Raw genomic sequence first — 56,665 nt, forward strand, 5'->3', positions numbered from 1 at the left:
CGATCGCCAGCGCGACGAAGTCGGGCGCAGCGGGTCGACGCCATCAGGCACAGCGGCGATCGCCAGCGCGACGAAGTCGGGCGCAGCGGGTCGACGCCATCAGGCACAGCGAGGACTACCGTCGGCACCATGCCCAACCATGAGCTGGTGACCGGCGACGCCGTCGTCCTCGACATCGCGATCGCACAGCTGCCGGCGCGCGCGGTCAGCGCGCTGATCGACATCGCGGTGGTGGGGGTGGCCTACATCGCCACGATGGTGCTGTGGGCGATGACCCTGGGCCACTTCGATGACTCCCTCACCGGCGCGATCGCGATCATCTTCGCGGTGCTGCTGCTGGTCGGCTATCCGGTCGCCATGGAGGCCACCACCCGCGGCCGTTCGCTGGGAAAGATGGCAATGGGGCTGCGAGTGGTCTCTGACGACGGTGGCCCGGAACGATTCCGCCAGGCCCTGGTTCGGGCGCTGGCCGCGGTGGTGGAGATCTGGACGCTGACCGGCAGCCCCGCGGTGATCTGCAGCCTACTGTCGCCACGCGGTAAGCGGCTGGGGGACATCTTCGCCGGCACGGTGGTGATCAGCGAGCGTGGACCCGCCCTCGCGCCGCCGCCGCAGATGCCGCCGGGGTTGGCCTGGTGGGCATCGGCATTGCAACTGTCTGGCCTGCGCGCCGAATCCGCTGAGGTGGCAAGGCAATTCCTGAGCCGCGCGGCGCAGCTCGACCCGCACACCCGCCAGATGATGGCCTACCGGATCTCCGGCGAGGTGCTGGCGCATGTCTCGCCGCCGCCTCCGCCGGATGCCCCACCGGAGCTGGTGCTGGCCGCGGTACTCGCCGAGCGGCACCGACGTGAGCTGGCCCGGCTACAGACCAGAGATCCGTATAACCCCGGCCCGCCCATTGCGTATCGATAGTTCTCGATATATCGTCAACGTATCGGTAGCGACGTGCGTTGCTGTTTTCGAGAACGAGAGGTACCCCATGAACACCCCCTTTACAGAGCACCCCGGACATCCCGGCGGTTTCGGATTCGGCCCGGCACGCCGGCAGGCCCGGCGCGAGTTCCGCCGGCAGTTGCGCGATCACGCGGTCGGCGAACACTGCGCCCCCTTCGGCTTCGGCCCGGGATCCGGTCCCGACTTCCGGCATGGTTTCGGCCCCGGCTTCGGCCCGGGTTTCGGCCCCGACTTCGGCGGTCCCGGTTTCGGATTCGGCCCGGGCGGCCACCGCGGCCATCGGCGGGGCAATCGCAGCAGACGCGGTGACGTGCGGCTAGGCATCCTGGCGCTGCTGAACGAGCGCCCGATGCACGGCTACGAGATCATCCACCAGATCGCCGAGCGCAGCCAGGGGCTGTGGCGGCCCAGCCCCGGATCGGTCTACCCGACCCTGCAGATGCTGGTCGACGAGGGATTGATCACCGGCAGCGAAACCGACGGCAAGAAACGTCTTTTCGATCTGACCGAGGACGGTCGCACGGCCGCCCAGGAGATCGAGGTCCCGCCCTGGGAGGCGATCGCCGACGGCGCCGACCCCGGACAGGTCAGTCTGCGCGCCGCGATCGGCCAGCTGTTCGGCGCGGTGGCACAAGCCGGTCAGGCCGCCACCCCGGAGCAGCAACAGCGCGTCGTCGACATCGTCAACCGCGCCCGCAAGGAGATCTACGGCATTCTCGGCGAAACCGACTAGTGCGATTTCGGCGCGATAACGCCCGCTCAGCGGCGATTATCGCGCCGAAATCGCCGGTAACGGTCAGCAGTTCCGTAGCACCCGTCGCATCGCGGTCTTCTCGTTGGACGACACCCACAGTCCGTAAACGGTTTTGACCTCGACCTGACGGGCGACGAAATCGCATTCGAACGCGGCGTTCGCCGGCAGCCAGCCGGCGGCGTCGCGGAAGGCCTTGTCGAAGTTGGCCTGTGCGCCGGTGGCCAGCAGGTTCCGTGGATCGTTGGCGAAGTCACGACGGCGGGCGTCGTCCCAGGATTGCGCGCCCTTGTACCAGGCGTCGGCCAGCGCCACCACGTGATCAATCTGCACCGTCTCGGAAGTCTCTGGGCCACGGACGAATTCGATGGTCTCACCGGAGTACGGGTCGTGCAGGACGCCGCGCTGCACCAGGCAGGTGCCCCGGCGCAGTTCGACCTGCGTGAGGTCTCGACGCAGGATGTCGTCGCGGGTGTTGCACCCGTTGTGGCCGAACTCGACGTCGACGTCGTCGCTCCAGCGTTCACCGAACCGGTACCGCTTGAAGTCCTGCAGGCGATCCCATCCTTTGACCGGCAGCGCGTCGAGCTTGCGGCGGGCGGCGTCGTAACCCGGGTCCAGCGGCGCGGTCGGAGTCCAGGCTGGAGTTGGGCCTTCGGATCGCTGGGGCCGGTTATTCCACCAGGCCCAGCCGAGGAACGCCGCAACGATCAGCACGATCACCCCGGAGCCCCGCAGCGATCGCATTCAGGGCAGCTCGACCCAGTCCAGGGTGCGCTGCACTGCTTTTCGCCATCCGGCATGACCTGCGGCGCGCTGGTCATCGGACCAGTTCGGCGTCCAGCGCTTGTGTTCCCGCCAGTTGGCGCGAAGGTCCTCGGGGTCCTTCCAGAACCCGACGCCCAGCCCGGCCGCGTATGCCGCACCCAGCGCGGTGGTTTCGGCCACCACCGGCTTGACCACGTCGACACCGAGTACGTCGGCCTGGATCTGCATGCACAGATCATTGGCGGTGATACCGCCATCGACCTTCAAAACCCCCAGGTGCACACCGGAATCGGCTTCCATGGCTTCTGCCACGTCACGACTCTGATAGCAGATCGCCTCCAGCGTGGCCCGGGCCAGATGCGCGTTGGTGTTGAAGCGAGACAGTCCGACGATCGCGCCGCGGGCATCCGAACGCCAGTACGGCGCAAATAAACCCGAGAAAGCCGGGACGAAGTACATCCCGCCGTTGTCGGAGACCTGGCGGGCCAGCGTCTCGACCTGCGTGGCGCCGCTGATGATGCCCAACTGATCACGCAACCACTGCACCGCCGAACCGGTGACCGCGATCGAACCCTCCAGCGCGTAGACCGGCTTGGCGTCACCGAACTGGTAGCACACCGTGGTCAACAGCCCGTTGTCGGAGCGAACGATCTGTTCTCCGGTGTTGAGCAGCAAGAAGTTTCCGGTGCCGTAGGTGTTCTTGGCCTCGCCCGCAGACAGGCAGACCTGGCCCACCATCGCGCTCTGCTGATCACCCAGGATTCCGGCGATGGGCACCTCACCGCGCAGCGGCCCGGTGCTCGCGGTGACCACGTGCCGGCGGCGCATCGAGGACGAGGTGATGCGCGGCAGCATCACCCGCGGGATCGAGAACAGCGCCAAAAGCTCGTCGTCCCAGTCCAGGGTCTCCAGGTTCATCAGCATGGTCCGGCTGGCGTTGGTGACGTCGGTCAGGTGCACGCCGCCGCGCGGGCCGCCGGTGAGGTTCCACAGCACCCAGCTATCGCAGGTGCCGAACAGGGCGTCGCCGCGCTCCGCGTCGGCGCGCACCCCGTCGACGTTGTCGAGGATCCACTGCAGCTTGCCGCCGGAGAAATAGGTGGCCGGCGGCAGGCCCGCCTTGCGCCGGATCACCTCACCGTGCCCGTCGCGCTCGAGGGCGGCGGCGATGGCGTCGGTGCGGGTGTCCTGCCAGACGATCGCGTTGTGGTACGGCTGGCCGGTCTTGCGGTTCCACACCACGGTGGTCTCCCGCTGGTTGGCGATGCCCAGCGCGGCCAGATCGGAGGCCTGCAGTTTCGCGGTGTTGAGCGCCGAGACCAGCACGGCCGCGGTGTGGTTCCACAGCTCGAACGGGTCATGCTCCACCCAGCCGGCCCGCGGGAGAATCTGCTCATGTTCCAGCTGATGACGGCCGACTTCGGTGCCGTCGTGGTCGAAGATGAGGCAACGGGTGCTGGTGGTTCCCTGGTCGATTGACGCGACGAAATCGGCCAAGTCTGACTCCTGTCCGTAACCGATGCGGCCTGCAGCGTTGCTGCAGGTCCATCATGTCCCACCCGATCCGTGCAGGACGCGCAACTGGATAGTTAGACATTCTTGTGAAGCCATCAGACAGCGTTTATGCGGTAGATCGCATATTTGCATGTGTCACCGGTACATCTCGTAATGGTGAACAAACGGTGTCGGCTGGTTGACCGGCCCGACGTGAATCGGAGGAGCTATGGACGTCGTTCTCGGCGTGGCTTTTGAGTCAAGCGCACCCGCCACCATCCACACCGTGCTGGTCGGCGGTACGAACGGCGACGGAATCATCCTCGACGAGCGCACCGTCGACGTGCCGGGCGACTCCGATTCTCTGGGTGCCGATTTCGCGGCCGTCGATGCCGCGATCGCGGCCATCCTGCAGGCCCGCGACGACGCCGGCACCGCTGGGCACCACGTGGTGTCGACCGGGGTGACCGTGACCGACCCGATCGACGCCGATGCGCTGGCGTCGAGACTGGCGGCAAGCGGTCTCGGTGACCTCAGCGATATCGCGTTCATCTCACCGTCGTTGGCGGCGGCGAGCCTGGCCTGCAAGATGGGCCGGGCCACCAGCTGCGACACCATCGGGCTGCTGTCGGTGGACATGGCCGACGTTACGCTGGCCATGGTCGACTGCGGCGACGGCTCCGTCACCCGGATCTTCCGCCAGCCGCTGCACGACGGCGAGGCCACCGCTGCGGTGGACGCCGTCGCCGCGCGGCTGGGCGCCGACCAGACAAGCCCGGGCGACCTCGTTCTGGTCTGCACCGGCGTGGACGCCGCCGCCGCGATCAGGCCGCGGCTGGAGGCGTCGGTCCCGCAGGTGGTGAGCGCTCCGCGCGACCCCCAGGCGGCGCTGGCCCACGGCGCGGCGCTGGCCACCGCCCGGCTGACCGAAGCCGCCCAGTCGTCGACGGCGGCCCTGGCCTACACCCAGGAGGCCGACTCCGGCGCGTTCACTCCCGGGTATTACGACATCCCCGGCGCGGGGGCCGACGACCTGGCCTACAGCGCCGTTCCTGACGAGCAGGACGACGCGGCCACCGAGATCTTGTTCACCATGCCCCAGCCGGCTCGGCGCCCGCTGCTGGTGGCGGGTGCGGTGCTGGCATCGACGGCGTTTGCCGCGGCGTCGGCGCTGATGGTCTCGTTGGCCCTGGACATAACTCCCAACCTGATCTCGCTGCGGCCAGATTTCGGCCGGGCCCTTGCCCTTCCGTTCTCGGCACCGAGCCTGCAGGTTCCGGCCGGGCAGCCTGACGCCCAAGCGCACCCGCTGCTGGGTCAAACCCCGACCGATTCGCTGCCGCCGGTGAACCTCCCGCCGGTTGCCATGCCGCCGGGGCTCAACCTGCCGGCGCCGGCACCACTGGACGTCCCGGCGGCGCCGGACATGCGGGCGTCGCTGCCCGCCGCCGTGCCGGTTGCCGCACCGGTACTCGCCCCGGCACCGGTGGTCGGACCGCAGTTGCCGTCGCTGCTTCCCGCGCTGCGTCCGCACCCGATTCACCAGACCGGCAGCCTGCCGGATCTGTCGTTCTTACTGAGGATTCCGGCAACCAAGCCCGCCCCGCCCGCCACGATGCCCCATTCGCCGGTGGTCAAGCCCCAGCCCCCGGTCGAGGTTCCGACACCGCCGGTGGTCAAGCCCCAGCCCCCCGTCGAGGTTCCGACACCGCCGGTGGTCAAGCCCCAGCCTCCCGTGGTCAAGCCGATACCGCCGGTGGTCAAGCCCCAGCCCCCGATCGTGGTTCCGACACCACCGGCGATCAAGCCTCAACCCCCCGTGGTCAAGCCGATCCCACCGGTGATCAAGCCACTGCCCCCCGTGGTTAAACCGGCTCCGCCGGTGGTCAAGCCCGATCTGCCCGTGGTCAACCCGACTCCGCCGGTGGTCAAGCCCGATCTGCCGGCGTTCAACCCGAGCCCACCGGTGGTGAAGCTCCCTGACCCGCCGGCCGTCAACCCCAGCCCGGGTATTCAGCTGCCGAATCTGCCTATCCAGCTGCCGAATTCCGGTCCGCCGGCCGGGCTTCCCGCACCCCAGGCACCCGTGATGCCCGCACCCAAGGCGCCGGCATTGCCCGCCATGCCTTCACTGCCCGCATTCCAGGCACCCAAGGCGCCGGCCATGCCGGCCGCGCCGGCCATGCCCGCACTGCCTTCGATGCCCGCTCCCAGTGCTCCGTCGATGCCCAAGTTCGGCGGCGGAGGGCTGTTCGGCGGCGGGGGCAACCCGGGCGGAGGGCTCTTCGGCGGGGGCAACCCGGGCGGCGGCCTCTTCGGCGGCGGCAACCCGGGCGGCGGCCTCTTCGGCGGCGGCAGCCACGGCGGCGGCCTCTTCGGCGGCGGTGGCGGCCTGTTTGGTGGCGGCGGCGGTGGCGGCCTGTTCGGCGGTGGCGGAGGCGGCGGCCTGTTCGGCAAGTGATCCGGTCCCACACCAGTGGCGTAGGTTGGCGACCATGGCCTCAGAGTTGATGGATTGGGACAGCATCTACCGCGGGGAGGGAGCCTTCGAGGGGCCGCCCCCGTGGAATCTCGGTGAGCCGCAGCCGGAGTTGGCGGCGCTGATCGCGGCCGGCAAGGTCGGCGGCGAGGTGCTCGACGCCGGTTGTGGCGTAGCCGAACTGTCGCTGACCCTGGCTGCGCAGGGGATCACGGTGGTCGGCTTGGACCTGAGCCCCACGGCCGTCGCCGCAGCCACACAGGCCGCCCAGGATCGCGGACTGAGCACCGCGACCTTCTATCAGGCCGACATCACCTCGTTCGACGACTACCCGCCTGGTTCCGAGGGCCGATTCACCACGATCGTCGACTCGACTCTGTTCCACTCACTGCCGATCGAGGGCCGCGACGGCTACCTGCGGTCGGTGCACAAGGCTGCGGCCCCGGGAGCGACCTACTTCGTGCTGGTGTTCGCCAAGGGAGCGTTCCCAGCAGACGGCGAGGACGGGCCGAAACCGGTTGACGAAGAAGAACTTCGGGCCGCGGTCGGCCGATACTGGACGATCGACGAGGTCCGGCCGGCGTTCATCCACGCGCGGATGCCGGCGATACCGGACGCACCGGAACTGCCGTTCGACCTGGACGAGGAGGGGCGGACCAAACTGCCGGCCTTCTTGCTGACCGCGCACAAGGCGTAGGTATCTGGTCTTAGAACTCACCTCACGGCCAGTGACACCCCGAAGTCGCCGGCCTGGTCGGTCCACCATCGCCGGCGATGCAGTCCGGCGGCGGCCAATTCCTCGACCACCTGCTCGGCCCGGAACTTGCAGGACACCTCGGTCAGCATCTTCTCGCCGTCGGCGAAGTCGACGGTCATGCCCAGTTCGCCGATGACGACGTGCTGATCGCCCCGCGCCCGCAGCCACATCTCCATGCGCTGCTCGCCGGCGTTCCAGCGCGCGACGTGAGTGAATGCGTCCGGGTCGAAGTCGGCATCGAGCTCACGATTCACCACCGCGAGTACGTTGCGGTTGAATGCCGCCGTCACCCCCGCTGCGTCGTCGTAAGCGCGCACCAGTCGCCCGGCGTCCTTGACCAGATCGGTGCCCAGCAACAGGTGATCGCCGTCGCGCATCACAGCGGCCAGCGCCGCCAGGAACGCCGCCCGCGGCGCGGCGGTCAGGTTGCCGATCGTGGAGCCCAGGAAAACAAACAGTCGCCTTCCGCCAGAGGGGATTTCGGCCAGGTGGTGCTCGAAATCACCGCAGACGGCTTGCACCTGCACCCCGGGATAGTCGCGGGAGATCGCCGCCCCCGCCGTCTCCAGCACCCCGGCGTCGACATCGAACGGGATGAACCGACGCAGCGTTCCGGCGTCACGCAGTGCGTTCAGCAGCATCCGGGTCTTGGCCGAGGTACCGCTGCCCAACTCGACCAGGGTGTCCGCACCCGACAGCGACGCCACCTCCCCGGAGTGGGCGCGCAGGATGTCCGCTTCGGTGCGGGTGGGATAGTACTCGGGCAGTCGGGTGATCTGATCGAACAGTTCGCTGCCGACGTCATCGTAGAACCATTTGGGGGGTAACGCCTTCGGTTGTTGACGCAGGCCGTGGAGCACGTCGGCACGCAAGGCGCTCAACGCGGCGTCGGCGGCCAGATGATTGGCTATTGAGACGCTCATCGGACCCGGTCCAGCGCGCTGACGCGGACCTCGCCGCCGTGTACATCCACCAGGTGCCGGTCGGGGATGTCGACCCAGCGCGGGTCATCGTCGTAGGGTTCACTGGCCAGCACCACTCCGTCTGCTCCGTGCAGCATAGACAAGGTGTCCCCCCAGGTCGTTGCCAACAGCCGGGAGCCGTTGGCGGCCAGTACGTTCAGGCGCGCAGCGGGATCCGCGGCACCGATCTCGACAACCGTCTCGCCCAGCGATTCCGCGCCGCGGGCGAAGACAGACGCGGCCAGTATCGCGCTGTCACAGACGGATTCCGCTCCGGCGCAGGTGGGCAAGACCGCGGTGTTCACCACTCCGTTGTGGGACAACAGCCAAGCACCGTCGGTGAAGGGCGCCGTCGCCGATGCCTCGATCGGCATGCCGACGGTAGCCGAGCGCACCGCGGCCACCACGCAGTGACTGCTCAGCACCGGCGCCACCGAGGCGAAAGACGAATCACCCCACAACGGGCCAGCACTGCGCCACCGCCGCGGCGGGTCACCCCCAAAATCGTCGAAAAACCCTGCGCCCCAACCGTCGGCGTTGATCAGCCCGTGCCGCTGACGGCGCGGCGCATAGGACTGCACCAAGAGACCGTTTGGTGGCTCCAATATCAACGCGGCCAAAGACCGCGGCGCGCCCAACCAGGCCAGGTGCCGGCACATCAGACGTCCCAGGCCAATCGGACACCGGCGAATATCTGCCGCCGGTAGGGGTGGTCCCAATTACGGAAGCTGGGCCGCAGTATCTCGCCCGCGACCGCCCACGATCCGCCGCGCAGCACCCGGTAGTCGCCGCCGAAGAACGGCTCCGAATACCGTTGGTAGATCATCGGGGCAAAACCCGGCCACGGCCGCAAGGGCGAACTCGTCCACTCCCAGACGTCGCCGAGCATCTGCTCGACGCGAAAGGCCGACGCCCCGGCCGGGTAGGCCCCCACCGGCGCCGGACGCAGCGCGGCACCACCGAGATTCGCCAACTCGGCAGTAGGCTCGCGACCGCCCCAGGGGTAGCGGCGACGCAGGCCGGTCGCTGGATCCCAGGCACAGGCCTTCTCCCATTCGATCTCGGTGGGTAACCGCGCGCCCGCCCAGCGTGCGTAGGCCTGCGCCTCGAAGTAGCTGATGTGCTGGACCGGCTCGTCGTCGAGCAGGTCTTCGTTGCGGCCGAACCGGATTCGCGACGTGTGGTCAGGATTCCAGAACTGGGGCGCACTGAGCCCGGCCGCCACCGCGTGTTTCCAGCCGCGTTCGGTCCACCACGTGGGCTGCCGATAGCCGCCGTCGTCGATGAACTCCCGCCACTCGCGGTTGGTCACCGGTACCCGGCCGATCCGGAACGCCGGCACGTCGACGCGATGCGCGGGCCGTTCGTTGTCCAGCGCGTAAGGCTCATCGGTCACATCGACGCCGAGCACGAATTCACCTCCCGGCACCAGCGCCGAGGTGCCGGCCAGGCCGGGCCGCCCTGCGGGCAGCGACGTACCCCGGCCGAGCAGCGGCGCACCGGTGCGCAGGTTGAGTGCCTGCAGCATGGTCTCGTCATGCTGGTGTTCGTGGCTGAGCACCAGCGCATGCTCGAAGCCGGCCTCATCTGGCAGCCCTTCCAGCGCATCAAATACCTTGGATCGGACTGTGGCGCAATACTTCCGGGCCTCATCGGGCGCCAACAGCGGCAGGCTGACGCGGCTGGCCCGCGAGTGGGTGAATGCGTCGTAGAGGCCCTCGACGTCCGCCGGCAACAACCCCGGACGCGCCGGGTTCCCGCCCCGCAGCAGCCACAGTTCCTCCTGCTGACCGATGTGCGCCAGGTCCCACACCAGCGGGCTCATCAGCGGGTCGTACTGGCGGTGCAGCTCCGCGTCGTCGAAGTCGACCAGGGCCAGCGTGCGGTCCCGGGCCCGGGTCAACGCGCGCGCCAGCGTCTCGGCGGTGCTCACCAATGCCTCCGCGCCAGCCGGGCCACCGTCTCAGCGACGCCGGTGGCGACCACCTCCTCGGACACCTCGTCGGCCGGGCACCGGCCCCGCTCGACCATCGCGACCAGCCGGGCCATTCCGTCCCGCAACGACGCCGGGGCCCGATCTGCCACCAGACCCAGGCACCGCCGGGCGGCCGTGTGTAGGCGCGGGTCGGCCAGGCCGATCCGGGCGGCCATATCCCAGGCGGTCGCAACGGATTCGACAGCCTCGGCGGCACCATCGGCCGCCGCCGGATCGTCGAGCAGGGTCGCCAGGGTGTACACGATCGCCGGCCACAGCGTGTCGTCCACGCTGTCGAGGTAGCGGATCTCCAGCCAGCCGCGCGGGCGCACCGGCGGGAACAGCGTGGTCAGGTGGTAGTCGAGGTCGTCGACATCGGCGCGACGCCCGCCCAACAGCACCCGCCCGTCAGCCCAGTCCGCGAACGGCACGTAGCGGGTGACGGGAATGGCCTCCGGGGCGTGCACCAGCATGACCGGCGCCTTCAACGTATACCGCGCCCAGTCGGCTGCCGGGTCGGTGCCGTCCAGGCCCAGCACCGGGCCGCAGCGCGCCGAGTCCAGCCTGCTCCACACCCGCTGGCGGGTGGAGCGCCAGCCGGAGAACTCACCGCCCAGCATCGGCGAGTTCGCCGTGATCGCGACCATCGTCGGGCCGAGCGCGTGCGCCAGTCGCACCCGGTCCGCCCAGCCCGATCGTGGACCGGCATCCACGTTGAGCTGAACCGACGCCGTCGCCGTCATCATCGCCGCGCCTGCGGTACCGGTATGGCTGGCGGCGAAGAACCGCTCCATGGCCGCGTAGCGCTCACCGGGGTTGATCCGCTGCGTGGGCCGCAACGGGTCAGCGCCGAGGGCAACCAGGCCCAGGCCCGCGGCGGCGAACGCCGAACGCAGCACCGCCTGGTCGGCGGCCATCGCCTCGATGGCGGCCGCCGCACCGGCCAGCGGCGGACTGGACAACTCCACCGCCCCGCCGGGTTCGACGGTGACCGCGCTGCCGCCGGGCAGCGCCGGCAGCGACTGCAGCACCCGGCTGATCTCGGCCCAGCCGGGACGCCGGTACGGGTCCGCCGGGTCGAAGCAGTGCGCCTCGATCTCCAGGCCCACCCGGCCCAGCGGCGCATCAGTAAGACACCGCTCGGCGAGGTAGTCCGCGGCCTCGGCGGCGGACAGTTCCACGAGGCAGGCCTGATCGGAGCGACCCAGTCGCATCTGCCCGACGCTACCGGAGGCCGCCGACAACCGGGCCGGCGATTACTGGCCCAGGGTGTTCTGCATCGCCCCGGCCAGCACATTCACCGCTGGACCGGCGTTTCCGGACTGGCAGACCTTGGCCTGCAACAGCACATTGGACCGCAACCGGGTCTGGTTGAAGCAGCGCCGGTCGGTGTCGGCTTCCTGCTTGACCCAGGCCGCATCGGCAGCCGCAGCAGGCCCACCGTCGAACGTCCAGACCTGGGTGATGCCGTTGTCCAGGTGCATGGCGGTGGTGCGGCCCGAGCAGCCCACGGTCCGGTCGGTGATCCGGTGGAACGCCCGGCCGGCGGCCGCCTCGGTGGCGAACACCCCCACCGCCTGTTTGACGAAGTGGCTCTGGTCGGTGGCCGAGGTCTGGGCCACCGCGCTGTTGAACGACGCCAGGTCGGGGTCGTTGAAGACTTCGGGCAGGCCGATGTCGGCCCAGTTGTTGCAGACCGGGTCGTCGACGCCGAACGACTGAACGGGCACGCCGGACACGGACTCCCACCCCATCGGGGCGCCGACGATATTGCCGACCGATCCCTTGGCCAACACCGCGTAGGACACCACGCCCGGATCCGACGGGCGCGCGGAAGCGACCACCGGCATCGCCAGCCCCAGGCAGCCCGCCATCAGCATCAGCGCGAACCGCACGCTAGACCTTCGCTACGACGGTGAAGTCCACGTTGCCGCGGGTGGCCCGCGAATACGGGCACACCTCGTGGGCCTCGGCCATCAGGTCGTCGGCAACGGCCTGCGACAGCCCCGGCAGGTGACCGGTGATGGTGCCGGTGAGACCGAACTGCTCGGTGGCCAGGTCCTTACCCAGGGCGGCCTCGACCGTCACGTTCGTGGCGTCGTCGAGCATGACGGCCGAGCGGCGCGCCACCAGTCGCAGCGCGCCGAGGAAGCAGGCGGCGTAGCCCGCGGAGAACAACTCCTCGGGGTTTGTGCCGTCACCCGTGCCACCCAGCTCGCGCGGCGGGCGGGTGTCCAGGTCGATGCGACCGGATGCCGAACGGACGTGGCCGTCCCGGCCGCCACCGGTCGCGGTGGAATCGGCGGCGAAGACGACTTTGATGGTCATGGGTCGATCATGCCAGGCCGGCAAGCTGCCCGTCAGGCAAGATTGGCCCGCACTCCGTCCTCCACGGCACGGCCGAGATCCTTGTCGACGCTGTGCCAGTAGGCGAACACCCGGGACAGCACCGGCTCGGTGACGCCGGCAGAGACGTGGCCGATGATGTTGTCGGCCAGACGTTTCCGCTGATCGGCGTCGAGGACGTCACGAACCAGGGTTCCGGCCTGGCCGAAGTCGTCGTCGGCTTCACGCAGGGTGTAGGCGGCGCGGACCATGTCCCCGTCGGTGTGCCAGCGGACCTCGGCGGCGCGGGCCGGGTCGGCTTTGGGGCCGCCCATCGAGTTCGGCGCGTACACCGGGTCGCTCGCCGGCCGGAACCGCATGGCGCCGTCCTTGGAATAGCTGTGCACGTCGACTTTGGGCGCGTTGACCGGCAGTTGGCTGTAGTTCGTCCCGATCCGGGCCCGGTGTGCGTCGGCGTAGGAGAATCCGCGCGCCAGCAGCATCTTGTCCGGGCTCAACCCGGTCCCGGGCACCATGTTGTTGGGCTGGAACGCGGCCTGCTCGATCTCGCTGTGATAGTCGCTGACGTTGCGGTCCAGCCTCAGCGTGCCGACATCGATCAGCGGGTAGTCGGCGTGCGGCCACACTTTGGTGAGGTCGAACGGGTTGTACCGGTAGGTCTTCGCCTCCTCGAACGGCATGATCTGCATCTTGAGCGTCCAGCTCGGAAATTCGCCGCGCTCGATCGCCTCATACAGGTCCCGCTGGTGGTAGTCGCCGTCGGTGCCGGCCAGCCGGTCGGCCTCGGCCTGGGTGAGGAACTCGACGCCCTGGTCACTGATGAAGTGGTACTTGACCCAGAAGATCTCACCGGCGGCGTTGATCCAGCTGTAGGTATGACTGGAGTAGCCGTTCATATGACGCCAGCTCTTCGGAATGCCCCGATCCCCCATCAACCAGGTGACCTGGTGCGCCGACTCCGGCGTGAGACTCCAGAAGTCCCACTGCATGTTGTTGTCACGCAGGTTGCTGGCCGCGCGGCGCTTCTGGGAGCGGATGAAGTGCTGGAACTTCAGCGGGTCGCGCATGAAGAAGACCGGGGTGTTGTTCCCGACCATGTCGAAGTTGCCCTCGGAGGTGTAGAACTTCGTCGCGAAGCCGCGAGGGTCTCGCCAGGTGTCCGGACTGCCCCGCTCACCCGCGACGGTCGAGAACCGCGTCAGAGTCTCGGTCTTGACGCCCGGCTGGAATACCGCCGCCCTGGTGTAGGCGCTGACATCCGCGGTGACCTCGAAGTGCCCGAATGCGCCGCCGCCCTTGGCATGCGGCTGACGTTCCGGGGTGCGCTCCCGGTTGAACATCGCCATCTGCTCGATCAGGTAGTGGTCCTGCAGCAGGATCGGCCCATCGGGGCCGACCGTCAGCGATTCGCCGTCGCTGGGTGCGGGAATGCCGAAATCGGTGGTGGTGTGGCGTTCAGACATCCGGGCCTCCTAGCGGTGCGGCGGGGACGGGGGCGGTCCGCCCGGGCCACCCGGGCCGTTGCCGGGTCCGGCAGGCCGGAAGCCCGGCCAGCCCGGACCGGAATCGGGCGCCATCGGCGACGGACCGCCATGCATCATGCATGGCCCGTGGGGGTTTCCGCGCCCACCACCGTCGCTGAGATACGCACCGGTGCAGAAGATCACCGCGCCGACGAAAACGGTGCCGGCGACGATCACGACCCACGCCGCGGCCTGGTAGAGCCGGTTCGGTTTGGCCGGTGGTGGTGGAGGAGCAGGAACAGTGGGGGCTGGTGACTCGCTCATATCGTCCCATCATGCCCCACAACGACGCCGGCCGCCGCCCTTCTCCGAGGGCGGCGGCCTGGTGCCGGCGGCCGGAACGGGGTCAGCGGCCGGGGGTGCGCGCCGGGGGCTGGGTGATCGAAGGCGGCACCTCGTCGGGACCGGGACCGTCCGGCCAGCCCGGGCCGTCCGGACCGCCGCGCATCATCGGGCCCGGACCGTGGTGATGACCCGGGTGGAACATCGCGCCGTGATGGGGTCCGTGATGTCCGTGGTGGCAGTGGCCGCGCATTCCGCCGCTGGCCCAGACGCCGGCGACGAACACCGACGACACGATGAAGACGGCGCCGGCGACGATCGCGACCCAGGCGGTGAGCCGGTAGAGCCAGTACGGCTTGGGCTCGCCCATCGGTGCGGTGACTGTGGTTTCAGGTGTTTCGCTCATGGTTGACATCCTGCGGGGCGAAACACCGGGCGTCGCTAGGTGTTGACTATGCGTCAGCTATGAGCGTGCGGCCTGATCAGGGGCTGACGCCGGACGCTCCCACCCCGGTGGCGCCGTTGCCGCCCGGGGCGCCGTCACCGCCGATGCCCAGGTTGCCGCCCTCACCCCCGTTGCCGCCGTTGCCCCCGGCGCCGGTGGGGTTGTCCGCACCGCGACCGCCGTTGCCGCCGTTGCCGCCGGGCCCGTACGGGGGGTTTCCCTGGGCGCCGTCGGCTGCGGTGACGGTGCCGTCGCCGTTGGCACCGGCCTTACCACCGGCGCCCCCGAGGCTGGATTCGCCGCCGTCGCCGCCGTCCCCACCGGCACCCGAAGCACCGCCCGAGCCGGCCGCACCCACCACACCGGCTGCGCCGTCGCCGCCGTTGCCGCCCAGCGCCCCGTCGCCGCCGGTACCGCCCGCACCCCCGGCACCGCCGGCACCCAGCGCTGTGCCGCCGGCGCCGCCTCGACCCCCGTTGCCCCCGGTCCCGGCTGCCCGCGCATCGGTGCCATTGTCGCCCGCCCCGTCAGCGATCCCCGAGACTCCGTTCGCGCCATTGGTTCCCGCCTCGGCATCGGCCCCGTCGCCTCCGTCACCTGCTGCGCCGCCGTTGCCGTAGGTGCCGCCGTTTCCGCCGTTTCCGCCTGCTCCCCCATCGGTTCCGGGCGGGGCAGCCGGGTCGGCGGACGCGTCGTAGCCATGCCCGCCGGTGCCGCCGTTGCCGACCGGACCTACCGGAACGCCACCGGCCTGGCCGCCGGCCCCGGAAGTGCCGGTCCCGGGCGCACCGCCGACGCCCGCCGCGCCACCGGCACCGCCGGCGCCCGCTGCCGTGTCACCGCCGTCTCCGCCCGCGCCTCCGGTCGGGTGGGCGGCGTCGCCGCTGCCACCGTCACCGCCGTCGCCGGGTGTACCGCCGGTGCCGCCGGTACCACCGGCGCCGCCAGTGCCGTTCACGCCGGCGCCGCCCGTCCCGCCGGCGGCCACCCCGCCGCCGGCGCCGCCCGCTCCGCCGGTGCCGCCCCGACCGCCGCTGCCGGCGTTGCCACCGTCCTGGCCTCGCCCGCCGGGGGCGGTGGTGTTCGCGCCGTCTGCGCCGGCCCCGCCGTTGCCGCCGGTTCCGCCGACGCCGCCCGTCCCGCCGGTGCCACCGTTGCCGGCGATCGACCCGCCCAGGCCCCCGGCCCCGCCGGCGCCGCCGGTGGCGCCGATCGAGCCGGTCTGCCCGGCCCCGCCCACACCGGTGGCGGGGCCGCCGTCAGATCCCGGTCCGCCGCTGCCACCGGTTCCGCCGTTGCCGCCGTTGCCGTGGTCGCCGCCGTTGCCGCCTGCGCCGCCGGACCCACCGACGGTGTTCACGGTGGTGGAGTTGTAGCCGGTGCCGCCATCGCCGCCGTTGCCGCCGACAGGTGAGGCGCCGTGCGCGCCGTCCGTGCCGTCGGCTCCGGACCCGGCCCTCCCGCCGGAGCCGGCCGCGCCACCGCCCCCACCGTCACCGGCCGCGCCGGAATCCCCACCGTTCCCGCCGGTTCCGCCGGTCGGAGTCGTCGCATCACCGGCGGCGCCGGTGCCACCGTCGCCGCCTGATCCGGCCTTGCCGCCGGCACCCCCGGCACCCCCGTCACCGTTGGCGCCGGGCGCACCGAACAACCACCCGTCTGCTCCGCCGGCACCGCCCCGGCCACCCTTCGCGCCGGCCCCTCCGTCGCCGCCTGATCCGCCGTTCCCGCCCACGCCGGCGTCGACGCCGATCTGCCCAGCTATTCCGGCGCCTCCGGTGCCGCCGGTACCCCCGTCGCCGCCCAGACCGCCCCTGCCGCCGGTTCCGCCGGACCCGAAGGTGATGCCGCCGTTGCCGCCGGCACCGCCGTTGCCCGCTACGCCGCCGGCGGTGCCGTCCCCGCCGATGCCGCCCGCCGCCAGGGCCGCATCACCGGCGGTGCCGGTCGCGCCGTTTCCGCCACGCCCGCCGTTGCCGCCGTTGCCGGCCCCGCCCATGGCGAGCCAGTCCTGCAGGGGATTGCTGGAGCTGCTGCCGCCGTCACCGCCGTTACCGCCGGCTCCGCCGTTGAAGGTGAGGATGCCGTTGCCTCCGGCACCACCATCGCCGCCGTTGCCCCACATCTCGCCGCCGAAGCCGCCCTTGCCGCCGTCCGCGCCCGGGCCGCCGTCGCCGCCGTTGCCGCCGTTGCCGATCCCACCGGTGCCGCCGCCGTTGCCACCGGCCACGCCGGGGATGTCGGAGTTCCACCCGTTGCCGCCGTCGCCGAAGATCAGGCCACCCATCTCGCCGTCGGGGTTGCTCGCCGACGTGCCGTCGGCGCCGTCGCAGATCAGGCCGCAGCCACTGGTGAGCGCGAGCGCGGTCACCCAGGAAAACCACTCGTTGATCTGGTCGTTGACCTGCGAACCGAACGGGCTGTGGATCCAGTCTTCGAGCACGGCATGCACCGGCAGGTAGATGTAGGTCTGCCAGGCCTCGGCGAACCAGCCACCGAACGCCGACGCCGGGCCGGGCTCCGCTGCGGCGCTGAAATAGTCCGGCATCCAGTCGAACTCGTCGGCGCGGGCCGGCGCGGTGACGACCGGGGACACCGCTTGAGCCATGCCGAACGCCAGGAACGCGCTCACCCCGGGCAGCCCACCCCGGCGCTTGCCGATGCGCTGCCTAACGGCCATCTCCGATGCCCCTCGCGTCTGGTCCGCCCGAGTTGGGGTGTGCCGCCGTCCTGTCCTTGCCGTTCCTCGCCGTTCCCTGCCGTCCAGAACCACTTCCGCAGCGCGGTATGTGCTTCTTGCCTGCCGCTCAGCGTACGTACCGGCGGAGCGGAATCCACCAAAATGCACCGACAGGGTTAAACGCGCAGTTCAGGAGAATGAGACACCAGGCGATACAAGCCCAGCCGGCACCCGCGACCAGCCGGAGGGCCCCGGAGATTCTAGGGAGACCCTGTATCGCAGCCGTGTGTTTCTGTTCAGCTGAGCGACCAGGGCTTGTACGGGTTGACCGCGAACTGGATCACCCGGTAGGGAGCGCGGTCCCGTGGCTGGGTGTTCCACTGACTGACGAACACTCGCAGTTCGTCGAGGGTGGATCCGGGTGAGATGTAGCCGCCGTAGGGCTGGGCCAGCCGGTTGTCATACGGCGACGGCAGGGCCTCCACGGGCTCCGGGGGGTCGGGCCATTCGGCGTGCTGCACCACCGTGGTCACCGGCGCGGTGCCCAGGCCGGTCGGCTCGTAGGCCACCCGCACCTCCATGTTGCCGGTGGTGCCGTTGAAGTAGGACAGCACCGGTTTGCCGTCGACCTGGCGCAGGCTGAGCTCGCCGATCTGGTCGTTCCACAGCGGTGTGGGCTTGTGTCCCCAACCCGCTCCGGCCGCCCAGCCCTGCCAGGCCGACCGGTCGGTGAACTTGGCCGGGGTGACCCGGTAGAGCGTCACCGGGGAGCTGCGGTCGAAGTTGTTGGTGACCAGGTACACCCAGCCGGTGACCGAGTCCGGCGTCGGGATCGGATCGTAGTAGCCGCTGATCTGGGACTGACCGGAGTCCTGGTAGGACGCCGCCCGGACCGACCCCGGAACTGTCTGCCAACCCGGTTGTGCCGCATCGGCTTTCACTAGACGCGATGCCTGGGGCACCAGCATCTTGGCGGTGGTGACCATCAGATAGTTGGTCCGGTTGATCGAGACGATCCCGGCCGGCAGCTGCGTACAGCCGGCCGGTGCCGGGTCGGCCAGCAACGGCTTGTCCACCCCGAGCACCCCGGTGTAGCGCACCCCGTCGGAGTCGTCGACCGAGTCCAAGTCGACCCGCAACGCGATCGGCGAATACCAGCCGCCGTATCCGACGCCCTGGCCGGCGAAGCTGTCCCCGCAGATCTGCAGGACCGCGCTGGGGAATTCCATGAACTCGCACAGATCGGTGGCACCGATACCGTAATCGCCGGTGAGCGTTCCGGTTCCGGCACTGGGCCCGATCCGGACCACCTGACCTTCGGCCAGCGGCCACAGCACCGGACGAGGGATGGGCGCGGGCGGGTCGGCGTGCACCGTCCAGGCCGGGGTCAGCAGCAGCGCCGAGGCAGCCAACAACCGGCGCAGGCTCACCCGCGGATCATCCCGCAGCCAGCAGCTCGGCGATCTGAATCGTGTTGAGCGCGGCGCCCTTACGCAGGTTGTCCCCGGAGACGAACAGCGCGAGGCCGCGCCCGTCCGGGGCCCCGGGGTCGACCCGGATCCGGCCCACCAGGGAGTCGTCGGCGCCGGCGGCGGCCAGCGGGGTGGGCACGTCGACCAGGGTCACTCCCGGTGCGCCACGCAGCAACTCGGTGGCGCGCTCCGGTGAGAGGGGCCGGGCGAATTCGGCGTTGATCGACAGCGAGTGGCCGGTGAACACCGGCACCCGAACACAGGTGCCACTCACCAAAAGCTCTGGTACGCCGAGGATCTTGCGGCTCTCATACCGCAGCTTCTGGTCTTCGTCGGTCTCGCCGGAGCCGTCGTCGACCAGTGAACCGGCCAGCGCCACCACGTTGAAGGCGATCGGCGCGACGTATTTGTTGGGCGCCGGAAAATCGACTGCTGAACCGGAGTGCACCAGTCCTTCGGCGCCGTCGGAGACCGCCCGCACCTGCTCGGCCAGCTCCTGCACACCGGCCAGCCCGCTGCCGGACACCGCCTGGTAGGTCGAGACGATCAGCCTGGTCAGGCCGGCCTCGTCGTGCAGCGGCTTGAGCACCGGCATCGCGGCCATGGTGGTGCAGTTCGGGTTGGCGATGATCCCCTTGGGCAACTTGGTATTCCGCACATCGCGATCGAAGTTGACCTCCGAGACCACCAGTGGCACGTCCGGGTCTTTGCGCCACGCCGAGGAGTTGTCGATCACAGTGGCACCGGCGGCGGCGAACCGCGGTGCCTGCACCTTCGACATGGTCGCGCCCGCGGAGAACAGCGCGATGTCCAGGCCGGCCGGGTCGGCGGTCTCGGCGTCCTCGACCTCGATCTCGGCGCCGCGGAACGGCAATTTGCGCCCGGCCGATCGCGACGAGGCGAAGAACCGTATCTCGTCCGCGGGGAAGTCACGCTCTTCGAGCAGGGTGCGCATCACCTGGCCGACCTGGCCGGTGGCACCGATTACGCCGATGGAAACCATGTCAGCGCCCCGTCCCGCCGTATACGGTGGCTTCCTCGTCGCTGCCGAGGTTGAACGCCTCGTGCAGGGAGCGCACCGCCTTGTCCAGGTCGGTTTCGTGCACCAGCACCGAGATCCGGATCTCCGAGGTGGAGATCAGGTCGATGTTGACGCCGTTGTCGGCCAGCGTCTCGCAGAAGGTGGCCGTGACACCGGGGTGGCTGCGCATCCCGGCACCGATCAGCGACACCTTGCCGACCTTGTCGTCGTAGAGGACCTCGGTGAATCCGATCTCGCCCTTCAGCGACTCGAGCTTGGCCACCGCGGCGGGCCCGCTGTCGTGCGGGCAGGTGAAGGTGATGTCGGTCTTGCCGCCCTCGACCTTGGAGACGTTCTGCAACACCATGTCGATGTTGATGTCGGCGTCGGCGACCGCCCGGAAGATCTTGGCCGCGTAGCCGGGCAGGTCGGGGATGCCGACCACGGTCACCTTGGCTTCACTCTTGTCGTGGGCGACTCCGGTCAGGAGGGCGTCTTCCATGGGGATGTCCTTGATCGATCCGGAAACGATGGTGCCGGGCTTGTCCGAGTACGACGACCGGACGTGAATGGGCAGGTGGTAGCGGCGGGCGTACTCCACGCAGCGCAGCATCAGCACCTTGGCGCCGCACGCGGCCAGCTCGAGCATCTCCTCGAAGGACACGGTGTCCAGCTTGCGGGCATTGGGCACGATGCGCGGGTCGGCACTGTAGATGCCGTCGACGTCGGTGTAGATCTCGCAGACGTCGGCGTTCAGCGCCGCGGCCAGCGCCACCGCGGTGGTGTCGGAGCCGCCACGGCCCAGCGTGGTGACGTCCTTGGTGTCCTGACTGACGCCCTGGAAGCCGGCCACCAGCACCACCTGGTCCTCGCCGAGCGCGGCCTGCAGCCGGCCCGGGGTGACGTCGATGATCTTGGCCTTGCCGTGCACGCCGGTGGTGATCACCCCGGCCTGCGACCCGGTGAACGAGCGGGCCTGACAGCCCAGCTCCTCGACGGCCATCGCCACCAGGGCGTTGGAGATCCGCTCCCCGGCGGTGAGCAGCATGTCCAGCTCGCGGGCCGGCGGGGACGAGCAGACCTGTTGAGCCAGGTCCAGCAGGTCATCGGTGGTGTCGCCCATCGCCGAGCAGACCACGACGACGTCGTCGCCGGCCTTCTTGGACTCGACGATGCGCTCGGCGACGCGGCGGACCCGCTCGGCGTCAGCTACCGAGGATCCGCCGTATTTCTGCACGACGAGCGCCACTTTTCGTCCCTTCCGTGGGTGGGCCCGTCCCAGGATAGGGGAAGCTGCTGGGAGGGCGTAAACTGCACGATGTGCAGCGGGTGCTCCTTCTCGGACGCCGCGGCGGGGCCTGATCCAGACCGGCCTCCCGTCGCGGGTGTTCGCGATGCGCCGGTCTGAAGTCCATCCGAGAACCCCGGAGCAATCACCGTGACCAGTAATTCCCCTGACGCATTCCGCTCGGGCCGCGGCATCACCAAGCCCGCCGGCCCACCCAACCCCGGCCAGCCCGTCTGGAACCCCCAGCGCGGCTCGGCCATGCCCGTCAACCGCTACCGCAGCTTCGCCGAAGAGGTGGAGCCCGTCACCGTCAAAGACCGCACCTGGCCGGACACCGTGATCGACCGCGCCCCGCTGTGGTGCGCGGTGGACCTGCGCGACGGCAACCAGGCGCTGATCGACCCTATGAGCCCGGCCCGCAAGCGCCGGATGTTCGACCTGCTGGTGACCATGGGCTACAAGGAGATCGAGGTCGGGTTCCCCTCGGCCAGCCAGACCGACTTCGACTTCGTCCGCGACATCATCGAGGGCGGCGCGGTGCCCGACGACGTGACCCTGCAGGTGCTGACGCAGTGCCGCGACGAGCTGATCGAGCGCACCTTCGAAGCCTGCGCGGGCGCCAAGAACGTGATCGTGCACTTCTACAACTCCACCTCGATCCTGCAGCGCCGGGTGGTGTTCCGCGCCGACCAGGCCGCGGTGCAGGCCATCGCGGTGGCCGGGGCGCGCAAGTGCCTCGAGGAGCAGGCCAAGTACCCGGGCACCCGGTGGCGCTACGAGTACTCGCCGGAGTCCTACACCGGAACCGAACTCGAGTACGCCAAGGCGGTCTGCGACGCGGTGGCCGATGTGATCGAGCCGACGCCGGACAACCCGATCATCTTCAACCTGCCGGCCACCGTGGAGATGGCCACCCCGAACGTCTACGCCGACTCGATCGAGTGGATGAGCCGCAACCTCGCCCGCCGCGACTCGGTGATCCTGAGCCTGCACCCGCACAACGACCGCGGGACCGCGGTGGCCGCCGCCGAACTGGGCTTTCAGGCCGGCGCGGACCGGATCGAGGGCTGCCTGTTCGGCAACGGCGAACGCACTGGCAACGTCTGCCTGGTGACGCTGGGGCTGAACATGTTCTCCCGCGGCGTGGACCCGCAGATCGACTTCTCCGACATCGACGAGATCCGTCGCACCGTCGAGTACTGCAACCAGCTCAACGTGCCCGAGCGGCACCCCTATGGCGGCGATCTGGTCTACACCGCGTTCTCCGGCAGCCACCAGGACGCCATCAACAAGGGCCTGGACCAGATGAAGATCGACGCGGACGAAGCCGACTCCGATGTCGATGACATGCTCTGGCAGGTCCCCTATCTGCCGATCGACCCGCGCGACGTGGGCCGCACCTACGAGGCGGTGATCCGGGTCAACTCGCAGTCCGGCAAGGGCGGCGTCGCGTATGTGATGAAGACCGATCACGGGCTGGTGCTGCCGCGCCGGCTGCAGATCGAGTTCTCCAAGGTGATCCAGCAGCTCACCGATGGTGAGGGCGGCGAGGTCACCCCGAAACAGATGTGGGATGCGTTCGCCGAGGAGTACCTGAACCCGATCCGGCCGCTGGAGCGCATGCACCAGAAGCTGATCGCCGCCGAGACCGACGACGGCACCGACCGCATCGAGGCCACGGTCTTGGTCGACGGGGTCGAGACCGAGATCAGCGGTTCCGGCAACGGGCCGCTGGCGGCGTTCGTCGACGCGCTGAGCCGTGTCGGGTTCCAGGTGCACGTGCTGGACTACTCCGAGCACGCGATGAGCGCCGGCGAGGAAGCACAGGCCGCGGCGTACGTGGAGGCGCAGATCGGCGACCGGACAGTGTGGGGCGTGGGCACGGCGCCGTCGATCACCACCGCGTCGCTGCGGGCGGTGGTCTCGGCGGTGAACCGAGCGGCCCGCGCGTAGCCCGCGGGCACATGCGCCCGCAACTGGGGGGTTGTACTCAGTTTGATATCAGTGAATACTAATTCGCATCGTCTTGGGTCAGACGTCCGGCGAGACAAATCGGGGGCACTGTGAACATTCGCCAGATCGCACTCCTGCCAGCCATGTTCCTCGGCGCTGCCCTTGGCGGTGCGGCGCTCACTGGCGCGGTCGCCAACGCCGACCCGTCGAATCCACCGTTCACCCCCAATGACCTCTTCAGTTGGCCGATGCCAGTCGGCGCGCAGTACGGCACGGACTACACCACCACGATCACCGACGCGGTCGTTTTCCCGTCGATTCCGTACATCTACAGTGGCTCACAAAGCACGACGAACTGGCAGATCTTCGACTCCGACGGCAACGTCACCGGCGCATTCGACGACACCGGGATTCGTCAACAGTACGGCCAATTCCCACCCTTCCCGTTCGCCTACGTGACCAACTCCAACGTGGTCAGCGACAGTGAAGGCACCGGCCTGCCGGACGGGACGACGTGGGACTCCACGAGTTTCCGTCTGGCCGCGTTCGCCTCCGTCGAACTGTTCGGCACGCAATCGATCAGCGTGCCCGACGGCATGACCGTCGACTGGGTCAATTTCTTCGGCTTCGCCAACGAAGTGGTGACGACAACCGACGGCATCACCGACTACCTGTACCTGTTCGGCCCCGACCCCATCCTGCTCTTCGACATCCCGACCTGAGGGTAGTCAGAACAGCGAGATCTGCTCGCCGGCCGGCCCGGCGTCCAGGAACGCCTCGATGCCGGTGCCGCCCACCACCCCGCCGACGCTCGCCATGAACAGGGTGTCGGTGACGGTCGGCACGCCCAGTTCCCGCGCCTGGTAGCCCTTGCCGTGCTCAGCCTGGTCGTTGTTACAGATCACCAGCGAGGTGTTGGTGTCGACGACGTCGCTGTAGGCCAGCCCGGCGTGCAGGATCCGTTCGACGAGTTCCTCGTGGGTGCGGGTGCATTCGGCCGACAGCGCCACCCGCATGCCCTGCACCAGCGGGCGGCCACGTTGGTAGCGCCCGGGGTTGAGGTAGGCGCACGGCATCCGCGCCGCCAGCGCCTTGAGCGGGCGCAGTTCGTCGTGGGTGATCCGGCCGTTGGGCCAGCGGCGCCGGGTCACCGGCCGCACCGGCAGCCACACGTCGCGTTCGCGGGCCCGCTCCAGTGCGGGCTGAAGCACCCCGGCCAGCACCCGGGCGTCATCGAGTGCGTCATGCGCCCGGGTCTGGGTGACGCCCCAGTGCGCGGCCAGGGTCTGTAGCCGCAGGTTGTCCAGGCCCAGGTCGAGGCGCCGGGCCAGCTCCAGGGTGCACATCACCGAGTCGACGGGAAGCTCCGCGCCGGCCATCTCGGCTTCGGCGGCCAAGAACGTGTAGTCGAACGCGACGTTGTGCGCCACCAGGGTGCGGCCGGCCAGCAGTGCGGTGACCTCGTCCATCACGTCGGCGAACTGCGGTTGGCCGGCCAGCATCTCGGCGGTCAGCCCGTGCACGTGCGTCGGCCCGGGGTCGGTACCCGGGTTCACCAGGTGCGACACCGACTTCTCGATCTGGCCGTCGGCGTCGAGTGCCAGCGCGGCGACGCTGAGCACGCGGGCCTGCCCGGGCCGGAACCCGGACGTCTCGACGTCGACGACGACCCAGCCGTCGCCGGGGTCGCGGGCCGGGCGGCCCCACGTCGTGCTCATGTCACTGAGGATGGCACGCCGGTCTGACCGAGCCGGGCCGCGGTGGCTCGTGTCGGCGGCATTTAAACTCACGCCCGTGATCACCGCCCGTGGACGACTCGCCCTGGCCGCCGGAGCCGGCGCCCGCTGGGCGTCGCGCGTCACCGGCCGCGGTGCGGGCGCCATGATCGGCGGCCTGGTGGCGATGACCCTGGACCGCTCGATCCTGCGTCAGCTGGGAACCGGGCGGCGCAGCGTCGTCGTCACCGGCACCAACGGCAAGTCGACCACCACCCGGATGGTCGCCGCCGCGCTGCGCACCCTGGGGCCGGTGGCCACCAACGCCGAGGGCGCCAACATGGACGCCGGGCTGGTGGCCGCACTGGCCGCCGACCGCGGTGCGGCGCTGGCGGCCCTCGAAGTCGACGAGATGCACGTCCCGCACGTGGCCGACGCGGTGTCACCGAGCGTCTTCGTGCTGCTCAACCTGTCCCGCGACCAGCTGGACCGGGTCGGTGAGATCAACGCCGTCGAACAGGCGCTGCGCGGGGGGCTGGCCCGGCACCCGCGGGCGGTGGTGGTGGCCAACTGCGACGACGTGCTGATGACCTCGGCCGCCTACGACAGCCCCGACGTGGTGTGGGTGGCCGCCGGGGGTTCCTGGCACGGCGACTCGGTGAGCTGCCCGCGTAGCGGCGAGGTGATCGAGCGCGACGGGGCGCACTGGCGCTCCACCGGCGCCGGCTTCGCCCGGCCGCAGCCGCAGTGGTGGTACGACGACGACGCGCTCTACGGCCCGGACGGGCTGGTGCTGCCGATGCGGCTGTCGCTGCCGGGCGCGGTCAACCGTGGCAACGCCGCCCAGGCCGTGGCCGCCGCGGTCGTGCTGGGCGCCGATCCGGCTGCGGCCGTAGCGGCGGTGTCGGCCGTCGACGAGGTGGCCGGCAGGTACAAGTCGGTGCAGGCCGGCGAGCACACCGTGCGGATGCTGCTGGCCAAGAACCCTGCCGGCTGGTCCGAGGCGCTGTCGATGGTGGATCGTGATGCGGCGGTGGTGATCTCGGTCAACGGCCAGGTGCCCGACGGTGAGGATCTGTCCTGGCTGTGGGATGTGCGCTTCGAGCACTTCGAAGGTGTGCCGGTGGTCGCCGCCGGGGAGCGCGGCACCGACCTGGCGGTGCGACTGGGCTACGCCGGCGTGCAGCACACCCTGGTGCACGACACCGTCGCCGCCATCGCGTCCTGCCCGCCCGGACGGGTCGAGGTGGTCGCCAACTACACCGCGTTCTTGGCACTGCAGCGGAGGTTGGCATGACGGTGCGGATCGGGCTGGTGCTGCCCGACGTGATGGGCACCTACGGCGACGGCGGCAACGCGGTGGTGCTGGCCCGGCGGCTGTTGCTGCGCGGTATCGACGCCGAGATCGTCGAGATCACCCTGAGTGATCCGGTGCCCGAATCCCTGGACCTGTACACCCTCGGCGGCGCCGAGGACTACGCGCAACGGCTGGCCACCCGGCATCTGCTCCGGTATCCGGGTTTGCAGCGCGCCGCCGAGCGGGGCGCGCCGGTGCTGGCGATCTGCGCGGCCATCCAGGTGCTGGGGCACTGGTATGAGACCTCGGCCGGGGAGCGCGTCGACGGGGTGGGCCTGCTGGATCTGACCACCTCGCCTCAGGACGAGCGCACCATCGGCGAAGTGGTCGGCAGACCGCTGCTGGCGGGGCTGACAGCGCCGCTGACCGGTTTCGAGAACCATCGCGGCGGCACCGTACTGGGTCCTGCCGCCTCGCCGTTGAGCAAGGTGACCAAGGGCGCCGGCAACCGGGCCGGCGACGGCTTCGACGGCGCGGTGCAGGGCAGCGTCGTCGCCACCTACCTGCACGGGCCGTGCCTGGCCCGCAACCCGGAGCTGGCCGATCTGCTGCTGTCCAAAGCGGTCGGCGAGCTGGCGCCGCTGGAGCTGCCCGAGGTGGAGTTGCTGCGCTCCGAACGACTGGCCGCGCCGCGGCGGGTCTGACGCCCCGCGCTGATGTCCCCCGCCGACGAATCGGCGCGCACATCCTGGCTTCCGGGGACAAGTAAATGCCTGTCCGGCTCCGTAACGTTTTCCACGTCGCATACACCCGTAAACGACGGAAACCGAACAGAACAAGGAATACGAAAAAATGGCTACTCCGAGTGTTTTCAACCTGGTCTCGAAGGTCCTCGACAGCACCAAAGAATTCGTCGACGAGCTGCTCGACAACGCCGAGAACCTGGAGACGGACATCACCGACATCACCAAGGACACCAAGGACTCCTCGATCGAGGCTCTGCGTGCCCGCGGGAAGGCTCTGAACGAGCAGATCGAGAAGCTGGCCAAGGTCGAGGAATCCAAGAAGGCCAAGAAGGCCGCGAAGTAGCGCCCCCGGTGCCTGGCGAGAGCCCCACTGGCAACGTTCACGCTGCCAGTGGGGCTACGCTCGCCCCCAACTGCGACGACAGAGACGGCTTGACATGGTGGAAAGCACGCTTGCGTCCGGATTGGTCGACTGGGAACAGCTGACGGGCCAGTCCAAGTTCATCATCGATATCATCAGCATTCCCATTTTCAGCGCCATCGCCGGATTGATCACCAATTGGACCGGCGTGATCATGCTGTTCTCCCCCACCCATTTCACCGGCTTTCATGTTCCGGGCCTCAAGACCGTTTTCCCGCTACTCCCGCGGAAGGTCCAGATCCTGCCGACATTCGCCCCGAACGGCATCCTCGGATTCCAGGGATTCATTCCCTGCCGCGCGGAGAAGATGGCAAGTCTCATGGTGGACATGTCGATCGCGCGGATCGGCAGCATCGCCGACTTCTACGAACAACTCGAACCCAACAAGATGGCCGACCTGCTGGCCGACAAGATGCGGCCGAGCATCCGGCGGATCGCGACCGACATCATCCAGAACAACCACGGCTGGTTGTGGCACGCGTTGCCCCTGATCGTGCAGGAGAGCGTGCTCGTCACCATCGACCAGCGGCTGCCCCACATCTCGCGGTCGGCGTTCGCCAAGGTCGGCAACCATATCGACGAGTTGCTCGACGTCAAACTGATGACCGTCAACCACCTGCGCCGAAATCCGAAGGTGCTCAGCGACATCTTCCGCGGCATGGGCGCTCCGGAACTGCGCTTCATGGTCCGGATCGGGGCGCTGGGATTCGTGTTCGGAATTCCCTTGGCGCTGTATCTGAGCTGGGTGCACTACTACCATCCACCGGTTTTCAGCGCGATCCCGTCGTGGCTGGTGGTGCTCGGCGGAGCCGCCTGCATCGGGGTCGTGGTGAACATTCTCGCGATCAAGGTGATCTTCGAGCCGGGCGATCCGAAGCGCAGCCTGCGCTACCCGTGGAAGCAGGGACTGTTTCCCAAACGCCAATACGAGGCCGCCGCGCAGGTCGCCACGATGATGTCGGAGAAGGTACTGACAGTCACCAACTTCACCCGTGAGCTGCTGTTCGGGGCCAGCGGCGACAAGACGGCCGGATTCCTCGCCGAAACCATCGCCGAAGAGGTCGACATCATCTTCACCCCGATCGTCGCCGCCGTCGGCAAGGTGACCGGCGCGGTCGACATGGACGCGATCCAGCGCAACGCCAGTGCGGAGATCATGAACTTCGCGCCGGAGGTCTTCTATTCCGCGGAGTTCAACGAGGACAAGGCGAAGAAGATCGCCGACTTCGCCACCGAGAAATTCCGCAAACTACCGCCCGCAGAGTTCAGCGAAATGCTTTACGCCGCAATCGAACAGGATGCATGGCTGCTCTATGCCCACGGCGGACTGCTCGGAATCCTGGTCGGCGCCGCCCACCTGTTGATCTTCGGCGCGTAGGCGTCAGCGCCTCTTGCCCTTGATCCGGTCTTGGCGCCCATCGGTATCCCAGCCGCCCGCGGTGTAGCCGTCACAGTCGATGCAGACGTCGACGAACTGCTCTCCGAAGGCGGTGAGCCGCACACTGCGGTAGATCGTCACCGCCTTGGGCACGCTTTCGATCGCCTCCACCGCAGGGTGCTGCACCTCCAACAACGCGTACCGCCGATAGTCGTCGACCGGCTCGTTGGAGATGGCGACCAGGCCCAGCCGGTCCAGGTTGGCGAAGTAGTGCTGGTCCCGGTCGGGCCACAGGCAGCCGGCCATCCGCGCGATCATGCTGATGCCGCTGGTCACCAGCTCCGAGCCGATCTGAAACCAGGTCTTGGTCCGCACGTCGATCATCGGCTGGGTTCCGGCGACTTTGAGGAACCGCAGGATCCGCGCTTCGTCGGGCACGAGTTCGTCGATGATCCGAGAGAACGACGGGTGCACATCGCGACGCTGGAACTCAGGCTTGTAGGACACCCGGACCAGGGCGGTGCCGCGATTCCGGAGCGCTTCGGCGGCCTCAGCCGGCCCACCGCCGCTGATGACCCGGGCGAGCACGTCGGTGACGTCACGCAGCGGTGGGGTGTTGGCCAGCTCCCCCGCCTGTCGCAGACCATGTCCCACCGTGTCGACGACCGGAGTGATCGCGGTGTTGGCCAAGCCGCCCAGCGCGTCGTTGCCCAGGGGTAATCCCAACCGGGACACCAACTCATTCACCACCGGTATCGGCGCGGCGGGCTGCTCTGCGCGTTTGGACTTACGGGCCTTGCCGGATTTTCCTTTGCCGCGGTTTTCGATGGGCGCTGGTACGGCATCGGCCAGCCGGTTGAGGACATCGAGCAACGGCAGCGGCGCCCCACCTGCTTGATCGCGTCTCTTCTTGCGCTTATCACCCATGAGCTCTCGGTCACACCGTACGCCCGCCCGGCGGCGCGGTGGCCGAAACCCGCCGCGGCCTTTTGGCATGCGGACTACCGTCTGGCTCATGGGGGTGAAGCCGAACGTCGCAGATGAGGCAGCCGTGGCACAGGCCGCGGTGCTCATCTCCCAGCGACTGGACGGCCGGCTGGCCGAGACCAGCGGGGTCATCGAGGATCTGGTCGCCAAGGGCTCACCGGAGCTGACCGGTGACCCGTCGCTGTTGGGGCTGTTGCACGAGACCGTCACCGCCAACGTCGACGCCTACTTCTCGGCGATCCGGCACAACATCCCGGTGGCCGAGGTGGCCGCGCCCGCGGTCGCACTCGAGCACTCCCGGCGCCTGGCCCAGCGTGGGGTTCCGGTGAACTCGCTGGTGCGCGGCTACCGGCTGGGCCACTCGGTGGCACTGCAGTTGGTGCTCGAAGAGATCCGTTCCGCCGGACTGGATCCGGAGCTGAGCCTGGATGTACTGTCCACGATGTCGACGCTGATGTTCGGCTACATCGACGAGATGTCACAACAGGTCGTCGCCGTCTATCAGGCCGAGCGGGAACGCTGGCTGGAGAGCCGGAATGCGGTGCGCGCATTGCGGGTCCGCGAGATCCTGTCCGGCGAGAGCACGGACGTCGACGCGATGACGACCGCGATCCGTTACCCGCTGCGCCGAACCCACGTCGCGATCGTGGTGTGGTACCCGGAGTCCGGCGCGGATCGCCTCACCGACACCGAGGGATTCATCAAGCACCTCACGGAATCGCTTGGGGTGCAAGGGGTGCCGTTGTTCATCCCGGCCGACAGTACCACCGGGTGGGTGTGGATTCCGCTGCCGTCGGCCGAGTCCTCCGATGTGGTGGAACAGATCCGCGGCTACGCGCAGGGCGGTGAACCGTGGGTTGCGATCGGCACCCCGCTGCCCGGAGTCGAGGGCTTCCGCCGGTCGCACCAGCAGGCGCTGGCGGCACACCGCCTGGCGGTGGCCTCCGGTACGTGCCGGGTCAGCGTGGCCGGCGATCCGGGACTGTCCGCCGCGGCCCTTCTCGGCGGCGACCTGCCATCGGCCCGCGCCTGGGTCGGCGAAGTGCTCGGCCCGTTGGCCCGCGCCACCGCAGGCGACGAGCGGCTGCGCGAAACCCTGCGGGTGTTCCTGCGCACCGGCTCCAGCTTCAAGGCGGCCGGCGAGCAACTGCACTTCCACGTCAACACCATGAAGTACCGCATCCAGCGGGCGATCGAACGCCGCGGCCGCCCGATCGCCGAGGACCGCCTCGACGTCGAAATCGCCCTGCTGCTGTGTCAGTGGTACGGCGAAGCGGTGTTGACTCCGTTGTCTCCCGGAGACGAATAGCAACGCGAATTCCGGCTGCCCGGGACGAGTGATTTCCCCGCCGGAAAACCTAACGTCGAGGTCATCAGAGATAGGACCAGGCGAAAGGCAGAAAGAGATGAGCACCGAAGTGGCCGGCGGGCCGGCGATCTGGCAGGACAAGAAGCGTCACCTGTGGCTGTTGGGCCTGGTCGTGCCCACCATGCTGTTCCTGGTCCTGCCCCTGGTGTGGGCGCTGAACAAGGCCGAACTGCACACCGCGGCGCAGCTGCCGCTCTACATCGGGCCGATCCTGCTCTACGTGATCCTGCCGGCACTGGACCTCTGGATCGGGTCCGACGGGCAGAACCCGCCCGATGAGGTGATGGAAGCCCTGGAGAACGACCGGTACTACCGCTACGCCACCTATGCCTACATCCCGTTCCAGTACGCCAGCGCCATCTTCGGCGCCTACCTGTTCACCGCCTCGGACCTGGGCTGGCTCGGCTTCGACGGCTCGCTGGGCTGGTTGGGCAAGATCGGTGTCGCGATGACCACGGCCACCGTGGCCGGGGTCGGCATCAACACCGCCCACGAGCTGGGCCACAAGCGGGAGTCGCTGGAGCGGTGGCTGGCCAAGATCACCCTGGCCCAGGTCTGCTACGGCCACTTCTACGTCGAGCACAACCGCGGCCACCACGTGCGGGTGGCCACCCCGGAGGACCCGGCGTCGTCGCGGTTCGGCGAGACGTTCTGGGAGTTCCTGCCGCGCAGCACCGCCGGCGGCATCCGCTCGGCGTGGGAGCTGGAGGCGCAGCGCATCCGCCGCACCGGCAAGAGCCCGTGGGACCCGCGGACCTGGTGGGGCAACGACGCGATCAACGCGCTGGCCATGTCGATCGTGTTCTGGGGCGCGATGATCGCGGTGTTCGGTGTGGCACTGGTGCCCTACGTGCTGGTCAACGCGTTCTACGGCTCGTCGCTGCTGGAGTCGGTGAACTACCTGGAGCACTACGGGCTGGTACGCCAGAAGCAGGCCAGCGGCCGGTACGAGCGCTGCACCCCGCAGCACAGCTGGAACTCCGACCACATCGTGACCAACCTGTTCCTGTACCACCTGCAGCGGCACAGCGACCACCACGCCAACCCCACCCGGCGCTACCAGACGCTGCGCAGCTTCGACGACTCGCCGAACCTGCCGGCCGGCTACGGCGCCCTGATCGGGGTGACCTACTTCCCGCCGGTGTGGCGCAAGCTGATGGACCACCGGGTGCTGGAGCACTACGGCGGCGACATCACCCGAGCCAACATCTCGCCGCGCCGCCGGGCGAAGATCCTGGCCCGCTATGGCGCGACCGGCACGACCGAGCAGGTGGCCGCCTGATGGCCAGCTACGGATGCCCCGGCTGCGGGTACGTCTACGACGAGGCCGTCGGGGCACCCCGGGAGGGTTACCCCGCCGGCACCGCCTGGGGCCAGATCCCCGACGAGTGGTGCTGCCCGGACTGTGCGGTACGCGAGAAGTTTGATTTCGAACCGATGGGAGCGAACTGATGAACGACTACAAACTGTTCCGGTGCCTGCAGTGCGGCTTCGAATACGACGAGGCGCTGGGCTGGCCGGAAGACGGCATCAGCCCCGGCACCCGCTGGGCCGACATCCCCGAGGATTGGAGCTGCCCGGACTGCGGCGCGGCGAAGGCCGACTTCGAGATGGCGGAGGTGGCCCGGTCATGACGGGGACGGTGATCGTCGGTGGCGGGCTGGCTGCAGTCCGCACCGCCGAGCAACTCCGGCGCAACGGCTACGCCGCCGCGATCACCATCATCGGCGCGGAGGACCGCCCGCCGTATGACCGGCCGCCGCTGTCCAAACAGATGCTGCGCGGCGAGGTCGACGATGTTGCCTTGAAGCCGGTCGGATTCTACGAAGACAACCAGATCGGGTTGCGGCTCGGTGTGGGCGCCCGCTCCGTCGACGTTTCAGCCCACACCGTGACGCTGGCCGACGGGGAGGTGCTCGGATACGACCAGCTGGTGATCGCCACCGGTGTTGTGCCCAAAAAGATTCCGTCGTTCGGCGAGCTGGACGGAATTCACGTGCTGCGGTCGTTCGACGACTGCGTGGCGCTGCGGTCCCGGGCCGCCGGTGCGCGCCGGGCCGTGGTGGTCGGCGCGGGTTTCATCGGCTGCGAGGTCACTGCCGCCCTGCGAGCTGCCGGGGTGTCGGTGGTGCTGGTCGAGCCGCAGGCCACGCCGCTGGCCTCGGTGCTCGGCGAGCAGGTCGGGGCGTTGGTCACCCGGCTGCACCAGGCCGAGGGTGTCGACGTGCGCACCGGCGTGGGCGTGGCCTCGGTCGCCGGGTCCGGCCGCGTCGAGTCGGTGACGCTGTCCGACGACTCGGTAATCCCCACCGATCTGGTGGTGGTCGGGATCGGTTCGCGCCCGGCCTGCGATTGGCTGGCCGACAGCGACATCGAGGTGGACAACGGCATCGTCTGCTCCGCGGTGGGCCGCACCAGCGCACCGGATGTGTGGGCGATCGGTGACGTGGCGTGCTGGGACGGTGTGCGCGTGGAGCACTGGAGCAATGTCGCCGAGCAGGCGAAGTTGTTGGCGACCGCGATGCTGGACCTGGAGGCCGTGCCCACCGCGGGCGTGGCGTACTTCTGGAGCGACCAGTACGACGTCAAGATCCAGTGCCTGGGCCACCCGATGCCGGGCGACACCGTGCACCTGGTGCGCGATGACGGCCGGTGCTTCGCTGGGTACTACGAGCGCGACGGCGTCGTGGTGGCCGCGGTGGGGGCGGGCGTCCCGGAGTTGGTCCGGACGGCGCGCGGCAAGATCGCCGCGGGGGCGCCGATCGCCGAGGTGCTGCAGCCGGTTTAGCGGCGCCAGCCGCGGGATCGCAGCGCCTCGGTGACGCGGGTGATGACGTCTGTGGTGTCGTCCTCGTTGATCACCCGAATGTTGATCCAGCCCAGGCGTTCCAGCCTGCGCTGACGCTTGTGGTCGCGGACGTAGTGGCGGCGATCCTTCTGGTGGTGTTCCCCGTCGTATTCCGCGGCCACTTTGTAGTCCTCCCACCCCATATCGAGCCAGGCGAACGGCCAATAGCCGCGCTCGATCACCGGGATCTGGGTGGTCGGGGCAGGCAGGCCGGCATCGATGAGCCTTAGCCGCAGCCAGCTCTCCTTCGGTGAGGCCGCGCCGAAGTCGACGAGCGGAAGGGCCACGCGCAGCCGTCGTAGGTGCCGCGCACCTTTGTGGTGCTTGGCGATCAGCAGCACGTCCTCGGTGCTGAACGGGGTGGCCCGGCCCAGCGCGTCCATCCGGGCCACCGCCCTGTCGCGGGGCAGGTGGCGCCCCAGGTCGTAGGCGGTGCGGGCGGGTGTGGTGACCGGGATGCCGGCGACTTTGGTGATCTCGTCGGCGGCCAGGGTCTCGTCGCGGACGATCAGGCTTCGCGGTGGGCGGGTGTTTTTCCAGATCAGCTCGATGGGGATATCGATGTCAACCCACTCGGCCCCGTGCAGCGCGGATGCGGCGACCCCGGCGATCACCCCGTGGCGCCCGGACCGCAGCCAGGCCCCCTCGATCCGGTCGCGGAGGGTGAGTTTATGCCCGACGGGCACGTAGACGTCGCGGAAGATCGCCCGGTGCCACCGCCGCAACTCGTACTCGGTGAGGCGCCCTTGCGCCAGCGCCTCGCTGCCGATGAAGACCACTCCCATGGCCAGATATTGCCAACGGGGACCGACATGGTCCGCGAGCCTGTAGTTAGCGAGAGAAAATGCGAGTGGGGAGCACGGTAACTACAGGCTCGGGGGGTGGGGTGGCGGGCGCGGCGCGCGGGGAAAGGGATGGGTCAGGCCATGGCGCGGCGGCCGGTGAACGCCCGGCCCAGGGTCAGCTCGTCGGCGAACTCCAGGTCACCGCCCATCGGCAGCCCGGACGCCAACCGGGTCACGCTCAACCCGGGGATGTCGCGCAGCATCCGCACCAGATAGGTGGCGGTCGCCTCGCCTTCGGTGTTGGGATCGGTGGCGATGATGACCTCGGACACATCGACGCCGTCGATGCGCTCCCCCACCCGGTTCAGCAGCTCGCGCACCCGCAGCTGCTCGGGGCCGATCCCGCTCAGGGGATCGAGCGCACCGCCGAGGATGTGGTAGCGGCCGCGGAACTCCCTGGTGCGCTCGATCGCGGCGACGTCCTTGGGTTCCTCGACGACGCAGATCTGGGCCAGGTCCCGGCGCGGGTCCGCGCAGATCCGGCAGCGCTGCGCGTCGGCGACGTTGCCGCACACCTCGCAGAACTGCACTCCGTCGCGGACCTTGGTCAGCACCGCGGTGAGCCGGTCGATGTCGGAGGGCTCCACCGAGAGCAGGTGAAAGGCGATCCGCTGCGCGCTCTTGGGACCGATGCCCGGCAGCTTGCCCAGCTCGTCGATCAGGTCCTGGACCGGACCCTCAAACACCTAGGCTCCCGGCATGCCGAGCGCGCTGCCCATCCCGCCGGCCAGCGGGGAGAGCCGCTGCTGGGCCAGCGTCTGCGCCTTCTTCGACGCATCGGCGAGCGCACCGACGATCAGGTCCTGCAACGTGTCGATGTCCGACGGGTCGACGATCTTGGGGTCGATGTGCACGGCGAGCACCTCGCCGCTGCCGTTCGCGGTGACCTTGACCAGGCCGTTGCCGGCTTCGCCCTGGACCTCGGTGACGGCCAGCTCCTGCTGCGCCTGCAGCAGCTGCTGCTGCATCTTCTGGGCCTGGGCCAGCAGCGCCGACATGTCGGGCGGGCCTCCTGGTTGCATGACATTCCCCTTGGGTCGGTGGTCTCGAGTTGGTTGCGGCTTGGTCCCAGCTGGGGGCCCGGTGCGTGTGAGATTCCCAGCGTAGTCGGCGCGCGCCTACCTTGGCGGCGTGCGCGTACCTGTTTCCTGGCGTGTCGGCATCGCGATCACCACCGGCGTGGTGGTGGCAGCCGCGCTGCCCGGCACCCCGCTGGTCCCGACGGCCGCGGCGGCTCCGGCCGGCAGGATCGTGTTCCTCGACCCCGGGCACAGCGGCATCAGCGACCCCTCGGCCATCGGCCGCCAGGTCACCAACGGCCGGGGCGGCACGAAGAACTGCCAGACCAGCGGCACCGCCACCAACACCGGCTATCCCGAGCACAGCTTCGCCTGGGACACCACGCTGCGCATCCGCCAGGCCCTCAACTCCCTGGGTGTGCGCACCGCGATGTCCCGCGGCGACGACAACGGGCCGGGGCCGTGCGTGGACGCCCGCGCCGCCATGGCCAACACCCTGCATCCCGACGCCATCGTGTCCATCCACGCCGACGGCGGGCCGCCCGCCGGGCGCGGGTTCCACGTCAACTACTCGGCACCCGCACTCAACCCGGCGCAGGAGGGCCCGGCGGTGCGATTCGCCCAGATCATGCGCAGCCAACTGCAGGCCTCCGGTATCCCGCCGGCCAACTACATCGGCGCCGACGGACTGAAGGGACGCGCGGATCTGGCCGGGCTGAACCTGGCCGAATACCCGTCGATCCTGGTCGAGCTGGGCAACATGAAGAACCCGACCGACGCCGCCCTGATGGAGAGCCCGGCGGGACGGCAGCGCTACGCCGACGCCGTCGCCCGAGGTATCGCCGCGTACCTGGGCTGATCCCGGCGCCGGCTCGGCAGCGAGGTGCACGGCCACGGATCCGCCGCTAGCGTGGAAGGTGATGTCCGTTCGGCCGGCCGAAACTCCGACATCCCACTCGCAGGGGGTGCAGCGACTGCTGTCCAGCTACCGGTCGATCCCCGCCACCGCGTCGGTCCGGCTGGCCAAGCCCACCTCGAACCTGTTTCGTGCCCGCGCCAAACGTCAGGTGCCCGGTCTGGACACCTCCGGGCTGACCGGGGTTCTCGCCGTCGACCCACAGACCCGCACCGCCGAGGTCGCCGGCATGTGCACCTACGAGGATCTGGTCGCCGCCACCCTGCCGTTCGGCCTGGCGCCGCTGGTGGTTCCGCAGCTCAAGACGATCACCGTCGGCGGGGCGGTGTCCGGTCTGGGGATCGAGTCGACGTCGTTCCGCAACGGCCTGCCGCATGAATCCGTACTCGAGATGGACGTTCTGACCGGCGCCGGGGAGTTGCTGACCGTCTCACGTCACCAGCATGGGGATATGTTTCGCGCCTTCCCGAATTCCTATGGCACGCTGGGCTATTCGACGCGATTGCGGATCGAGCTGGAACCGGTCAAGCCGTTCGTCGCGTTGCGGCACATCCGGTTCGACGACCTTGATGACCTGGTGGCGACCATGGATCGGATCATCGACACCGGTGGGCTCGACGGGGTTGCGGTGGACTACCTCGACGGGGTGGTGTTCTCCCCCGCCGAGAGCTACCTGTGCCTGGGATTCCAGACCGACATCCCCGGTGCCGTCAGCGACTACACCGGCCGCGACATCTACTACCGCTCGATCCAGCACGCCCGCGGCATCAAGGACGACCGGCTGACCATCCACGACTACCTGTGGCGGTGGGACACCGACTGGTTCTGGTGCTCGCGTGCGTTCGGGACGCAGCGCCCACTGGTGCGGCGCATCTGGCCTCGGCGCTACCGGCGCAGCAGCTTCTACTGGAAGCTGATCGGCTATGACCGACGGTTCTCCATCGCCGACCGGGTCGAGAAGCTGCATCACCGGCCACCCCGCGAACGGGTGGTGCAGGACATCGAGGTGCCGCTGGAGCACTGCCGGGAGTTCCTGGACTGGTTCTTCGCCCACGTGCCGATCGAGCCGGTGTGGCTGTGCCCGTTGCGACTACGCACCGAGGAGGACTGGCCGCTGTACCCGATCCGGCCCAACCACACCTACGTCAATGTCGGGTTCTGGTCCTCGGTCCCGGCCGGCGCCACCGAGGGAATCACCAACCGCCTGATCGAGGCGAAGGTCGGCGAACTCGACGGGCACAAGTCGCTGTATTCCGACTCCTACTACACCACAGCGGAATTCGATGCGCTCTATGGCGGGGATGCCTATCGAGCGGCCAAACAGGCCTACGACCCCGATGCTCGACTGCTGGGCCTCTACGACAAGGCGGTGCGACGACGATGACGACCTACAAAGAGCAGGTCCACACCGGCCGGCTGAGCCTGGCCGAGGTGCTGGAGGTTCTGGCCACCGACGGTCACCTGCCACTGCGCTTCACCGCCTACGACGGCAGCATCGCCGGCCCGGAGGACGCGCCGCTGGGCCTGGAGTTGCTGAACCCGCGCGGCACAACGTATCTGGCCACCGCGCCGGGCGATCTGGGCATGGCCCGCGCGTATGTCGCCGGGGACCTTCAGGCGCACGGCGTGCATCCCGGTGATCCGTACCGGCTGCTCAAGGCCCTCGCCGACGAACTGCACTTCAAACGGCCGTCGCCACGGATGCTGACGCAGATCATCCGTTCGATCGGGATCGAGCACCTGGTACCGATCGCGCCGCCGCCGCAAGAGGCCCTCCCCCGGTGGCGACGCATCGTCGAAGGCTTGCGGCACAGCAGGTCCCGGGACGCGGAATCGATCCACCATCACTACGACGTGTCCAACACCTTCTACGAGTGGGTACTCGGCCCGTCGATGACCTACACCTGTGCGGTCTACCCGCACCCGGAGGCGTCCCTGGAGGAAGCCCAGGAGAACAAGTATCGGCTGGTCTTCGACAAGCTGCGGCTGCGCCCCGGCGACACGCTGCTCGATGTGGGTTGCGGCTGGGGCGGCATGGTGCGCCACGCGGCGCGGCACGGGGTGCGCACCATCGGTGCGACGCTGTCGGCTGAGCAGGCCGGCTGGGCGCAGCGCGCGATCGCCGATGACGGCCTGACCGACCTGGCCGAGGTACGTCACTGCGACTACCGCGACGTGCGGGAAACGGGCTTCGACGCGGTCTCCTCGATCGGGATGACCGAGCACATCGGCGTCGCCAACTACCACGACTACTTCGGCTTCCTCAAGTCCAGACTGCGCACCGGCGGGCTGCTGCTCAACCACTGCATCACCCGGGCGGACAACAAGTCCAGCGCGACGGCAGGCGACTTCATCGACCGCTATGTGTTCCCGGACGGCGAGCTGACCGGGTCGGGTCGGGTCGTCAGCGAGATCCAGGACGCCGGGCTGGAGGTGCTGCACACCGAGAACCTCCGCAACCATTACGAGCTGACCCTGCGCGACTGGTGCGCCAACCTGGTGGAGCACTGGGATTCCGCCGTCGCCGAGGTCGGTCTGGCCACCGCCAAGGTGTGGGGACTGTACATGGCCGGTTCGCGGCTGGGTTTCGAGCACAACGTGATTCAGCTGCACCATGTGCTGGCACGTAACGGCGGCGACACCGGCCTGCCGCTACGGCCCTGGTGGCGCCCCTGACGGCGCCTTACGGCCGGGTGAATTCTGGGCGTCCAGGTTGACATCGCCCCACGTGATATTTAGGTTAGGCTCTGCTTTGCTCAGGGGGGGCAAAGCGGCATATCAATGCAATCGGGGACGGGGGGATTTTGTCATGTCTGAAATTCGTCGGGGCGCACGACAACGCGGCGCCCGCACGATGCTCGGGGTAACTGCCGCGGCCGGCGCGTTCATGGCGTTCGGCGTGACGCCGGCCGCGCACGCCGACGGCGAGCTGGACGCGATTTTCGATCTGCTCGGCACGGGCATCTTCAACGGTGGCGAATCGGATCTGGCGAGCCTAGGCACGGGCTTCGCCCCCACTGCCTTCGCACTGCCCGCCGAAGGCGGCGTGTTCGGCGGTCCGATCGACTACGCCCAGCTGTTCGACCAGTTCTTCTACTCGCCGATGCACGACATGCAGCAGGCTTGGATCACCAGCCCGATGGGCATCATGTTCGACACCGCCCTGAATCAGATGGCCGGCCAGACCCTGATCGGCAACGGCGCCGACGGCATCGACGGTGGCACCCTGGAGCAGGCGGCGGGCGGCAACGGCGGACTGTGGTTCGGTGACGGCGGCGACGGCGGCACCTCCGCCGAAGGGGTCGGCGGTGTCGGCGGCAACGCCGGAAGCTTCGGCAACGGCGGTGACGGCGGCGCGGGCGCCAGCGGCCTGCCGCTGCTGGGCGGCGCGGGCGGCGACGGCGGGTCCGGCGGAACCTTCCTGGGCAACGGCGGGACGGGCGGCGCCGGCGGCAACGGCGCCGCGGGCCTGACGAACGTACTGCTCGGCGCCGGAAACGACGGCGGAGCCGGCGGCAACGGCGGCGACGCGCGTGGTCTGTTCTTCGGCAACGGTGGCGTTGGCGGCGTCGGCGGCGACGGTGGGGCCGGGCTGTCCGGGACGCCCGGTGCGCTGGGCCTGATCGGCTCGGCCGGCGGTGCCGGCGGCGACGCCGGCCTGGGTGGAAACGGCGGCGACGCCGCCCGCTTCGGCGACGGCGGGATCGGCGGGGCCGGTGGCAACGGCGGTGAAGGTGGAATCGGCGGTCCAGGTGTGCTGCCGGCCGACGGGTTCGCCGGCGGTGCCGGTGGCGCGGCCGGTGACGGTGGTATCGGTGGGGCCGGCGGCTCGCTCTACGGCAACGGCGGAACCGGGGGCGTCGGCGGTAACGGCGGCGTGGGTGGCACCGGCGGTTTCGGGTTCCTGGGCTTGCTCAACCAGCCGGGTCTGATCAACGGTGACGGCGGCAACGGCGGCGCCGGCGGCCTCGGCGGTGCGGCCGGTGTCGGCGGTGCTGGTGGCACCGCGTCGGCCGGTCTGGGCGGCGACGGCGGGGCCGGCGGCCTCGGCGGTGGCGGCGGCAAGGGCGGCGCCGGCGGGCAAGGCGCCATCGGAGTCCTCGGGATCGGTACCACCGGAGCCGGAGGCGACGGCGGTAACGGCGGCGCGGCCGGGGACGGCGGCGAGGGCGGTAACGGCGGCGCCGGAGGGGCCGGCTCGTCCGGCGACGGCACCGGCGGAGCCGGCGGCCGCGGCGGCACCGGCGGCGAGAGCGGCAGTGGCGGCAACGGCGGGCTCGGTGTGGTCAGCGTTGACGGCCAAGCCGGTGGCGACGGAGGCGACAGTCCGGTCGGCGGCGACGGCGGCGACGGTGGTGACGGCGGCACAGGCGGCGGCGCGGCCGGTGCGGGCGGTGCGGCCGGCGACGGCGGCACGGCGGGCAGCGGCGGTCTGGGCGTGCTCGGGCCCGGCGGTCTGCTCGGGACCGGCGATAACGGGACCGCAGCCGGTAACGGCACGGCCGGGGCCAACGGCACCGCGGGCTGATACCGAATCGCAACGGCCGCCGGCTGACCCTGGGTCAGCCGGCGGCCGTTTCGTTTGAATCCGGCCGGCGCGCGAAGACCGGTGCCCGCTCGGGGCGCACCCCGACCCCCACCAGGAAGGCGGGGATCCCCGAGAGCCACGGCAGCCGCCTGAGCACGACGCCGAAGGCGGCCGGTGGGTTCAGGTTTCCGCCGCGCAGGACCCCGTCGAGTCCCAGGTGCAGCACCCGCTGGACGGTCTGGGTGACAACGGTGGGCACGATCCGGCGCCGGTGCACCGCGGCCAGATCACGGCCGGTGACGTGGCCTCGTCGCAACGGTTCGGCCAGAATCCTCGCCGCGGCCACCGCGTCCTGCACCGCGAGGTTGATGCCGACACCGCCCGCCGGTGACATGGCATGCGCCGCGTCGCCGATGCACAACAGGCCGTCGACGTTCCAGCGCCGCAGTCGATTCACCTTCACGTCAAGATGTTTGACGTCGTCCATCGAGCCCAGTGCCGACACATCAGCCTCCGGGATGAGTTCGAGGACGTCGTTGCGGAAGGCTTCGATGCCGCGCGCCCGCAACGCCGCCGCATCGCTCTTGGCTCCCAGATAGGCGACTTGAAAGTAGCCCTCGCGCGGAATCATGATCGCGGCCCTGCCCGGGCCGAGGCGCGGCAGCAGCGTGGGTTGCCCTGCGCCGTCTCTGGGCAGCCGGAACCACCACACGTCGAAGTTCACGCCGAACTCGCGTGCGCTCAGGCCGGCCTCCTGCCGTGCGATCGACCACCGGCCGTCGCAGGCCACCGTCAGCCCGGCACGCAGTTCGCCGGGGCCGTCCGGGCTTTGGTAGCGCACGCCGACGACCCGGCCGTTCTCGTGCAGCAGTCCGGTGACTTCGGTCTGCATCCGCAGCGTGAAAGTCGGCTCGGCCTGCGCGGCCTCGGCGAGCAGATTCAACAGATCCCATTGCGGCACCATCGCGATATAGGGATGGGGCTGTCGCCGTAGCCGCCCGAAGTCGACCACGGTGACGCCCTGTCCGGCCACATCGAGGGTGACCTGGTGGATCTCGCTGTGCGACAACGTCGTAAACCGATCCCAGAGCCCGAGTTCGTCGATCAGCCGCAGCGTGGTGGGATGCACGGTGTCGCCGCGGAAGTCACGCAGGAAGTCGGGGTGCTTCTCCAACAGCGTCACCTCGACGCCCGCTCGGGCCAGCAGCAGACCCAGCACCATTCCCGCGGGGCCACCGCCGACGATCGCACAGGTGGTCGTTTCAGCCATATCGCCCATCGGATCGCAAGGTTACGCGTGTTTGAGATGCCGTCCGGGTGGTTATCCGCATCTGGGCTGAGGAGGGCACACCATGACTGCGAAGACACTGACGAAGGACACGTCGATCACCACGAACGGCAAGCTGGGGTTGGCCGAGATTCTGGTGCTGCTCTCCGGTGGCGGGCAACCGCCGGTCAAGGTCACCGCCTACGACGGCAGCAGTGTCGGCCCTGACGACGCCGACCTGGCTGTGAATCTACTGAATCCGCGCGCCACCACCTACCTGGCCACCTCGCTGGGTCAACTCGGGATCGCCCGGTCCTACATCGCCGGCGATCTGGAACTGCGCGGCGTGCACCCGGGAAACCCCTACGAGATGCTCAAGGCCCTGGCGGATCTGGAATTCAAGCAGCCGTCGCCACAGACGCTGGTCAACATCGTCCGCTCGATCGGTTTGCGCAATCTGCGGCCGATCGCGCCGCCGGCCGAGGAGGCACCGGCCAAATGGCGCCGCCGCCTCTCGGCCGGATTGCGCCACTCGAAAGCCCGTGACGCTGACGCCATCCACCACCACTACGACGTGTCCAACACCTTCTACGAATGGGTGCTGGGCCCGTCGATGACCTACACCTGCGCGGTCTACCCGAGCGCGAACGCGACGCTGGAGGAAGCCCAGGAGAACAAGTACCGGCTGATCTTCGAAAAGCTGCGGCTGCAGCCGGGCGATCGGCTGCTCGACGTGGGCTGCGGCTGGGGCGGCATGGTGCGTTACGCCGCCCGCCGTGGGGTTCACGCGGTCGGTGCCACCCTGGCGGCAGAGCAGGTGGCCTGGGCGCGGCAGGCGATCGCCGACGAGGGCCTGTCCGAATTCGCCGAAGTTCGGCACTGCGACTACCGCGATGTGCGCGAGACCGGGTTCGACGCCGTCTCGTCGATCGGGATGACCGAGCACATCGGGGTGAAGAACTACCCGGCGTACTTCGGCTTTCTCAAGTCGAAACTGCGCAGTGGCGGCCTGCTGCTCAACCACTGCATCACGACGGCGGACAACTCGGTATACAAGGGCGATGCCTTCAGCGACCGGTACGTCTTCCCGGACGGGGAGCTCACCGGTGTGGGGAGCATCGTCACGCAGATCCAGCGGACCGGTTTCGAGGTGCTGCACGAGGAGGACTTCCGGCTGCACTACGCCAAGACGCTGCGCGCCTGGTGTCAGAACCTGGTCGACCACTGGGACGAGGCCGTCGCCGAGGTCGGGCTGGGCCGGGCCAAGGTGTGGGGCATGTACATGGCGGCGGCGGTACTCGGCTTCGAGCGCAACCTATGCCAGCTGCACCATGTGCTGGCCGGCAACGTCGACGAGCGGGGTGACGACGGCGACTTGCCGATGCGGCCCTGGTGGACTCCCTAACCCGTCAGTCGCCGCCGATCCGTCGGGCACCCAGCTCGTTCTGCAACAACTCCAGCGCCACTTCTTCGGGGTCGCGGCGCGGCGCGGCATCGGCGGCGTCCACAGCGGCCTCAGCCAGCATGGCTTCCTCGTCGGCCCGCTGAGCCGAGACCGGGTCGACGGCGGGCGCGGTGGGCGACGCGGCTTCCGGTGCGGGGCCGCCGGGTTCGCAACGCACCCGCCAGTTCACCCCGAGCGCATCCTTGAGCGCCTCGGTGATGACGTCGGCGTTGCGCTGTTCGGAGAGTCGCTTGGCCAGCGGCGCCGACTCGTGGGTCAGCACCAGGGTGTTGCCGTCCACCGTGCGCACGGTCGCCCCGGCCAGCATCACCTCGGTGGTACGGCTGCGCTGGCGCACCTTGTCGCGCACCGTGGGCCACATCGCGCGTACCGCGGCGGCGTCGGGCTCGCCCTGGGCTGCGGCCGCAGCGGGCGGAGGCGGGGGCGGGGGCGCGGGTTCGGGTTCGGGTTCGGGCTCCGGCGCCGGTTCGGCAGCCGGCGGCGGCGACGGCTCTTGTGCCACCGCGGGCTCGGGCTTGGGCTCGGGCGCCTGGGAACGACGGGTGAACTGCTTGCCCGAAGCCACAGACGCAGCCGGTGCGCCCGCCGCCGGGGCACCACCCGGGATCGACATGTCCAGCCGGCCCTCGATGCGCTCCACCCGTTGCAGCAGCGCGGCTTCGGTGTCGGCGGCCGACGGCAGCAGCAGTCGGGCGCACACCACCTCCAGCAGCAGCCGCGGGGCCGTCGCGCCACGCATCTCGCCGAGGCCGGCGTGCACCACCTCGGCGTAGCGGGCCAGGGTGGCCGAGCCGATCCGGGCGGCCTGGTCATACATCCGCTCCAGCATGTCCTCCGGAGCGTCGACCACGCCTTTGGCCACCGCGTCCGGAACTGCTTGCAGCACAATGAGATCGCGGAACCGCTCCAGCAGGTCGATGGCGAACCGTCGCGGATCATGCCCGGCGTCGACCACCGCCTCCACCGCGCCGAACACCGACGCCGCGTCCCCGGCGGCCAGCGCGTCGACCGCCTCGTCGATCAGTGCGACGTCGGTGGCCCCCAGCAGGCCCAGCGCCCGCTGGTAGTGCACATGGTTGACTCCGTCGGCGTCCTGCTCGGAGCCGGCCAGTAACTGGTCGAGCACCGACAGGGTGTCGCGCGGCGAACCGCCGCCGGCGCGGATCACCAGCGGGTACACCGCGTCGTCGACGGCGACGTGCTCCTGCTCGCAGATCCGCCCGATCAGCTCCCGCATGGTCCGCGGCGCCAGCAACCGGAACGGATAGTGGTGGGTGCGGGACCGGATGGTGGTCAGCACCTTCTCCGGCTCGGTGGTGGCGAACACGAAGATCAGGTGGTCCGGCGGCTCCTCGACGATCTTGAGCAGCGCATTGAAGCCCGCGGTGGTCACCATGTGCGCTTCGTCGATGATGAAGATCCGGTACCGCGACTGCGCCGGTGCGTAGAACGCCCGGTCCCGCAGATCGCGGGTGTCGTCGACGCCACCGTGGCTGGCGGCGTCGAGTTCGACGACGTCGATGCTGCCCGGCCCGTTGGGCGCCAGCGCCACGCACGAATCGCAGGTCCCGCACGGGGTGGGAGTGGGCCCCTGCTCGCAGTTCAGCGAGCGGGCCAGGATACGGGCCGAGGACGTCTTGCCGCAGCCCCGCGGACCGGAGAACAGGTAGGCGTGGTTGATCCGGCCCGCCGACAACGCGGTGCACAGCGGTTCGGTGACGTGCTCCTGCCCCACCACTTCGGCGAAGGTTGCCGGCCGGTACTTGCGGTAGAGCGCCACGCAAGGGAGGTTACTTGCTCGGGCCGACGACGGTGCACGCCCGGCGGCGCTACACCTTCGGCCGCAGATACCCCAGTGTGTTGTAGGCGGGGTCGAAGTCCCGCCAGTTCACCGTCACGAACAGTCGGCCGCTGGAGTTCTGGTCGGCCGTCTCGTAGCGGAACGCGGTGGCGGTGCGCTCGATAGCCGTGACGACCGCGGCGTGCCCGTGTTCGCTGACGAACCCGCCCGGGCCGTAGACGACGACGTCGCCGACGAGCGGTTCGTTGGCTCCGCCGGCGAATGGGATCTGGTCGAAGTACTGCGCCAGGCCGTTGGTGGCGAAATGGTGGTAGAGGTCGAAGGCATTGCCGCTTGGGTCGTGGTTCTGCCAGGGGTAGCCCAGCCCGGAGATGTAGTGCGCGATCAGCGGGTAGCACTGGCCGTCGCCGTAGACCACCGGGTTGCCCAGCGCTGCGTCGGCGGCCTCCTGGCGGAATCCGTCGACCTGGTCGGCAATCCTGGCCGCAAGCGGCGTCGGGTCAATCGGTGGGGCCGCGGACGCCGGGACGTTGCCGCCCGGCCACGTCAGCAGCACCGCGACCAGCGCGGCAACCCAACCGGCGACCTTGAGCATCATGGCGTGCGTCAGGCCAGCATCGATTCGGCGGCTGCCAGCAGCGCGCAGGTGGCCAGACCGTCGACGGCGTCGCGCAGGTCGTCGGTCGAGGGGAACGACGGCGCGATCCGGATGTTGGTGTCCTCGGGGTCCTTGCGGTACGGGAACGACGCGCCCGCCTCGGTGACCGCGATCCCGGCGTCCTTGGCCAGTGCGACGGTGCGGCGCGCGGTACCCGGGAGTACGTCCAGGCTGATGAAGTAGCCGCCCTTGGGGTCCGTCCACGACGCGATCTTGGTGTCGCCGAACTTCTCGGCCAGGATCTGGGCGGCCAGCTCGAACTTGGGCGCCAGGATCCGCTGGTGGCGGCGCATGTGCAGCCGCACCCCGTCGGCGTCGCCGAAGAAGCGCAGGTGCCGGAGCTGGTTGACCTTGTCCGGGCCGATCGAGCGTTTTCCGGCGTACTGCAGGTACCAGGCGATATTGCCCAGCGAGCCGCCGAAGAAGCTGACGCCCGCACCGGCGAAGGTGATCTTCGAGGTGGAGGCGAACACGTACGGCCGGTTCGGGTTTCCAGCGGCGGCGGCCAGCCCGAGCACGTCGATCTGGTGCGGGAACTCCTCGGTCAGGGTGTGCACCGCATAGGCGTTGTCCCAGAACAGCCGGAAGTCGGGGGCGGCGGTCTTCATCTGCACCAGCCGGCGCACCGTCTCCCAGGAGTAGGTGATGCCGGTCGGGTTGCCGAACACCGGCACCGTCCACATGCCCTTGATCGCGGGGTCGGCGGCGACGAGTTCCTCGATCAGGTCGACGTCCGGGCCGTCCTCGCGCATGGGGATCGGGATCATCTCGATGCCCATGGTCTCGGTGATCGCGAAGTGCCGGTCGTAGCCGGGGACCGGGCACAGGAACTTCACGACCGGTTCCTGCCCCCAGGGCCGCGGCGAGTCCACACCGCCGTGCAGCATCGAGAACACGATGACGTCGTGCATGAACTCCAGGCTGGCGTTGTTGCCGGCGATCAGGTTGGGCACCGCGATGCCGAGCAGCTCGCCGAAGATGGCGCGCAGCTCCGGCAGGCCGTGCAGGCCGCCGTAGTTGCGGGTGTCGGTGCCGTCGTCGTCGCGGTAGTCGGCGGCTCCCGGCAGGCCCAGCAGGCCGTTGGCCAGGTCGAGCTGCTCGGGCGCGGGTTTGCCGCGGGTGAGGTCCAGGGACAGCTTCTTGCCCTGGAGCTCGGCGTAGTCACCCTGGTAGCGCTCGTGTTGAGCGACCAGGTCGGCACGGCTGAGGTTCTGCAACGACACGGGTGCGCCTTTCACCATCGAAGGCTCATACATAAGGGGACCCCGCGCACCCGCCAGAGCCCATTGACCCTTGCTGCCTTCCGGCCCTGGGGGAGTTCACAGGATAGACGCCGCGCGGGGTCCGGGTTGCAGTCTAGCGGGCCGCTGGGATGAGTGGCGCGCGGCCGCAGTCGGGGTCTCGGCTACCATTGCCGACGGAGGATTCGCCTAGTGGCCTATGGCGCTCGCCTGGAACGCGGGTTGGGTTAATAGCCCTCAGGGGTTCAAATCCCCTATCCTCCGCACCCGATTCGGGTGCGACCGATCCGCCGTCGCGCGGCGCCGGTCGCACCCGAATCATCAACTGACCAGCAAGGGAGGTGGCGTGAGTCGTACCGTCGCCACGGTTTGGCACGCGTCGCTCTCGACTCTCGCCGCCATTTTGTATTTCTTGTTCGTGCTGCCGCGTTGGTGGGAACTGACCGGTTATGCCCCGCACGTGGTGGGCACGGTCTTCCGGATCATCCTCGGGGTGCTGATCGGCATGCTCGCGCTGCCGGTGGCGGCCGCGCTCAAGCAGGCCCGCAAGCCGGAGTACGGCACCCCGCAGCTGGCGCTGACGCTGCTGACGGGCTCGATCGTGGCTCACGTGGTGGCGGGCTCACTGATCGTCCTGACCGCGCTCACCGAGATCTGGCTGTCGCTGGACACCGCCGGCATCTGGCAGTTCGGCAGTTACGGCGCCGCTGCGGCGATCGCGCTGCTGGGCGTTGGCGCGTACTACCTGTCGTTCGTCGCCGAGATGCCGCCGCCGCCGCCGAAACCGATCAAGCTCAAGGTCGACAAGCAGCCCAAGAAGATGCCCTGGAGGGGTAAGCGGAAGGCGAAGGCGTCTGACGAGGTTGACGCGGTTGACGAGGTCGATGAGACCGACGTCGATGAGACCGACGAAGCCGACATCGAAGAGACCGAAGACGCTGACCCTGACGACACCGACGGCGCTGAAGCCGACGAGACTGTCCAGGCGCAGACCGTCGAGGACGAGCAGACCGTCGAGGACGAGAAGCCGCGTCCGTCAGGCAAGCGGCAGGCCAAGTCCGCCGAATAGCGGCTGGCCGATCAGGGCTTGGGCGCCCAGTCCCACACCGACATGTCGTCGGCTGGGTACTGGGCACAGGCCTCGGTCGACTTGGCGACGACGCCCTTGTTGTTGAAGAAGATCTTGGCGTGGTTGGGCCACGACACCGTCAGCGGGTCGGCGAAGTTGGTCGCCAGCTCCTCGGAGTAGGCCCGGCGCTGCGCGGCGTCCAGCGAGAAGAACCAGTGCATCTTGTCGATGGCGGCCTGCTGGACCTGCACCGGCTTGTTGTGCATGTCGATCATGTAGCGCTCGTAGTAGACCGGCGACAGGTCGCGGCTGGCCGCCAGCATCTGCTCGGCGGTGCAGTTGGTCGCGATCACCCGGCGCGGGATCGGGAAGTCATCGGTGGCGTCGGCGGAGGCGACGGCGGGGAAGACGGCGGCGGCCATACCGGCGGCTATTCCTGCCCTCAAGGCAACCGCAGCCCCTCGGCGAATCGTGCGGTGCTTACGCATGAATCCCACTTTAGCCATTGCACCGGACCCTTTCACTCGATGTCCCCGGGTCGGTCTGCTGACATCTAACCCAGCCACTGAGCAGCAATGCTACATAACTTTAGCCGAGCTACCCAATTGGTCTGAGCTGCTGCGAGCATGGAATCGCTCACAGTCGGGCGGCGGTGTGGCAGACCCAGCGCCTCAGCTGCCCCGGTGGGCGAACTCCTGAGTCGCCGGTTCCAATGCGGCGGCCCGCGCCGCGGCGGCCGCCTCACGATGCCGCTCGGCTTTGCCGCCGACGTGTGGCAGCACGTTGATCGGCCACCAGAACCAGCGGCCCAACAACGCGGCGATCGAGGGCGTCATGAACGCCCGCACGATCAGCGTGTCGAACAGCAGCCCCAGGCCGATGGTGGTGCCGATCTGCCCGATGATGCGCAGGTCGCTGACGGCCATCGAGGTCATGGTCAGGGCGAACACCAGACCGGCAGCGGTCACCACCTTGCCGGTGCCGCCCATCGCCCGGATGATGCCGGTGTTGAGCCCGGCGTGGATCTCCTCTTTGAGTCGGGCGACCAGCATCAGGTTGTAGTCCGACCCCACCGCCAGTAGCACGATCACCGACATCACCACCACCAGCCAGTGCAGCTGCATCCCGATCAGGTACTGCCACAACAACACCGACAGCCCGAAGGAGGCACCCAGCGACAGCGCGACGGTGCCGACGATCACCGCCGCGGCCACCAGCGCCCTGGTGATCAGCAGCATGATGACGAAAATCAGGCACAGCGAAGAGATTCCGGCGATCAGCAGGTCGAACTGGGAGCCGTCGTGCATGTCCTTGAACAGCGCGGCGGTACCGCCGAGGTAGATGGTGGCGTCCTCGAGCGGAGTTCCCTTGAGCGCCTCCTCCGCCGCGACCCGGATCTTGTCGATATGGGAGATCCCTTCCGCCGTAGCGGGATTGCCCCGGTGCGAGATCATCATCCGGACCGCCTTGCCGTCCGGTGAGATGAACATGTTCATCGCCCGCTTGAAGTCCGGGTTTTCGAACACCTCCGGCGGCAGGTAGAACGAGTCGTCGTTCTTGGACTCGTCGAACGCCTTACCCATGGCCGTGGCGTTGCCGGCCATATCGTCCATCTGCGAGAACAGTCCGGACATGGTGCTGTGCATGGTCAGCATCATGGTCCGCATGGTCTCCATGGTGTCGATCATCGGCGGGAAGGTGGTCAGCATCTGCGGCATGAGTGCGTCCATGTCGCCCATGTGCGCGATCATCTTGTCCATGCTCTGACTCATCGGGTCGATGCTGTCGACCATGTCGAACGCCGAGCGCAGCGAGAAACAGATCGGGATGTCGTAGCAGTGCGGTTCCCAGTAGAAGTAGCTGCGGATCGGCCGCCAGAAGTCCTCGAAGTCGGCCATGTGGTCGCGGATGTCGTAGATCTGGCCCTGCAGGACGTCCATGTCGGCCACCATCTCGTGGGTGGTGCCGGCCAATTGGCCCATGTAGCCGAGCATTTGGCGCATGGTGGCGATCGTCTGTTCCATCGCCTCGGCCTGGGTGAGCATGTCGTCCATGCGCTTCTTCTGGAACTGCAGGCTCTGCATCTGGCCGGCGTTCTGCATGCTGATCTGGAACGGAATCGACGTGTGCTCCAACGGTGTTCCCTGCGGGCGGGTGATCGCCTGCACGCGGGAGATCCCGACGACCTTGAACACCGCCTTGGCCAGCTTGTCGATGACCAGGAAGTCCGACGGATTACGCAGGTCGTGATCGGACTCGATCATCAGCACTTCCGGCATCATCCGCGACTGCGAGAAATGTCGGTCCGCCGCGGCGAAACCCTCGTTGGCCGGAATGTCGGTGGGAATGTACTTGCGGTCATCGTAGGCGGGCGCATAGCCCGGCAGCGCCAGCAGTCCGACGGCCGCAACGATCAGTGAGGCAACCAGAATCGGCCCCGGCCAGCGGACGATCGCGGTCCCCAGCTGGCGCCAGCCGCGGGTGCTCATCTTGCGCTTGGGCTCCAGCAGGCCGAACCTGCTGCCCACGGTGATGATCGCCGGGCCCAGGGTCAGCGCCGCGGCGACCGAGACGAGCATTCCTACCGCACAAGGGATGCCCAGGGTGATGAAGTAGGGCATCCGGGTGAAGTGCAGGCAGAACAGCGCGCCCGCGATGGTCAGCCCGGAGCCCAGGATGACGTGCGCGACGCCGTTAAAGGCCGTGTAGTAGGCGGTTTCTCGGTCTTCTCCCTTGGAACGCGCCTCGTGATAGCGGCCGATCAGGAAGATCGCGTAGTCGGTGCCGGCGGCGATCGACAGTGAGACCAGCAGGTTGACGGCGAACGTCGTCATCCCGACCAGGTGGTGGTAGCCCAGGAACGCCACCACGCCGCGTGCGGCGTTCAGTTCCAGGTAGACCATGGTCAGCAGCAGAACCACCGTGGTGATCGACCGGTAGACGGCCAGCAGCATGGTGAGGATGACCACAATGGTGACGGCCATCATCTTCAGCATGGACTTGTCGCCGGCGTGGTTCATGTCCTTGGCCAGCGCGGCGGTGCCGGTGACGTAGACGGTCAGCCCGGGCGGTTTCTGAATCGAGTCCACCGCTTGGCGAACGGATTCGATGGATTCGTTGGCCGCAGCCTGGCCGATGTTGCCGACCAGGTTCAGCTGCACGTAAGTCGCTCTGCCGTCGGCACTTTGAGCGCCGACCGCGGTCAGCGGGTCGCCCCAGAAGTCCTGGACGTGCTGCACGTGAGCGGTGTCGGCCTTGAACTTGGCGACCAGCTCGGCGTAGTACTCGTGCTCGGCGTCACCGAGTTCGTGATCGGCTTCCAGCACGATCATCGCGGTGCTGTCGGAGTCAGACTCCTTGAATACCTTGCCCATCCGGGTCATGGCCACCATTGCGGGTGCGTCGGTGGGACTGGCCGAGACGGCGTTCTCCTGGCCGATCTGCTCCAGCGTCGGCAGCAGCGTGGTCAATGCCACGATCAGCGCGAGCCACCCCAGAATGATCGGCACCGACAGCCGGCGAATGGTCCGCGCGATGAACGTCCGCTCAGGAGGCCCGCCGGCGACTTTGTGTTTGGACGGACTCATGCCGCCTTCAGCAGGCAGAACGTGTAAGCGTTCACCTCGTTGGAGATGCGTTCGGACTTGACCTCGCCGTCCACGATGATCCGGCAGCCGATGCTGTTGCTGTCACCTTGGGCCATGATGCTGCCCACCACCGCCGGCAGGGTGGTGACGATCTCCAGCTGCCAGGGCAGGGTGGCGTTCTCCACGCGCTGCGGTTCGGAGTTGACGTCGAAGTAGCTGATGTCGGCGACGGTTCCGGGCGGGCCGAAGATCTCATACGTCATCCGCTTGGGGTTGAACGGCTTGGTCTCGTCGACCTGGCCGTCGGAGTAGGAGGGGCGCTTCTCGGCACCGAACAGGCCGTGGATGCGTGTCACCGTGAAGCCGGCGACGCCGACCACTGCCAGTATCACGACGGGTATCCACACCCGGCTCAGCACCTTGAAAATCGGAGTCCCCTTCACCTCGCACCTTTGGGTACCCTAACCCAAGTTCCACGTGCGTAAACGCACGCTACAGCACTCCCGACCGCGGTAGCAACGCACAATATGTGCGTTATCCTCCACCTGTGCGTCCGGCAACCTTCCAGCGCGCCCGCAGCGACGAGAAGAAGCGCCAGCGGGCCGAAGCCCTGATGGAAGCGGCTCGCTCGGTGGCCCTGGAGGCCGGTGTGGCATCGGTCACGTTGACCAAAGTCGCCGGTCGGGCCGGGGTGCACTACTCGGCGGTGCGGCGCTATTTCAGCTCGCACAAGGAGGTGCTGCTGCGGCTGGCCGCGGAGAGCTGGCAGCGCTGGTCGGACACGGTCTGCGCGGCGCTGAGCGAGCCCGGGCCGATGTCACCGGAGCGGGTGGCCACCACGCTGACCTCCGGACTGGCCGCCGATCCGCTGTTCTGCGACATGCTGGCCAACCTGCACCTGCACCTGGAGCACGAGGTGGACGCCGGCCGGGTGATCGAGGTGCGTCGCGACAGCACCGCGGCGGGACTGGCCATCGCCGACGCCATCGAGCGGGCCCTGCCCGGGCTGGGCAAGCAGGGGGCGCTGGACCTGCTGCTGGCCTCCTATTCGCTGGCCGCGCCACTGTGGCAGATCTCGCATCCCTCGCCCGACCTCACCGACGCCTATGCCATGGAGTCACAGGTGCCGCCGGACTGGAATCTGGATTTCACCACCGCGTTGACGCGCCTGCTGACCGCCACCTGCGTCGGGCTGCTGGCGCGATCAGTCTGACTTCTCCCGGCTGGGCTGCACCCGCTTGGGCTCGCCGGGCATCTTCGGATAATTCGGCGGGTAGGGCATGTCCCCCAGGCCGCGGGCCTCGTCGGCGGCTGCCAGCTCGAGCAGCGACTGCAGCGACTGCTCGCGGTCCCCGATGGTGCGCCAGGGATCACCGCGACGGGCGATCAGGTCGGGAACGGTGCTGATGGTGAAGTCGTCGGGGCCCACCGAGCCGGCCAGCTCCTCCCAGGTCAGCGGTGTCGAGACGGTCGCGATCGGGGTGGCCCGCACCGAATACGCCGACGCCATGGTGCGGTCGCGGGCGTTCTGGTTGAAGTCGACGAAGATCCGCCGTCCCCGCTGCTCCTTCCACCACGCCGAGGTGACCGCGTCCGGTGCGCGCCGTTCGATCTCACGCGCCAGCGCGATCCCGGCCCGGCGCACTTCGATGAAGTCCCAGTCGGTGGCGATCCGCAGGTAGATGTGCAGGCCGCGGCCACCGGAGGTCTTGACGTAGCCGAGCAGGCCGAGCTCGTCGAGCAGCGGGCGCACCACATCGAGGGCGACCGCGCGGGCCTCGGCGAAGCCGGTGCCGGGCTGCGGGTCCAGGTCGATGCGCAGCTCGTCGGGGTGGTCGGTGTCGCCGCAGCGCACCGGCCAGGGGTGGAAGGTGACGGTGCTCATCTGCACGGCCCACAGCACGTCGGCGGGCCGGACCACCTTGAGGACATCGGCGCTGCGCCCGGACGGGAACGTCACCCGGCAGGACTGCAGGTCTTCGGGATGCCCGCGCGGCAGCCGCTTGGAGTAGACCTCGGTCCCCTCGATGCCGTCGGGGAAGCGCTGCAGGTGGGTGGGCCGGTCGCGCAGGGCATGTAGCAGCGGCCCGTCGGCCGGTTCGGTGACGGCCAGGTAGTAGTCGGCCAGTGCCCGTTTGGTGCCGGCCGTGCCCAGCCGGGGGAAGTAGACCTTGTCGCCGCTGGTGAATCGGACGGCCGTGCCGTGGACGTCGAGTTCTTCGGGACCGGCCACCCTCAGGCCTCCAGCACATCGGCGAGGTCGTAGTTCAGCGGGACGTCGAGCTGGTCGAAGGTGCAGCTGGTCGGATCACGGTCGGGACGCCAGCGCAGCAGCTTCACGGTGTGCCGGAACCGGCTGCCCTCCATCTGGTCATAGGCGACCTCGACGACGCGCTCGGGCCGGATCGGCACCCACTGCTTGTCGGCGGCTGAGTTCCACCGGCTGGCCTCACCCTCGCGGACATCACCCAGGCGCAGCGGTTCCAGCTCGGCCAGCAGGGTGAGCCGGTCGGCATCGGTGAACGCCGAGGACCCGCCCACCATCGCCAACTCACCGTCGGGGGTGTACAGGCCCAGCAGTAGCGAGCCGATACCGTTGCCGCTCTTGTGAATCCGGTAGCCCATCACCACGCAGTCGGCGTCACGTTGGTGTTTGACCTTGACCATGTCGCGTTTGCCGGGCAGATACGGCCCGTCCGTGCGCTTGGCGACGACGCCGTCGAGCCCGGCCCCCTCGAACGTGGTCAGCCAGCGGGTGGCCTGCTCGGGATCGGCGGTGGCGCGGGTGACATGGCAACTGCCGCCGCCGATGACCAGCTCGGCTAGCGCCTGCCGGCGCACCCGGAACGGCTCGCCGAGCAGTGCCTTGGACCCGGTGGCCAGCGCGTCGAATCCGATGAACCGCGCCGGCGTCTGCTCGGCCAACAGTGCGACCCGGCTTGCCGCGGGATGAATCCGCTGGCTCAGCGACTCCCAGTCCAGCCGGGTCCGCCCGCCGACCTGGCGCGGCACCACCACCTCACCGTCGAGCACGCAGCGCGGGGCGGTCTCGGCGCGCAGCGCGGCCAGCAGCTCGGGGAAGTAGCGGCCCAGCGGTTTTCCGGTGCGCGACTGCAGCAGCACGTCGTCGCCGTCGCGGAACACGATGGCGCGAAAGCCGTCCCACTTGGGTTCATAGGACCAGGAACCGCTGGGAACCGTGGCCGCCGCCTTGGCGAGCATCGGATCCACCGGCGGCGCCACGGGCAGATCCATGGTGTCCATGATGGACGCTGCGGCTCAGTGGCGCAGGAACTCCAGCACGTGGCGGGCCAACTCCTCGCCGGCGTCCTCCTGAAGGAAGTGGCCGGCATCGTGGATCACCGGGTGGGCGCGGCCGCGGGCGCCGCGCATCTCACGCTGGAAGATCGGCGCCATGGCCCCGGTGAACGGATCATTGTCGCTGAACGCCACCAGCATCGGGATCTCCGAGGCGCACAGTGCGGCCCACGCCGCCCGGTTGGCCGCCGCGGAGACGTCGTCGGGGGTGGTGGGGATCAGCGACGGCATGGTCCGCGGTCCGACGCAGTAGCTGTCGTCGGGGAACGGCGCGTCGTAGCCCGCGCGCACCGCATCGCTCATCGGCCGGCGGCACGCGGCCTGCACGCCCCAGCCGATTTCGAGCGTCGGCGCAGTCTCGATCGTCTCGCGGAAACGCCACCAGACCTTCGGCATCGGGACATCACCGGTGGGCAGCCCGGTGTTGGCCACCACCACCCGGGCGAAGCGGTCGGGGTTCTCGGTCAGCATCCGCAGCCCGATCAGGCCACCCCAGTCCTGGCAGACCAGCGTCACGCCTTGCAGGTCGAGGACGTCGAACGCCAGTGCCCGCATCCACTCCACGTGCCGGGCGTAGGTGTGGTCGTCCGCGCGGGTCGGCTTGTCCGAGCGGCCGAACCCGACCAGGTCCGGGCAGATCACCCGGTAGCCGGCCTCGGCCAGGATCGGCATCATCTTGCGGTACAGATACGACCACGAGGGCTCGCCGTGCAGCATCAGGATGGGCTCGCCGTCGTCCGGGCCGTCCTGCACCCAGGCCACCCGCAGCGTCCCGCCGTCGTCGTCACTCAGATCGCAATACTGCGGCGGGTAGTCGAAGTCCGGAAGGCCGGTGAACCTGTCGTCGGGGGTGCGCAGTATCTGCATGAGGTGACGATACCCAGCCCGATAGGCTGGTTTCCGCGCTTCGCACCAGTTGAGAGGAACCACCGATGTGCTACCCCGTGACCTGTCGGATCTGCGGCAAGACCACCTGGGACGGCTGCGGTGAGCACGTCGCCGACGTGAAGGCCTCGGTGCCGCCGGAGCAGTGGTGC

53 protein-coding genes, 1 tRNA gene and 1 other RNA gene (1 of these 55 cut by a window edge) are annotated in these 56,665 nt (G+C 69.0%); 24 read left to right on the forward strand and 31 right to left on the reverse strand.

Annotation, left to right across the window (positions count from 1 at the left end; all coding sequences use genetic code 11):
- Positions 1-129 precede the first annotated feature (129 nt).
- Together K6T84_RS16925 and K6T84_RS16930 are read left to right on the forward strand one after the other, a co-directional pair.
- On the forward strand, positions 130-915 hold the full coding sequence (locus K6T84_RS16925) for an RDD family protein (RefSeq protein ID WP_224863293.1): 786 nt from the start codon (positions 130-132) through the stop codon (positions 913-915).
- Positions 916-982: 67 nt separating this feature from the next.
- Complete coding sequence (locus tag K6T84_RS16930; protein WP_225400862.1) at positions 983-1,690, forward strand: PadR family transcriptional regulator; 708 nt, start codon at positions 983-985, stop codon at positions 1,688-1,690.
- A 63-nt stretch (positions 1,691-1,753) separates the two neighbouring features.
- On the opposite strand, the gene K6T84_RS16935 is transcribed toward K6T84_RS16930, so the two are convergent.
- Positions 1,754-2,455 (reverse strand): HNH endonuclease family protein, encoded by a 702-nt coding sequence (locus K6T84_RS16935; protein WP_225400863.1) that lies wholly within the window; start codon positions 2,453-2,455, stop codon positions 1,754-1,756.
- A complete protein-coding gene (gene glpK, locus K6T84_RS16940) occupies positions 2,456-3,973 on the reverse strand; it encodes a glycerol kinase GlpK (RefSeq protein WP_225397626.1) in 1,518 nt (505 codons plus the stop codon).
- Between the two features lie 226 nt (positions 3,974-4,199).
- Between glpK and K6T84_RS16945 the strand changes: the two genes are divergently transcribed.
- Both K6T84_RS16945 and K6T84_RS16950 read left to right on the forward strand, forming a co-directional pair.
- Positions 4,200-6,431 (forward strand): DUF7159 family protein, encoded by a 2,232-nt coding sequence (locus tag K6T84_RS16945; protein WP_526025541.1) that lies wholly within the window; start codon positions 4,200-4,202, stop codon positions 6,429-6,431.
- 34 nt (positions 6,432-6,465) lie between these two features.
- On the forward strand, positions 6,466-7,146 hold the full coding sequence (locus K6T84_RS16950; protein ID WP_225400865.1) for a class I SAM-dependent methyltransferase: 681 nt from the start codon (positions 6,466-6,468) through the stop codon (positions 7,144-7,146).
- A gap of 17 nt (positions 7,147-7,163) precedes the next feature.
- Here the strand turns inward: K6T84_RS16950 and egtD are convergent, their stop codons facing one another.
- The 13 genes from egtD to K6T84_RS17015 all read right to left on the reverse strand — a co-directional run bounded on the left by egtD (position 7,164) and on the right by K6T84_RS17015 (position 21,161).
- Positions 7,164-8,129 carry an L-histidine N(alpha)-methyltransferase gene (gene egtD / locus K6T84_RS16955; protein WP_225400866.1) on the reverse strand — a complete coding sequence of 322 codons (966 nt, stop codon included), beginning with the start codon at positions 8,127-8,129 and terminating at the stop codon, positions 7,164-7,166.
- On the reverse strand, positions 8,126-8,827 hold the full coding sequence (egtC, locus tag K6T84_RS16960) for an ergothioneine biosynthesis protein EgtC (RefSeq protein WP_224863305.1): 702 nt from the start codon (positions 8,825-8,827) through the stop codon (positions 8,126-8,128). The genes egtD and egtC overlap by 4 nt, the downstream gene beginning before the upstream one ends.
- Positions 8,827-10,101, reverse strand: a complete 1,275-nt coding sequence (gene egtB / locus K6T84_RS16965) for an ergothioneine biosynthesis protein EgtB (protein ID WP_225400867.1) — start codon at positions 10,099-10,101, stop codon at positions 8,827-8,829. The genes egtC and egtB overlap by 1 nt, the downstream gene beginning before the upstream one ends.
- Entirely contained in the window at positions 10,098-11,357 is a 1,260-nt protein-coding gene (gene egtA / locus K6T84_RS16970; protein ID WP_225400868.1) for an ergothioneine biosynthesis glutamate--cysteine ligase EgtA, read from the reverse strand. The genes egtB and egtA overlap by 4 nt, the downstream gene beginning before the upstream one ends.
- A gap of 42 nt (positions 11,358-11,399) precedes the next feature.
- On the reverse strand, positions 11,400-12,023 hold the full coding sequence (locus tag K6T84_RS16975; protein WP_224866032.1) for a sensor domain-containing protein: 624 nt from the start codon (positions 12,021-12,023) through the stop codon (positions 11,400-11,402).
- 16 nt (positions 12,024-12,039) lie between these two features.
- The gene (locus K6T84_RS16980) at positions 12,040-12,471 is read right to left on the reverse strand and encodes an organic hydroperoxide resistance protein (protein ID WP_224863310.1); all 432 of its coding nucleotides are present in this window, start codon (positions 12,469-12,471) and stop codon (positions 12,040-12,042) included.
- A 32-nt stretch (positions 12,472-12,503) separates the two neighbouring features.
- A complete protein-coding gene (locus K6T84_RS16985) occupies positions 12,504-13,952 on the reverse strand; it encodes a catalase (RefSeq protein WP_224863312.1) in 1,449 nt (482 codons plus the stop codon).
- A 9-nt stretch (positions 13,953-13,961) separates the two neighbouring features.
- Positions 13,962-14,276, reverse strand: a complete 315-nt coding sequence (locus K6T84_RS16990) for a hypothetical protein (RefSeq protein ID WP_224863314.1) — start codon at positions 14,274-14,276, stop codon at positions 13,962-13,964.
- A gap of 82 nt (positions 14,277-14,358) precedes the next feature.
- Positions 14,359-14,700: a hypothetical protein gene (locus tag K6T84_RS16995; protein ID WP_224863316.1), complete on the reverse strand. Its 342-nt coding sequence runs from the start codon at positions 14,698-14,700 to the stop codon at positions 14,359-14,361.
- Positions 14,701-14,776: 76 nt separating this feature from the next.
- A complete protein-coding gene (locus K6T84_RS17000) occupies positions 14,777-17,419 on the reverse strand; it encodes a PGRS repeat-containing protein (RefSeq protein ID WP_304621289.1) in 2,643 nt (880 codons plus the stop codon).
- Between the two features lie 296 nt (positions 17,420-17,715).
- Complete coding sequence (locus K6T84_RS17005; protein ID WP_408066130.1) at positions 17,716-18,849, reverse strand: DUF4185 domain-containing protein; 1,134 nt, start codon at positions 18,847-18,849, stop codon at positions 17,716-17,718.
- A 7-nt stretch (positions 18,850-18,856) separates the two neighbouring features.
- Positions 18,857-19,894 (reverse strand): aspartate-semialdehyde dehydrogenase, encoded by a 1,038-nt coding sequence (locus K6T84_RS17010; RefSeq protein WP_224863325.1) that lies wholly within the window; start codon positions 19,892-19,894, stop codon positions 18,857-18,859.
- Between the two features lies 1 nt (position 19,895).
- Complete coding sequence (locus K6T84_RS17015) at positions 19,896-21,161, reverse strand: aspartate kinase (RefSeq protein WP_224863327.1); 1,266 nt, start codon at positions 21,159-21,161, stop codon at positions 19,896-19,898.
- A 189-nt stretch (positions 21,162-21,350) separates the two neighbouring features.
- Here K6T84_RS17015 and leuA point away from each other — a divergent pair, with 189 nt between their 5' ends.
- On the forward strand, positions 21,351-23,153 hold the full coding sequence (gene leuA / locus K6T84_RS17020; RefSeq protein ID WP_225400869.1) for a 2-isopropylmalate synthase: 1,803 nt from the start codon (positions 21,351-21,353) through the stop codon (positions 23,151-23,153).
- Between the two features lie 110 nt (positions 23,154-23,263).
- A complete protein-coding gene (locus tag K6T84_RS17025; RefSeq protein ID WP_225400870.1) occupies positions 23,264-23,875 on the forward strand; it encodes a hypothetical protein in 612 nt (203 codons plus the stop codon).
- Positions 23,876-23,881: 6 nt separating this feature from the next.
- Here K6T84_RS17025 and K6T84_RS17030 read toward each other — a convergent pair whose 3' ends face one another.
- Complete coding sequence (locus K6T84_RS17030; protein ID WP_225400871.1) at positions 23,882-24,871, reverse strand: DEDDh family exonuclease; 990 nt, start codon at positions 24,869-24,871, stop codon at positions 23,882-23,884.
- A 76-nt stretch (positions 24,872-24,947) separates the two neighbouring features.
- Here K6T84_RS17030 and K6T84_RS17035 point away from each other — a divergent pair, with 76 nt between their 5' ends.
- The 4 genes from K6T84_RS17035 to K6T84_RS17050 all read left to right on the forward strand — a co-directional run bounded on the left by K6T84_RS17035 (position 24,948) and on the right by K6T84_RS17050 (position 28,710).
- Complete coding sequence (locus tag K6T84_RS17035; RefSeq protein ID WP_224863335.1) at positions 24,948-26,165, forward strand: Mur ligase family protein; 1,218 nt, start codon at positions 24,948-24,950, stop codon at positions 26,163-26,165.
- Complete coding sequence (locus K6T84_RS17040) at positions 26,162-26,869, forward strand: type 1 glutamine amidotransferase (protein ID WP_225400872.1); 708 nt, start codon at positions 26,162-26,164, stop codon at positions 26,867-26,869. Before K6T84_RS17035 ends, K6T84_RS17040 begins: the two co-directional genes overlap by 4 nt.
- 148 nt (positions 26,870-27,017) lie before the next feature.
- Positions 27,018-27,254 (forward strand): hypothetical protein, encoded by a 237-nt coding sequence (locus K6T84_RS17045; protein ID WP_225400873.1) that lies wholly within the window; start codon positions 27,018-27,020, stop codon positions 27,252-27,254.
- Between the two features lie 94 nt (positions 27,255-27,348).
- Complete coding sequence (locus K6T84_RS17050) at positions 27,349-28,710, forward strand: hypothetical protein (protein WP_225400874.1); 1,362 nt, start codon at positions 27,349-27,351, stop codon at positions 28,708-28,710.
- Positions 28,711-28,713: 3 nt separating this feature from the next.
- Here K6T84_RS17050 and K6T84_RS17055 read toward each other — a convergent pair whose 3' ends face one another.
- Entirely contained in the window at positions 28,714-29,637 is a 924-nt protein-coding gene (locus K6T84_RS17055) for an Abi-alpha family protein (protein ID WP_225400875.1), read from the reverse strand.
- A gap of 88 nt (positions 29,638-29,725) precedes the next feature.
- Here K6T84_RS17055 and K6T84_RS17060 point away from each other — a divergent pair, with 88 nt between their 5' ends.
- The 5 genes from K6T84_RS17060 (at position 29,726) to K6T84_RS17080 (ending at position 33,854) form a co-directional block, all read left to right on the forward strand.
- Positions 29,726-31,006: a PucR family transcriptional regulator gene (locus tag K6T84_RS17060; RefSeq protein WP_225400876.1), complete on the forward strand. Its 1,281-nt coding sequence runs from the start codon at positions 29,726-29,728 to the stop codon at positions 31,004-31,006.
- A gap of 97 nt (positions 31,007-31,103) precedes the next feature.
- Complete coding sequence (locus K6T84_RS17065; RefSeq protein ID WP_225400877.1) at positions 31,104-32,348, forward strand: alkane 1-monooxygenase; 1,245 nt, start codon at positions 31,104-31,106, stop codon at positions 32,346-32,348.
- On the forward strand, positions 32,348-32,518 hold the full coding sequence (locus K6T84_RS17070; protein WP_224863343.1) for a rubredoxin: 171 nt from the start codon (positions 32,348-32,350) through the stop codon (positions 32,516-32,518). The genes K6T84_RS17065 and K6T84_RS17070 overlap by 1 nt, the downstream gene beginning before the upstream one ends.
- A complete protein-coding gene (locus tag K6T84_RS17075; RefSeq protein WP_224863345.1) occupies positions 32,518-32,700 on the forward strand; it encodes a rubredoxin in 183 nt (60 codons plus the stop codon). Before K6T84_RS17070 ends, K6T84_RS17075 begins: the two co-directional genes overlap by 1 nt.
- Positions 32,697-33,854, forward strand: a complete 1,158-nt coding sequence (locus tag K6T84_RS17080; protein ID WP_225400878.1) for an FAD-dependent oxidoreductase — start codon at positions 32,697-32,699, stop codon at positions 33,852-33,854. Before K6T84_RS17075 ends, K6T84_RS17080 begins: the two co-directional genes overlap by 4 nt.
- On the opposite strand, the gene K6T84_RS17085 is transcribed toward K6T84_RS17080, so the two are convergent.
- The 3 genes from K6T84_RS17085 to K6T84_RS17095 all read right to left on the reverse strand — a co-directional run bounded on the left by K6T84_RS17085 (position 33,851) and on the right by K6T84_RS17095 (position 35,781).
- Entirely contained in the window at positions 33,851-34,699 is an 849-nt protein-coding gene (locus K6T84_RS17085) for a type IV toxin-antitoxin system AbiEi family antitoxin (RefSeq protein WP_225400879.1), read from the reverse strand. The genes K6T84_RS17080 and K6T84_RS17085 overlap by 4 nt on opposite strands.
- A gap of 134 nt (positions 34,700-34,833) precedes the next feature.
- A complete protein-coding gene (recR, locus tag K6T84_RS17090; RefSeq protein WP_225400880.1) occupies positions 34,834-35,445 on the reverse strand; it encodes a recombination mediator RecR in 612 nt (203 codons plus the stop codon).
- Entirely contained in the window at positions 35,446-35,781 is a 336-nt protein-coding gene (locus K6T84_RS17095) for a YbaB/EbfC family nucleoid-associated protein (RefSeq protein WP_225400881.1), read from the reverse strand. It abuts the gene before it with no gap.
- 109 nt (positions 35,782-35,890) lie between these two features.
- Here K6T84_RS17095 and K6T84_RS17100 point away from each other — a divergent pair, with 109 nt between their 5' ends.
- The 4 genes from K6T84_RS17100 (at position 35,891) to K6T84_RS17115 (ending at position 41,222) form a co-directional block, all read left to right on the forward strand.
- Positions 35,891-36,637, forward strand: coding sequence for an Rv3717 family N-acetylmuramoyl-L-alanine amidase (locus tag K6T84_RS17100; protein WP_225400882.1), 747 nt, complete (start codon positions 35,891-35,893; stop codon positions 36,635-36,637).
- A 61-nt stretch (positions 36,638-36,698) separates the two neighbouring features.
- Positions 36,699-38,078, forward strand: coding sequence for an FAD-binding oxidoreductase (locus K6T84_RS17105; protein WP_225400883.1), 1,380 nt, complete (start codon positions 36,699-36,701; stop codon positions 38,076-38,078).
- Positions 38,075-39,370 (forward strand): class I SAM-dependent methyltransferase, encoded by a 1,296-nt coding sequence (locus K6T84_RS17110; RefSeq protein ID WP_224863364.1) that lies wholly within the window; start codon positions 38,075-38,077, stop codon positions 39,368-39,370. Before K6T84_RS17105 ends, K6T84_RS17110 begins: the two co-directional genes overlap by 4 nt.
- Positions 39,371-39,503: 133 nt before the next feature.
- On the forward strand, positions 39,504-41,222 hold the full coding sequence (locus tag K6T84_RS17115; RefSeq protein ID WP_304621290.1) for a hypothetical protein: 1,719 nt from the start codon (positions 39,504-39,506) through the stop codon (positions 41,220-41,222).
- A gap of 34 nt (positions 41,223-41,256) precedes the next feature.
- Here the strand turns inward: K6T84_RS17115 and K6T84_RS17120 are convergent, their stop codons facing one another.
- On the reverse strand, positions 41,257-42,492 hold the full coding sequence (locus tag K6T84_RS17120; protein ID WP_224863366.1) for an FAD-dependent oxidoreductase: 1,236 nt from the start codon (positions 42,490-42,492) through the stop codon (positions 41,257-41,259).
- An 82-nt stretch (positions 42,493-42,574) separates the two neighbouring features.
- Here K6T84_RS17120 and K6T84_RS17125 point away from each other — a divergent pair, with 82 nt between their 5' ends.
- Positions 42,575-43,894: a class I SAM-dependent methyltransferase gene (locus K6T84_RS17125; protein ID WP_224863368.1), complete on the forward strand. Its 1,320-nt coding sequence runs from the start codon at positions 42,575-42,577 to the stop codon at positions 43,892-43,894.
- A 4-nt stretch (positions 43,895-43,898) separates the two neighbouring features.
- On the opposite strand, the gene K6T84_RS17130 is transcribed toward K6T84_RS17125, so the two are convergent.
- The 4 genes from K6T84_RS17130 to ffs all read right to left on the reverse strand — a co-directional run bounded on the left by K6T84_RS17130 (position 43,899) and on the right by ffs (position 47,762).
- On the reverse strand, positions 43,899-45,734 hold the full coding sequence (locus tag K6T84_RS17130; protein WP_225400884.1) for a DNA polymerase III subunits gamma/tau: 1,836 nt from the start codon (positions 45,732-45,734) through the stop codon (positions 43,899-43,901).
- Between the two features lie 49 nt (positions 45,735-45,783).
- On the reverse strand, positions 45,784-46,353 hold the full coding sequence (locus tag K6T84_RS17135) for a CHAP domain-containing protein (protein WP_225400885.1): 570 nt from the start codon (positions 46,351-46,353) through the stop codon (positions 45,784-45,786).
- 8 nt (positions 46,354-46,361) lie between these two features.
- Positions 46,362-47,654 (reverse strand): aspartate aminotransferase type Ic, encoded by a 1,293-nt coding sequence (locus tag K6T84_RS17140; RefSeq protein WP_408066131.1) that lies wholly within the window; start codon positions 47,652-47,654, stop codon positions 46,362-46,364.
- Positions 47,655-47,667: 13 nt separating this feature from the next.
- Positions 47,668-47,762, reverse strand: an RNA gene (gene ffs, locus K6T84_RS17145) — signal recognition particle sRNA small type.
- A gap of 70 nt (positions 47,763-47,832) precedes the next feature.
- Between ffs and K6T84_RS17150 the strand changes: the two genes are divergently transcribed.
- Positions 47,833-47,918, forward strand: a tRNA-Ser gene (locus tag K6T84_RS17150).
- An 82-nt stretch (positions 47,919-48,000) separates the two neighbouring features.
- Positions 48,001-48,723 carry a lipid uptake coordinator LucA gene (gene lucA, locus K6T84_RS17155; protein ID WP_225400886.1) on the forward strand — a complete coding sequence of 241 codons (723 nt, stop codon included), beginning with the start codon at positions 48,001-48,003 and terminating at the stop codon, positions 48,721-48,723.
- An 11-nt stretch (positions 48,724-48,734) separates the two neighbouring features.
- Here the strand turns inward: lucA and K6T84_RS17160 are convergent, their stop codons facing one another.
- The 3 genes from K6T84_RS17160 to K6T84_RS17170 form a co-directional block, all read right to left on the reverse strand.
- Positions 48,735-49,211, reverse strand: a complete 477-nt coding sequence (locus tag K6T84_RS17160) for a DUF5078 domain-containing protein (protein ID WP_224863378.1) — start codon at positions 49,209-49,211, stop codon at positions 48,735-48,737.
- Positions 49,212-49,394: 183 nt separating this feature from the next.
- Positions 49,395-52,310 carry an MMPL/RND family transporter gene (locus tag K6T84_RS17165; RefSeq protein ID WP_304621291.1) on the reverse strand — a complete coding sequence of 972 codons (2,916 nt, stop codon included), beginning with the start codon at positions 52,308-52,310 and terminating at the stop codon, positions 49,395-49,397.
- The gene (locus tag K6T84_RS17170) at positions 52,307-52,729 is read right to left on the reverse strand and encodes an MmpS family transport accessory protein (protein ID WP_224866036.1); all 423 of its coding nucleotides are present in this window, start codon (positions 52,727-52,729) and stop codon (positions 52,307-52,309) included. Before K6T84_RS17170 ends, K6T84_RS17165 begins: the two co-directional genes overlap by 4 nt.
- A 110-nt stretch (positions 52,730-52,839) precedes the next feature.
- Here K6T84_RS17170 and K6T84_RS17175 point away from each other — a divergent pair, with 110 nt between their 5' ends.
- Entirely contained in the window at positions 52,840-53,523 is a 684-nt protein-coding gene (locus tag K6T84_RS17175) for a TetR/AcrR family transcriptional regulator (protein ID WP_408066132.1), read from the forward strand.
- Here K6T84_RS17175 and K6T84_RS17180 read toward each other — a convergent pair.
- The 3 genes from K6T84_RS17180 to K6T84_RS17190 are packed head-to-tail and all read right to left on the reverse strand — an operon-like array spanning position 53,515 to position 56,495.
- On the reverse strand, positions 53,515-54,543 hold the full coding sequence (locus K6T84_RS17180) for a DNA polymerase domain-containing protein (RefSeq protein ID WP_224863382.1): 1,029 nt from the start codon (positions 54,541-54,543) through the stop codon (positions 53,515-53,517). The two genes, K6T84_RS17175 and K6T84_RS17180, sit on opposite strands and share 9 nt — an antisense overlap.
- Positions 54,544-54,545: 2 nt before the next feature.
- Complete coding sequence (locus tag K6T84_RS17185; RefSeq protein ID WP_224863384.1) at positions 54,546-55,574, reverse strand: ATP-dependent DNA ligase; 1,029 nt, start codon at positions 55,572-55,574, stop codon at positions 54,546-54,548.
- Between the two features lie 15 nt (positions 55,575-55,589).
- Positions 55,590-56,495: a haloalkane dehalogenase gene (locus K6T84_RS17190; protein ID WP_224863386.1), complete on the reverse strand. Its 906-nt coding sequence runs from the start codon at positions 56,493-56,495 to the stop codon at positions 55,590-55,592.
- A gap of 65 nt (positions 56,496-56,560) precedes the next feature.
- Here K6T84_RS17190 and K6T84_RS17195 point away from each other — a divergent pair, with 65 nt between their 5' ends.
- Positions 56,561-56,665: the 5' portion of a DUF8730 family Cys-rich protein gene (locus K6T84_RS17195; protein WP_224863388.1), read on the forward strand. Its footprint extends 36 nt past the window's final position; only the first 105 of its 141 coding nucleotides appear in the window; the start codon lies at positions 56,561-56,563; the stop codon falls past the right edge of the window.

This window comes from Mycobacterium zoologicum (genome assembly GCF_020181635.2).
Taxonomy (GTDB): Bacteria; Actinomycetota; Actinomycetes; order Mycobacteriales; family Mycobacteriaceae; genus Mycobacterium; species Mycobacterium zoologicum.

Coding starts and splice junctions, on each gene's coding strand:
- K6T84_RS16925 (WP_224863293.1), top strand. CDS start 130: ATGCCCAACCATGAGCTGGTGACCGGCGACGCCGTCGTCCTCGACATC.
- K6T84_RS16930 (WP_225400862.1), top strand. CDS start 983: ATGAACACCCCCTTTACAGAGCACCCCGGACATCCCGGCGGTTTCGGA.
- K6T84_RS16935 (WP_225400863.1), bottom strand. CDS start 2,455: ATGCGATCGCTGCGGGGCTCCGGGGTGATCGTGCTGATCGTTGCGGCG.
- K6T84_RS16945 (WP_526025541.1), top strand. CDS start 4,200: ATGGACGTCGTTCTCGGCGTGGCTTTTGAGTCAAGCGCACCCGCCACC.
- K6T84_RS16950 (WP_225400865.1), top strand. CDS start 6,466: ATGGCCTCAGAGTTGATGGATTGGGACAGCATCTACCGCGGGGAGGGA.
- egtD (WP_225400866.1), bottom strand. CDS start 8,129: ATGAGCGTCTCAATAGCCAATCATCTGGCCGCCGACGCCGCGTTGAGC.
- egtC (WP_224863305.1), bottom strand. CDS start 8,827: ATGTGCCGGCACCTGGCCTGGTTGGGCGCGCCGCGGTCTTTGGCCGCG.
- egtA (WP_225400868.1), bottom strand. CDS start 11,357: ATGCGACTGGGTCGCTCCGATCAGGCCTGCCTCGTGGAACTGTCCGCC.
- K6T84_RS16975 (WP_224866032.1), bottom strand. CDS start 12,023: ATGCTGATGGCGGGCTGCCTGGGGCTGGCGATGCCGGTGGTCGCTTCC.
- K6T84_RS16980 (WP_224863310.1), bottom strand. CDS start 12,471: ATGACCATCAAAGTCGTCTTCGCCGCCGATTCCACCGCGACCGGTGGC.
- K6T84_RS16985 (WP_224863312.1), bottom strand. CDS start 13,952: ATGTCTGAACGCCACACCACCACCGATTTCGGCATTCCCGCACCCAGC.
- K6T84_RS16990 (WP_224863314.1), bottom strand. CDS start 14,276: ATGAGCGAGTCACCAGCCCCCACTGTTCCTGCTCCTCCACCACCACCG.
- K6T84_RS16995 (WP_224863316.1), bottom strand. CDS start 14,700: ATGAGCGAAACACCTGAAACCACAGTCACCGCACCGATGGGCGAGCCC.
- K6T84_RS17000 (WP_304621289.1), bottom strand. CDS start 17,419: ATGGCCGTTAGGCAGCGCATCGGCAAGCGCCGGGGTGGGCTGCCCGGG.
- K6T84_RS17010 (WP_224863325.1), bottom strand. CDS start 19,894: ATGGTTTCCATCGGCGTAATCGGTGCCACCGGCCAGGTCGGCCAGGTG.
- K6T84_RS17030 (WP_225400871.1), bottom strand. CDS start 24,871: ATGAGCACGACGTGGGGCCGCCCGGCCCGCGACCCCGGCGACGGCTGG.
- K6T84_RS17040 (WP_225400872.1), top strand. CDS start 26,162: ATGACGGTGCGGATCGGGCTGGTGCTGCCCGACGTGATGGGCACCTAC.
- K6T84_RS17045 (WP_225400873.1), top strand. CDS start 27,018: ATGGCTACTCCGAGTGTTTTCAACCTGGTCTCGAAGGTCCTCGACAGC.
- K6T84_RS17050 (WP_225400874.1), top strand. CDS start 27,349: ATGGTGGAAAGCACGCTTGCGTCCGGATTGGTCGACTGGGAACAGCTG.
- K6T84_RS17055 (WP_225400875.1), bottom strand. CDS start 29,637: ATGGGTGATAAGCGCAAGAAGAGACGCGATCAAGCAGGTGGGGCGCCG.
- K6T84_RS17060 (WP_225400876.1), top strand. CDS start 29,726: ATGGGGGTGAAGCCGAACGTCGCAGATGAGGCAGCCGTGGCACAGGCC.
- K6T84_RS17065 (WP_225400877.1), top strand. CDS start 31,104: ATGAGCACCGAAGTGGCCGGCGGGCCGGCGATCTGGCAGGACAAGAAG.
- K6T84_RS17070 (WP_224863343.1), top strand. CDS start 32,348: ATGGCCAGCTACGGATGCCCCGGCTGCGGGTACGTCTACGACGAGGCC.
- K6T84_RS17075 (WP_224863345.1), top strand. CDS start 32,518: ATGAACGACTACAAACTGTTCCGGTGCCTGCAGTGCGGCTTCGAATAC.
- K6T84_RS17080 (WP_225400878.1), top strand. CDS start 32,697: ATGACGGGGACGGTGATCGTCGGTGGCGGGCTGGCTGCAGTCCGCACC.
- K6T84_RS17085 (WP_225400879.1), bottom strand. CDS start 34,699: ATGGGAGTGGTCTTCATCGGCAGCGAGGCGCTGGCGCAAGGGCGCCTC.
- K6T84_RS17095 (WP_225400881.1), bottom strand. CDS start 35,781: ATGCAACCAGGAGGCCCGCCCGACATGTCGGCGCTGCTGGCCCAGGCC.
- K6T84_RS17105 (WP_225400883.1), top strand. CDS start 36,699: ATGTCCGTTCGGCCGGCCGAAACTCCGACATCCCACTCGCAGGGGGTG.
- K6T84_RS17110 (WP_224863364.1), top strand. CDS start 38,075: ATGACGACCTACAAAGAGCAGGTCCACACCGGCCGGCTGAGCCTGGCC.
- K6T84_RS17115 (WP_304621290.1), top strand. CDS start 39,504: ATGTCTGAAATTCGTCGGGGCGCACGACAACGCGGCGCCCGCACGATG.
- K6T84_RS17120 (WP_224863366.1), bottom strand. CDS start 42,492: ATGGCTGAAACGACCACCTGTGCGATCGTCGGCGGTGGCCCCGCGGGA.
- K6T84_RS17125 (WP_224863368.1), top strand. CDS start 42,575: ATGACTGCGAAGACACTGACGAAGGACACGTCGATCACCACGAACGGC.
- K6T84_RS17135 (WP_225400885.1), bottom strand. CDS start 46,353: ATGATGCTCAAGGTCGCCGGTTGGGTTGCCGCGCTGGTCGCGGTGCTG.
- K6T84_RS17140 (WP_408066131.1), bottom strand. CDS start 47,654: ATGGTGAAAGGCGCACCCGTGTCGTTGCAGAACCTCAGCCGTGCCGAC.
- K6T84_RS17160 (WP_224863378.1), bottom strand. CDS start 49,211: ATGCGTAAGCACCGCACGATTCGCCGAGGGGCTGCGGTTGCCTTGAGG.
- K6T84_RS17165 (WP_304621291.1), bottom strand. CDS start 52,310: ATGAGTCCGTCCAAACACAAAGTCGCCGGCGGGCCTCCTGAGCGGACG.
- K6T84_RS17185 (WP_224863384.1), bottom strand. CDS start 55,574: ATGGACACCATGGATCTGCCCGTGGCGCCGCCGGTGGATCCGATGCTC.
- K6T84_RS17190 (WP_224863386.1), bottom strand. CDS start 56,495: ATGCAGATACTGCGCACCCCCGACGACAGGTTCACCGGCCTTCCGGAC.